General features: G+C 63.5%; 57 protein-coding genes and 1 tRNA gene (2 of these 58 cut by a window edge). 18 read left to right on the top strand and 40 right to left on the bottom strand.

The window, feature by feature from the left end; all coding sequences use genetic code 11:
• The 26 genes from GWC77_RS09180 to GWC77_RS09055 form a co-directional block, all read right to left on the bottom strand.
• Positions 1-370 carry the 5' portion of a MaoC family dehydratase gene (locus tag GWC77_RS09180; protein WP_173256595.1) on the bottom strand. The gene continues 143 nt to the left of window position 1, outside the view, so only the first 370 of its 513 coding nucleotides appear in the window; it begins with the start codon at positions 368-370; its stop codon lies off the left edge, out of view.
• Positions 367-840: a MaoC family dehydratase gene (locus GWC77_RS09175; RefSeq protein ID WP_173256594.1), complete on the bottom strand. Its 474-nt coding sequence runs from the start codon at positions 838-840 to the stop codon at positions 367-369. The genes GWC77_RS09180 and GWC77_RS09175 overlap by 4 nt, the downstream gene beginning before the upstream one ends.
• Positions 841-958: 118 nt before the next feature.
• Positions 959-1,438 (bottom strand): DUF1178 family protein, encoded by a 480-nt coding sequence (locus tag GWC77_RS09170; protein WP_173256593.1) that lies wholly within the window; start codon positions 1,436-1,438, stop codon positions 959-961.
• 97 nt (positions 1,439-1,535) lie between these two features.
• On the bottom strand, positions 1,536-2,150 hold the full coding sequence (locus tag GWC77_RS09165) for an NUDIX domain-containing protein (RefSeq protein WP_173256592.1): 615 nt from the start codon (positions 2,148-2,150) through the stop codon (positions 1,536-1,538).
• A 43-nt stretch (positions 2,151-2,193) separates the two neighbouring features.
• The gene (locus GWC77_RS09160; RefSeq protein ID WP_173256591.1) at positions 2,194-2,490 is read right to left on the bottom strand and encodes a DUF2818 family protein; all 297 of its coding nucleotides are present in this window, start codon (positions 2,488-2,490) and stop codon (positions 2,194-2,196) included.
• Positions 2,491-2,592: 102 nt separating this feature from the next.
• Positions 2,593-4,074 carry an NADH-quinone oxidoreductase subunit NuoN gene (gene nuoN, locus GWC77_RS09155; protein WP_173256590.1) on the bottom strand — a complete coding sequence of 494 codons (1,482 nt, stop codon included), beginning with the start codon at positions 4,072-4,074 and terminating at the stop codon, positions 2,593-2,595.
• Positions 4,075-4,099: 25 nt separating this feature from the next.
• Positions 4,100-5,590, bottom strand: coding sequence for an NADH-quinone oxidoreductase subunit M (locus GWC77_RS09150; protein ID WP_173256589.1), 1,491 nt, complete (start codon positions 5,588-5,590; stop codon positions 4,100-4,102).
• 15 nt (positions 5,591-5,605) lie between these two features.
• The gene (nuoL, locus tag GWC77_RS09145) at positions 5,606-7,666 is read right to left on the bottom strand and encodes an NADH-quinone oxidoreductase subunit L (protein ID WP_173256588.1); all 2,061 of its coding nucleotides are present in this window, start codon (positions 7,664-7,666) and stop codon (positions 5,606-5,608) included.
• Positions 7,667-7,683: 17 nt separating this feature from the next.
• Positions 7,684-7,989, bottom strand: a complete 306-nt coding sequence (gene nuoK / locus GWC77_RS09140) for an NADH-quinone oxidoreductase subunit NuoK (protein WP_173256587.1) — start codon at positions 7,987-7,989, stop codon at positions 7,684-7,686.
• A gap of 17 nt (positions 7,990-8,006) precedes the next feature.
• Positions 8,007-8,714 carry an NADH-quinone oxidoreductase subunit J gene (locus GWC77_RS09135; protein ID WP_173256586.1) on the bottom strand — a complete coding sequence of 236 codons (708 nt, stop codon included), beginning with the start codon at positions 8,712-8,714 and terminating at the stop codon, positions 8,007-8,009.
• Positions 8,715-8,833: 119 nt separating this feature from the next.
• On the bottom strand, positions 8,834-9,322 hold the full coding sequence (nuoI, locus tag GWC77_RS09130) for an NADH-quinone oxidoreductase subunit NuoI (protein ID WP_173256585.1): 489 nt from the start codon (positions 9,320-9,322) through the stop codon (positions 8,834-8,836).
• 14 nt (positions 9,323-9,336) lie between these two features.
• Positions 9,337-10,401, bottom strand: coding sequence for an NADH-quinone oxidoreductase subunit NuoH (gene nuoH / locus GWC77_RS09125; RefSeq protein ID WP_173256584.1), 1,065 nt, complete (start codon positions 10,399-10,401; stop codon positions 9,337-9,339).
• Complete coding sequence (nuoG, locus tag GWC77_RS09120) at positions 10,402-12,741, bottom strand: NADH-quinone oxidoreductase subunit NuoG (protein WP_173256583.1); 2,340 nt, start codon at positions 12,739-12,741, stop codon at positions 10,402-10,404.
• Between the two features lie 55 nt (positions 12,742-12,796).
• A complete protein-coding gene (gene nuoF, locus GWC77_RS09115) occupies positions 12,797-14,125 on the bottom strand; it encodes an NADH-quinone oxidoreductase subunit NuoF (RefSeq protein WP_173256582.1) in 1,329 nt (442 codons plus the stop codon).
• On the bottom strand, positions 14,122-14,607 hold the full coding sequence (gene nuoE / locus GWC77_RS09110) for an NADH-quinone oxidoreductase subunit NuoE (RefSeq protein WP_173256581.1): 486 nt from the start codon (positions 14,605-14,607) through the stop codon (positions 14,122-14,124). The genes nuoF and nuoE overlap by 4 nt, the downstream gene beginning before the upstream one ends.
• Before the next feature lie 154 nt (positions 14,608-14,761).
• A complete protein-coding gene (locus tag GWC77_RS09105; protein ID WP_173256580.1) occupies positions 14,762-16,015 on the bottom strand; it encodes an NADH-quinone oxidoreductase subunit D in 1,254 nt (417 codons plus the stop codon).
• Between the two features lie 9 nt (positions 16,016-16,024).
• Positions 16,025-16,627: an NADH-quinone oxidoreductase subunit C gene (locus tag GWC77_RS09100; protein ID WP_173256579.1), complete on the bottom strand. Its 603-nt coding sequence runs from the start codon at positions 16,625-16,627 to the stop codon at positions 16,025-16,027.
• A 20-nt stretch (positions 16,628-16,647) separates the two neighbouring features.
• Positions 16,648-17,127 (bottom strand): NADH-quinone oxidoreductase subunit B family protein, encoded by a 480-nt coding sequence (locus GWC77_RS09095; RefSeq protein ID WP_006052903.1) that lies wholly within the window; start codon positions 17,125-17,127, stop codon positions 16,648-16,650.
• 65 nt (positions 17,128-17,192) lie between these two features.
• Positions 17,193-17,552 (bottom strand): NADH-quinone oxidoreductase subunit A, encoded by a 360-nt coding sequence (locus tag GWC77_RS09090; protein WP_173256578.1) that lies wholly within the window; start codon positions 17,550-17,552, stop codon positions 17,193-17,195.
• Between the two features lie 157 nt (positions 17,553-17,709).
• Positions 17,710-17,794: transfer RNA gene (locus tag GWC77_RS09085), tRNA-Leu, on the bottom strand.
• 123 nt (positions 17,795-17,917) lie between these two features.
• Positions 17,918-18,283 (bottom strand): preprotein translocase subunit SecG, encoded by a 366-nt coding sequence (gene secG, locus GWC77_RS09080; protein ID WP_173256577.1) that lies wholly within the window; start codon positions 18,281-18,283, stop codon positions 17,918-17,920.
• A gap of 66 nt (positions 18,284-18,349) precedes the next feature.
• On the bottom strand, positions 18,350-19,126 hold the full coding sequence (gene tpiA, locus GWC77_RS09075; RefSeq protein WP_173256576.1) for a triose-phosphate isomerase: 777 nt from the start codon (positions 19,124-19,126) through the stop codon (positions 18,350-18,352).
• 95 nt (positions 19,127-19,221) lie between these two features.
• On the bottom strand, positions 19,222-20,238 hold the full coding sequence (locus GWC77_RS09070) for an NAD(P)H-quinone oxidoreductase (protein ID WP_173256575.1): 1,017 nt from the start codon (positions 20,236-20,238) through the stop codon (positions 19,222-19,224).
• Between the two features lie 185 nt (positions 20,239-20,423).
• Entirely contained in the window at positions 20,424-22,574 is a 2,151-nt protein-coding gene (pnp, locus tag GWC77_RS09065; protein ID WP_173256574.1) for a polyribonucleotide nucleotidyltransferase, read from the bottom strand.
• Between the two features lie 290 nt (positions 22,575-22,864).
• Complete coding sequence (rpsO, locus tag GWC77_RS09060; RefSeq protein WP_173256573.1) at positions 22,865-23,134, bottom strand: 30S ribosomal protein S15; 270 nt, start codon at positions 23,132-23,134, stop codon at positions 22,865-22,867.
• 147 nt (positions 23,135-23,281) lie between these two features.
• Positions 23,282-24,589 carry a branched-chain amino acid ABC transporter substrate-binding protein gene (locus tag GWC77_RS09055; RefSeq protein WP_173256572.1) on the bottom strand — a complete coding sequence of 436 codons (1,308 nt, stop codon included), beginning with the start codon at positions 24,587-24,589 and terminating at the stop codon, positions 23,282-23,284.
• Between the two features lie 189 nt (positions 24,590-24,778).
• On the opposite strand from GWC77_RS09055, the gene GWC77_RS09050 reads away from it, so the two are divergent.
• Positions 24,779-25,279 carry a hypothetical protein gene (locus tag GWC77_RS09050; protein WP_173256612.1) on the top strand — a complete coding sequence of 167 codons (501 nt, stop codon included), beginning with the start codon at positions 24,779-24,781 and terminating at the stop codon, positions 25,277-25,279.
• 101 nt (positions 25,280-25,380) lie between these two features.
• Positions 25,381-25,752 carry a hypothetical protein gene (locus GWC77_RS09045; RefSeq protein WP_173256571.1) on the top strand — a complete coding sequence of 124 codons (372 nt, stop codon included), beginning with the start codon at positions 25,381-25,383 and terminating at the stop codon, positions 25,750-25,752.
• A gap of 91 nt (positions 25,753-25,843) precedes the next feature.
• Here GWC77_RS09045 and GWC77_RS09040 read toward each other — a convergent pair whose 3' ends face one another.
• The 6 genes from GWC77_RS09040 to GWC77_RS09015 form a co-directional block, all read right to left on the bottom strand.
• On the bottom strand, positions 25,844-27,394 hold the full coding sequence (locus GWC77_RS09040) for a 2-isopropylmalate synthase (protein WP_173256570.1): 1,551 nt from the start codon (positions 27,392-27,394) through the stop codon (positions 25,844-25,846).
• A gap of 284 nt (positions 27,395-27,678) precedes the next feature.
• On the bottom strand, positions 27,679-28,593 hold the full coding sequence (gene pssA, locus GWC77_RS09035) for a CDP-diacylglycerol--serine O-phosphatidyltransferase (RefSeq protein ID WP_173256569.1): 915 nt from the start codon (positions 28,591-28,593) through the stop codon (positions 27,679-27,681).
• A gap of 21 nt (positions 28,594-28,614) precedes the next feature.
• Positions 28,615-29,253 (bottom strand): phosphatidylserine decarboxylase, encoded by a 639-nt coding sequence (locus GWC77_RS09030; protein WP_173256568.1) that lies wholly within the window; start codon positions 29,251-29,253, stop codon positions 28,615-28,617.
• Between the two features lie 151 nt (positions 29,254-29,404).
• A complete protein-coding gene (ilvC, locus tag GWC77_RS09025) occupies positions 29,405-30,421 on the bottom strand; it encodes a ketol-acid reductoisomerase (protein ID WP_173256567.1) in 1,017 nt (338 codons plus the stop codon).
• Between the two features lie 93 nt (positions 30,422-30,514).
• Entirely contained in the window at positions 30,515-31,006 is a 492-nt protein-coding gene (gene ilvN, locus GWC77_RS09020; protein ID WP_173256566.1) for an acetolactate synthase small subunit, read from the bottom strand.
• A gap of 121 nt (positions 31,007-31,127) precedes the next feature.
• Positions 31,128-32,891, bottom strand: coding sequence for an acetolactate synthase 3 catalytic subunit (locus GWC77_RS09015; protein ID WP_173256565.1), 1,764 nt, complete (start codon positions 32,889-32,891; stop codon positions 31,128-31,130).
• Positions 32,892-33,222: 331 nt separating this feature from the next.
• Here GWC77_RS09015 and GWC77_RS09010 point away from each other — a divergent pair, with 331 nt between their 5' ends.
• The 13 genes from GWC77_RS09010 (at position 33,223) to GWC77_RS08950 (ending at position 45,979) form a co-directional block, all read left to right on the top strand.
• On the top strand, positions 33,223-33,816 hold the full coding sequence (locus GWC77_RS09010; RefSeq protein ID WP_367949026.1) for an RNA polymerase sigma factor: 594 nt from the start codon (positions 33,223-33,225) through the stop codon (positions 33,814-33,816).
• Positions 33,813-34,247 (top strand): DUF3619 family protein, encoded by a 435-nt coding sequence (locus tag GWC77_RS09005; RefSeq protein ID WP_173256563.1) that lies wholly within the window; start codon positions 33,813-33,815, stop codon positions 34,245-34,247. The genes GWC77_RS09010 and GWC77_RS09005 overlap by 4 nt, the downstream gene beginning before the upstream one ends.
• A gap of 25 nt (positions 34,248-34,272) precedes the next feature.
• On the top strand, positions 34,273-35,007 hold the full coding sequence (locus GWC77_RS09000) for a DUF3106 domain-containing protein (RefSeq protein WP_173256562.1): 735 nt from the start codon (positions 34,273-34,275) through the stop codon (positions 35,005-35,007).
• A gap of 29 nt (positions 35,008-35,036) precedes the next feature.
• A complete protein-coding gene (locus GWC77_RS08995; protein WP_173256561.1) occupies positions 35,037-35,585 on the top strand; it encodes an RDD family protein in 549 nt (182 codons plus the stop codon).
• A gap of 80 nt (positions 35,586-35,665) precedes the next feature.
• The gene (locus tag GWC77_RS08990) at positions 35,666-36,601 is read left to right on the top strand and encodes a UDP-2,3-diacylglucosamine diphosphatase (protein ID WP_173256560.1); all 936 of its coding nucleotides are present in this window, start codon (positions 35,666-35,668) and stop codon (positions 36,599-36,601) included.
• Positions 36,602-36,651: 50 nt separating this feature from the next.
• On the top strand, positions 36,652-37,683 hold the full coding sequence (locus tag GWC77_RS08985) for a glycosyltransferase family 1 protein (protein WP_173256559.1): 1,032 nt from the start codon (positions 36,652-36,654) through the stop codon (positions 37,681-37,683).
• Positions 37,680-38,168: a diacylglycerol kinase gene (locus tag GWC77_RS08980; RefSeq protein WP_173256558.1), complete on the top strand. Its 489-nt coding sequence runs from the start codon at positions 37,680-37,682 to the stop codon at positions 38,166-38,168. The genes GWC77_RS08985 and GWC77_RS08980 overlap by 4 nt, the downstream gene beginning before the upstream one ends.
• Before the next feature lie 226 nt (positions 38,169-38,394).
• Positions 38,395-39,123 carry a TetR/AcrR family transcriptional regulator gene (locus GWC77_RS08975; RefSeq protein ID WP_173256557.1) on the top strand — a complete coding sequence of 243 codons (729 nt, stop codon included), beginning with the start codon at positions 38,395-38,397 and terminating at the stop codon, positions 39,121-39,123.
• A gap of 2 nt (positions 39,124-39,125) precedes the next feature.
• On the top strand, positions 39,126-39,710 hold the full coding sequence (locus tag GWC77_RS08970; protein ID WP_173256611.1) for a TIGR00730 family Rossman fold protein: 585 nt from the start codon (positions 39,126-39,128) through the stop codon (positions 39,708-39,710).
• A gap of 102 nt (positions 39,711-39,812) precedes the next feature.
• Positions 39,813-41,012, top strand: a complete 1,200-nt coding sequence (gene macA, locus GWC77_RS08965) for a macrolide transporter subunit MacA (protein WP_173256556.1) — start codon at positions 39,813-39,815, stop codon at positions 41,010-41,012.
• Between the two features lie 2 nt (positions 41,013-41,014).
• Positions 41,015-43,027, top strand: coding sequence for a MacB family efflux pump subunit (locus tag GWC77_RS08960; protein ID WP_173256555.1), 2,013 nt, complete (start codon positions 41,015-41,017; stop codon positions 43,025-43,027).
• Positions 43,028-43,085: 58 nt separating this feature from the next.
• Complete coding sequence (locus GWC77_RS08955) at positions 43,086-45,050, top strand: AI-2E family transporter (RefSeq protein ID WP_173256554.1); 1,965 nt, start codon at positions 43,086-43,088, stop codon at positions 45,048-45,050.
• On the top strand, positions 45,047-45,979 hold the full coding sequence (locus tag GWC77_RS08950) for a YihY/virulence factor BrkB family protein (RefSeq protein ID WP_173256553.1): 933 nt from the start codon (positions 45,047-45,049) through the stop codon (positions 45,977-45,979). The genes GWC77_RS08955 and GWC77_RS08950 overlap by 4 nt, the downstream gene beginning before the upstream one ends.
• Positions 45,980-46,019: 40 nt before the next feature.
• Here GWC77_RS08950 and GWC77_RS08945 read toward each other — a convergent pair whose 3' ends face one another.
• The gene (locus tag GWC77_RS08945; RefSeq protein WP_173256552.1) at positions 46,020-46,652 is read right to left on the bottom strand and encodes a DUF924 family protein; all 633 of its coding nucleotides are present in this window, start codon (positions 46,650-46,652) and stop codon (positions 46,020-46,022) included.
• Positions 46,649-47,383, bottom strand: coding sequence for an alanyl-tRNA editing protein (locus GWC77_RS08940; RefSeq protein WP_173256551.1), 735 nt, complete (start codon positions 47,381-47,383; stop codon positions 46,649-46,651). Before GWC77_RS08940 ends, GWC77_RS08945 begins: the two co-directional genes overlap by 4 nt.
• Before the next feature lie 246 nt (positions 47,384-47,629).
• Here GWC77_RS08940 and GWC77_RS08935 point away from each other — a divergent pair, with 246 nt between their 5' ends.
• Positions 47,630-48,946, top strand: coding sequence for a hypothetical protein (locus GWC77_RS08935; RefSeq protein ID WP_173256550.1), 1,317 nt, complete (start codon positions 47,630-47,632; stop codon positions 48,944-48,946).
• A gap of 37 nt (positions 48,947-48,983) precedes the next feature.
• Here GWC77_RS08935 and GWC77_RS08930 read toward each other — a convergent pair whose 3' ends face one another.
• From GWC77_RS08930 to GWC77_RS08905, 6 genes are all read right to left on the bottom strand, one after another.
• The gene (locus GWC77_RS08930; RefSeq protein WP_173256549.1) at positions 48,984-49,397 is read right to left on the bottom strand and encodes a group II truncated hemoglobin; all 414 of its coding nucleotides are present in this window, start codon (positions 49,395-49,397) and stop codon (positions 48,984-48,986) included.
• A 57-nt stretch (positions 49,398-49,454) separates the two neighbouring features.
• Positions 49,455-51,980: an ABC transporter permease gene (locus GWC77_RS08925; protein WP_173256548.1), complete on the bottom strand. Its 2,526-nt coding sequence runs from the start codon at positions 51,978-51,980 to the stop codon at positions 49,455-49,457.
• A gap of 89 nt (positions 51,981-52,069) precedes the next feature.
• A complete protein-coding gene (locus GWC77_RS08920; protein ID WP_173256547.1) occupies positions 52,070-52,687 on the bottom strand; it encodes a DUF4126 domain-containing protein in 618 nt (205 codons plus the stop codon).
• 186 nt (positions 52,688-52,873) lie between these two features.
• Positions 52,874-53,848 carry a quinone oxidoreductase gene (locus GWC77_RS08915; protein WP_173256546.1) on the bottom strand — a complete coding sequence of 325 codons (975 nt, stop codon included), beginning with the start codon at positions 53,846-53,848 and terminating at the stop codon, positions 52,874-52,876.
• A gap of 73 nt (positions 53,849-53,921) precedes the next feature.
• Entirely contained in the window at positions 53,922-54,311 is a 390-nt protein-coding gene (locus tag GWC77_RS08910; protein ID WP_173256545.1) for a methylglyoxal synthase, read from the bottom strand.
• Positions 54,312-54,410: 99 nt separating this feature from the next.
• Complete coding sequence (locus GWC77_RS08905) at positions 54,411-55,190, bottom strand: SDR family oxidoreductase (RefSeq protein WP_173256544.1); 780 nt, start codon at positions 55,188-55,190, stop codon at positions 54,411-54,413.
• 151 nt (positions 55,191-55,341) lie between these two features.
• Between GWC77_RS08905 and upp the strand changes: the two genes are divergently transcribed.
• Together upp and GWC77_RS08895 are read left to right on the top strand one after the other, a co-directional pair.
• The gene (gene upp / locus GWC77_RS08900) at positions 55,342-55,992 is read left to right on the top strand and encodes a uracil phosphoribosyltransferase (protein ID WP_173256543.1); all 651 of its coding nucleotides are present in this window, start codon (positions 55,342-55,344) and stop codon (positions 55,990-55,992) included.
• A gap of 265 nt (positions 55,993-56,257) precedes the next feature.
• On the top strand, positions 56,258-56,433 hold the start of the coding sequence (locus tag GWC77_RS08895; RefSeq protein ID WP_173256542.1) for a YebC/PmpR family DNA-binding transcriptional regulator. The gene runs 553 nt beyond the window's last position; only the first 176 of its 729 coding nucleotides appear in the window; it begins with the start codon at positions 56,258-56,260; the stop codon falls past the right edge of the window.

The raw sequence follows: 56,433 nt of genomic DNA, 5'->3' as shown, positions 1-56,433 counted from the left end.
GCGCACCGACGCGCACCGCCGACGGAAACCGCACGCGATTGAGCCCATAGTTCACGCCCATGCGATGCGCGATGTGAACCGTTTGCATCAACAGCGCCGGAATCAACGACAGGGTCAAGAACCCATGCGCAACCGTGCCGCCGCAAGGCGACTCGCGCCGGGCGCGCTCGGCATCGACGTGAATCCATTGGCGATCGCCGGTCACATCGGCGAACGCATCGATCCGTGCCTGCTCGATTGTCACTGCGGCGCTCACGATCGGCTCGGCGCCGATCAGCGCGCGCAACTGGGCCGCGCTGGCAATCTCGACCGGCCGGTTGTCGCCGTCGCCGTCGCCCTCGCGCCCGCCGACTCGCGCGGCGGTGCTCATGCGGGCGCTCCGGAGGCGTCGGGCTGCTCACCGCGCAAGCCGAAGATAACTTTCGATCGCACGCTGACAGCGGTTTCACCGGCCTGATTGACGCCTTCCCACAACATCGACGCAATGCCGCGATCGGGACGGCTTGCGAGCACACGCTTGTCGAGTACGGAGATGAAAAGATGGATCGTGTCGCCCGGTCGCACAGGCTTCACCCAGCGGATTTCGTCGACACCCGGCGAGCCCATCGAAGTCGAGCCTTCGAGCATCTTGTGCACAAAAATGCTCATGAGCACGGAGCAGGTATGCCAGCCGCTTGCAATCAGCCCGCAATAGGGCGAAGCATGCGCCGCGATTTCATCGACATGGAAGGGTTGAGGATCGTACCGGGTGGCAAATTCGACGATCTCTTCATGCGTGAACGTATGCGCGCCGATTTCCTTGCGCGCGCCGACTTCGAGGTCCTCAAAGCTCACACCCATCTCGCTGTCTCCCGTTGAATGAGATCCGCATCGCACAAAGCCGCGGCGTCTTCAAAAAGTACACGAGGAGTATGGAGACGGCGCGAGAACCGCGCAAGACGCCGAACGGTCTACCGCGCTATTGCAGTGTTTCCTTGGGCACCCACGCACCGGGCACAGGCAGGACTTCGATGCCCTCTTCCACGAGCGAGCGTGCATCTTCGGGTGTGGCGACGCCACGGATGTTGCGGGCAGGCGCCTCGTTGTAATGGATACGGCGCGCTTCCTCGGCGAAGCGCTCGCCGACGTTCTCGGTCTTCCCGAGCACTTCGCGCAATGCGCGCATCGCTTGGGCCTCGATCTCGCGTATGCGCTCCGGCACCGAACCGCCGCGCTCGTCGTCCCGCGAGTGCGCGGCACGGCGGCCGGCATCGTTCTGCGTATTCGTCGCGCCGGACAGATTGAGCCGCGGCGCCGACGGTAAACGGCTCACCTCAGTCGCGGCGCATATCGGGCATTCGACCAATTTGCGCGACAACTGGGATTCGAAGTCATCGGCGGAAGCGAACCAGCCTTCGAACCGATGACCCTGCGAGCACTGTAAATCGAGGACCTTCATGGTGGATTGGGAGCAAACGTGCAGCCAAGTGTAGCGCGAAATCGTTTTTGGCGAGCGGTTTGCCGAAAACCGGGCGCAGGCGCGAGTGCGCGGTGCTTCAAGCGTCCGAGGCAGGCGTCGACTGTTGCTCGCCGGCAGGCTGCCAGGCACCGGATAGCAGCTTCTCGAGCCACATCGTGCCAATGATCGTCTTCACGTCGCTGATTTCGCCCGTGCGGATCCATTCGAACATCTGCGGCACATCGGTGATGAACGTATCGAGAAATTCGCCGTCGTCGAGCGCCGGTTCGCCTTCGACCAGGCCGCGCGCCAGAAAGAGATCGATAAACTCTGTCGAATAGGAAATGATCGGATGGATGCGAGTGAGAAAGAGGAATTCGCGCGCCGTATAGCCCGTTTCCTCCTGCAACTCGCGCTTGGCGCAAGCCAGCGCGCCTTCATCCGCATCGAGCTTGCCCGCCGGGTATTCGATCATCACGCGCCCGATCGGATACCGGTATTGGCGCTCGAGCAGCACGCGCCCATCGTCGAACATCGGAATCACCATGACAGCGCCCGGATGCTGCACGTACTCGCGCGTGGCGAGTTTGCCGTCGGGCAGGCGCACCGTATCGCGTTTGACGTGAAGAAACGAGCCCTCGTGGACCGTCTCGCTACCGATGCGCGTTTCCGTCAGCGACGCGTCGTGATCGTGATCGGGCAATTGAGCCATCTGCTGCTCTCCGGAAAACGAGCCGTCTGACCGCACTCGGCCGTCAACGGCGCTTGACGAGATATTGGAACGTGAAACCGGGAAACGCGAACACCACGAACAGGCAGAACGTAATCGCGTAAAACTGCCAGCCCTGATCGAATCGATTGCCCGCACGCGCTTCCAGCATAAGGCCCAGCGCGCCCACGACAAAATACAGCACGATCAATTCGCCAATTCGAATCCAGGCGCTTTTTTTCGCGGCGCCGAGCGGCGCGAGAGCGAAAAGCCGTTGATTCACGAACGGCAAGTTGGCGGCCACGACCGCCAACAATACGATAAACCAGCCCGCCGCCGACATCTCAGCCTCCTGTCCCCGAAGGGGACTTCCTTCGGTCGCCGGTTCCCGCCCAAGGGAGGCTGACGCCCGCTTCCTGGGCAGCGAACGATGGTGAGCGCCTCATCAAATTGCAGGCAGCGAGTGTGCGACCGCGTTCAGGCAAAGCGTCATCAGCGGGCCCGGCACGATGCCGAGCACGAGCACCGCAACGCCGTTGGCGGCAAGCAGCCACCGGTTGGCAGCCGGGCTCGCGATCGGGCTGGCGTCTTGCGGCGCGTCGAAGTACATGAGCTTGACGATGCGCAGATAGTAGAACGCGCCGAACAGCGAGGTGATCACCGCCAGCACGGTCAACCACGTGAGCCCTGCATTCATCGCGGCCTCGAGCACGGCGAGCTTCGCGTAAAAGCCGACCGTCGGCGGGATGCCGGCGAGCGAGAACATCATCGCCATCATCACGAACGCAAACACGGGGCTGCGCTTGTTCAAGCCCTTGAAGTCGTCGAGCGTTTCGGCCTCGAAGTCGCGCCGGGCCAGCAACATCACGATACCGAACGAACCGAGCGTCGTGAGGAAGTAGATGATGCTGTAGAACATCGCCGAGCTATAGGCGTTGGCCATGCCTTCCGCCTTGCCGTCGACAACGCCGGCCAGCAGGCCGAGCAGCACGAAGCCCATGTTCGAGATGGCCGAGTACGCGAGCATACGCTTGACGTTGCGCTGCGCGATACCGGTGATATTGCCGACGATCAGCGAAAGCGCCGCGAGAATCACGAGCATTTCCTGCCAGTCGACCGCGAGCGGCAGCAGGCCCATCACGAGAAAGCGCAGGCCCCACGCGAACGCCGCCACCTTCGGTCCACCGCCGACGAGCAGCGTCATCGCGGTAGGCGCCCCGTGGTAGACATCGGGCACCCACATATGGAACGGTACGGCACCCATCTTGAAGGCGATGCCGGCCACGATGAAGATCACGCCGAAAAGCAGCACGGCGTTGTTGATCCGGCCCGATGCCACGGCCTTCAGCACTTCGCCGAGATCGAGCGATCCCGTCGCGCCGTACAGCATCGAAATGCCATAGAGCAGGAAGCCGGAAGCCAGCGCACCAAGAACGTAATACTTCATGGCCGCTTCGTTCGACTGCGATGCGTCGCGGCGCAGCGCGATAGCCGCGTACAGCGAGAGCGACATCAACTCCAAGCCCAGATACAGCGTGAGGAAGTTGCTGCCCGAAATCATCACGAGCTGTCCAAGCAGCGCGAACATGCCAAGCAGCATGTAGTCGCCGCGGAACAGGTCGCGGTCCTCGAGGTATTGGCGCGAGTAGATCATCGTCACCGCATAGCCCAGCGAGACGACGGCTTTCATCGCGCTCGCAAAACCATCGACGACGTACATATGCGAGAAGAAATACTGCGACTGCGCATTGGGATCGAAGACGAGCGTCGTGAACCAGACACCCGCGACGAGCGAACCGAGCACCGCGATCAAATAGGTGACGCGGCGGCCGCGATCGCCGACGAACGTTTCGTTCAGCCACGCAACAACGGCGGCCACCATGACCAGCGCGTCGGGCAGAAGGAGTGACATAGAGGCGTTTTGCATGATCGTTTCGTTCCTCCGCTCGGTCTTACTGAGACAGCGGCAGCTTGGACTGCGCGACGTGGGAGAGGAGGTTCTCCACGGACACGTGCATCACATCGGTAAAGGGCTTCGGATAAAGACCCATGAAAAGCGTCAGTGCGGCAAGCACGCCGAGAATCAGCAACTCTCGGCGATTGATGTCCGTCAGCGACTTGACGTGATCGTTGGCGACAGCACCGAAGTAGACGCGCTTGTACATCCACAGCGTATAGGCCGCACCGAGAATCAACGTGAAGGCGGCGCCGAACGCGATCCAGAAGTTGTACTGGACCGATGCGAGGATGACCATGAACTCGCCGACGAAACCCGAAGTACCCGGCAGACCGCAATTGGCCATCGAAAACAGCATCACGAGCGCGGCGAACTTCGGCATCACGTTCACCACGCCGCCGTAATCGGCGATCTGGCGCGAGTGCATGCGGTCATAGAGCACGCCGATGCACAGGAACATGGCGCCCGAGACGAAGCCGTGCGAAATCATCTGCACGATCGCGCCTTCCACGCCGAGCTGATTGAAGATGAAAAAGCCGAGCGTGACGAAGCCCATGTGCGCAATCGACGAATACGCCACGAGCTTCTTCATGTCGGCCTGCACCATCGCGACCAGACCGATATAGATCACCGCGGTCAGCGAGAGCGCGATGATGACGGGTGCAAGTGTATGGCTCGCATCCGGCGTGATCGGCAACGAAAAGCGCAGGAAACCGTAAGCGCCGAGCTTCAGCATGATCGCGGCCAGCACGACGGAGCCGCCGGTCGGCGCTTCCACGTGCGCATCGGGCAGCCAGGTATGAACCGGCCACATCGGCACTTTCACCGCGAAAGCGAGGAAGAACGCGATGAACAGCAACACCTGCGGGGTCATCGCGAGCGGCGCCTTTTGCCATGTCGCGAGATCGAAGGTGCCCGTCACGACATAGAGATAGATCAGCGCGACCAGCATCAAAAGCGACCCGGCGAGCGTATAGAGGAAGAACTTGAACGCGGCGTAAATCCGGTTCGGTCCGCCCCATACGCCGATGATCAGATACATCGGGATCAGCGTCGCTTCGAAGAACACATAGAACAGCAGACCGTCGGCTGCCGAGAACACGCCGACCATGATGCCCGACAAGATCAGGAACGCGGCCATGTACTGCGAAACGTGCTCGGTGATGACCTCCCAGCCGGCGATCACGACGATGACCGTGATCAGCGCCGTGAGCACGACGAACCACATCGAGATGCCGTCGACGCCCAGGTGGTAGGTGATATGAAATCGCTCGATCCAGTTCGCCTGCTCGACGAACTGCAGGTCGGCCGTCGCAGGATCGAAGCCGCTGATGAGCGGCAACGTCACGACGAAGCCGAGAACCGAGCCGATCAGCGCGAGCCAGCGTGCGGGCGCCGGGTTCCGGTCGGAGCCGACGGCGAGCACGGCGAGGCCGAAAACGATCGGCAGCCAGATTGCGGTACTAAGAATCGGAAAAGAGTGCATTAAGTGTCCCCCGCCTTATTTGCCGCCGAGCGTTACAAACAGGGTAAGGAGCCCCAGCATGCCGATAATCATGGCGAACGCGTAGTGGTAGATGTAACCGGATTGCAGGAAGCGGATCACTCGCGCGAACCAGCCGATGAAGCGCGCGCTTCCGTTGACGAGACCGTCGATGACCACGACATCGCCCTCTTTCCAGAGCCCGCGGCCGATGAGGACCGCGCCTTTGGCGAAGACGACTTCGTTGATCTTGTCCATGTAGTACTTATTGTCGAGCAAGGTGTAGATCGGCCCGAACGCGCGACGGATCACAGCCGGCAGGTCCGGGCGCTTGAGATACAGGAACCACGCCGTCACGACGCCGGCAAGCGCCAGCCACAGCGGCAAGGCCGATACCGAGTGCAGCCCCATCGCGAACCAGCCCTGGAATTCTTTCGACATCTCCTCGATGGCCGGGTGATTCTCGCCGATGAAGATGACCTTCTCGAACGCGACGCCATGATCAAAGAATCCGCCGAAGATCATCGGCCCGATCGCGATCGCACCGATGACGACCGACGGAATCGCGAGCAGCACGAGCGGCAACGTCACGACCCAGGGCGTCTCGTGCGGCTCGTGAGCATGGCCGTGATCGTCGTGCCCGTGGCCGTCGTCATGCTCGCCGCCGTGCGCGGCGGCTTCGGCGCCATGACCGTTGCCGAAGTCCTGCGGATGGCGGAAACGCTCCTCGCCGTGGAAGACGAGGAAGTACATCCGGAACGAATAGAGCGCCGTCACGAAGACACTTGCGACCACCGCGAAGTACGCGAAGCCCGCGCCCGGCAGATGCGAGAGTCCGACCGCGTCGATGATCGAATCCTTCGAGTAGAAGCCGGAGAAGAACGGCGTACCGATCAGTGCAAGCGAACCGATCAGCGACGTGATCCAGGTGATCGGCATGTATTTGCGCAGGCCACCCATGTTGCGCATGTCCTGATCGTGGTGCATCCCGATGATGACCGAGCCCGCGCCGAGGAACAGCAACGCCTTGAAGAACGCGTGCGTCATCAGGTGGAAGACGGCGACCGAATAGGCCGAGGCGCCGAGCGCGGCGGTCATGTAGCCGAGTTGAGAGAGCGTCGAGTAAGCGACCACGCGCTTGATGTCGTTCTGGACGATACCGAGAAAGCCCATGAACAGCGCCGTGATCGCACCGATCACCATGACGAACGAGAGCGCCGTGTCGGAAAGCTCGAACAGCGGCGACATGCGCGTCACCATGAAGATGCCGGCCGTCACCATCGTTGCGGCGTGAATCAACGCGGAGATCGGCGTGGGGCCTTCCATCGAATCGGGCAGCCACACGTGCAGCGGGAACTGCGCCGATTTACCCATTGCGCCGATGAAGAGGCAAATGCAGGCGACGGTCAAGAGGCCCCAGTGCGTGCCGGGAAAGCTCAGCGCGGCAAGCTCCGTGCGCTTGGCGAAAACCTCGCCATAGTTCATCGAGCCGGCAAACGCGAGCAGAAGACCGATGCCGAGCAGAAAGCCGAAGTCGCCGACACGGTTCACGAGGAACGCCTTCATGTTGGCGTAGATCGCGCTTTCCCGCGTGAAGTAAAAACCGATCAGCAGGTACGAGACCAGGCCCACCGCCTCCCAGCCGAAGAACAGCTGCAGGAAGTTGTTGCTCATCACGAGCATCAGCATCGAGAAGGTGAAGAGCGAGATGTACGAGAAGAAGCGCTCGTAACCATCGTCGTCAGCCATGTAGCCGATCGTGTAGATGTGCACCATCAGCGACACGAAGGTCACCACGCACATCATCATGGCCGTCAGCGAATCGACGAGGAAGCCGACTTCGAACTTCAGCGAGCCGACGTTCATCCATTCGTAGACCGTCGCGTTGAAGCTCGCGCCGTTCATGACGTCGAAAAAGACGACCGACGAGAGAATGAACGAGATCAGCACGCCGAGGATCGTAACGCGGTGGCTTCCCTTGCGCCCCACCGCCTTGCCGGCAAGCCCGGCAATCAGCGAGCCGGCGAGCGGTGCGAGCGGGACCGCCAGCAGCAGGTTTTCATTGAGTGTCGTGGACATAACCGCAGTGCCTGAATTTAACCTTTGAGCTGATCGAGGTCCTCGACGTTGATCGTGTCGAGGGTACGGAACAGAGTCACCAGAATCGCGAGGCCGATCGCCGCTTCGGCCGCGGCCACCGTCAGCACGAAGAAGACGAAGATCTGCCCGTGCACGTCGCCGAGGTAATGCGAGAACGCGACGAAATTCGTATTCACCGCGAGCAGCATCAGCTCGATCGCCATCAGGATGATGATGACGTTGCGACGGTTCAGGAAAATGCCGACGACGCCGATCGAAAAGAGGATCGCGCCAAGTACGAGGTAATGAGCCAGGGTCAACATGTTTTTCTCCTCGCCGCTCAGCCGTTGTTGCCGACGGCACCGGCACCCACGTTCGCGCCCGCTTCACCCGGCGCTTGGGGGCCCTGAGCCGTTTCGAGCGCCTTCTCCGCGGGCATCTTCACGAGGCGCACGCGGTCTTTCGCGCGCACCTTCACTTGATCGGACACGCGCTGGCGCTTGCTGTCCTTACCCTTGCGCGCCGTCAGCGCGATCGCCGCGATGATCGCGACGAGCAGTACGAGGCCCGCGACTTCGAACGCGAAGACATAGTCCGTATAGATGACCTTGCCGATCAGATACGTGTTCGACATGACGGCCGCGCCACCCACGCCGGCCGCACCGCCGGTCGCCGTCACGTCGTGCACCGGCGTGGCCGTCGCACCGTAGCCGTGCCAGAGGATCAGCGCCGTCTCGACGACGATGATCGCGCCGACGATCGTCGCCATCGGCACGAAGCGCCTAAAGTCTTTGCGCAGCACGTCGAGGTTGATATCGAGCATCATGACGACGAACAGGAAGAGCACCATCACCGCGCCGACGTACAGCAGCACGAGCAAAATGGCGAGGAACTCCGCCTCGAGCAGCATCCAGATGGCGGCCGCATTGAAGAACGCGAGCACGAGAAAAAGCGCGGACCCCACGGGGTTGCGCGACGTGATCACCTTCAGCCCCGACACAGTCAGGAGCAGCGCGAAGATGTAGAACAGTACGGTAGTGAATTCCATGATTACCGGTTCATCGTTAGCCCATCGTCAGGCTGGGTTTCGTAGGCAGCACGCCGCGCATGCCGCGGGAGTCGATGCCGGCTCCCGCGCCACGCGAACAACGGTCAGGCCAGTGCTTATTACCGATACGGCGCATCCGCCGCCTTCGACGCGGCGATCTCCGCTTCATAGCGATCGCCCACTGCGAGCAGCATGTCTTTCGTGAAATACAGATCGCCGCGCTTTTCGCCGTGATATTCGAGGATGTGTGTTTCCACGATCGAATCGACGGGGCAGCTTTCTTCGCAAAAACCGCAGAAAATACACTTGGTCAGATCGATGTCGTAGCGCGTCGTGCGCCGCGTGTTGTCGGCGCGCGTCTCCGATTCGATCGTGATCGCCATTGCGGGGCACACGGCCTCGCAAAGCTTGCATGCGATGCAGCGCTCTTCGCCGTTTTCATACCGACGCAGCGCATGCAGGCCGCGAAACCGCGGCGAGATCGGGGTTTTCTCTTCGGGGAACTGCACGGTGAACTTGCGTTTGAACGTGTAGCGGCCCGTCAGCGCAAGCCCTTTCAGCAGCTCGGTCAGAAAAAACGTCTTGAAGAAGTTTTGGATTGCGTTCATTTGCTTCGCGCCCCTCATTTCCAGATGTTCAGCGGCGACATGATCCAGAACCCGACCACGACGACCCAGAGAATGCACACGGGCAGGAACACCTTCCAGCCCAGACGCATGATCTGGTCATAGCGATAACGCGGGAACGTGGCGCGCGCCCAGATGAACACGGACAGCAGCAGGAACACCTTCAGGACGAGCCAGAAAATACCCGGGATGAAGGACAGGAACCCGAACGGCGCACTCCAGCCGCCGAGGAAAAGCGTGGCCGCGAGCGCCGAGATGACGATCATGTTGATGTACTCGGCGAGGAAAAACAGCGCGAACGCCATACCCGAGTAATCGATCATGTGGCCGGCGACGATCTCCGACTCCCCTTCCACCACGTCGAACGGGTGACGGTTAGTCTCGGCGATGCCCGAGATGAAATAGACGACGAACACGGGCAAGAGCGGCAGCCAGTTCCATGAGAGGAACGTGATGCCGTGGCTCGCGAAGATGCCGCGCTCTTGCGATGTGACGATGTCCGACAGATTCAGGCTGCCCGAAGTCATCAGCACGACCACCAGCGCAAAGCCCATCGACACTTCGTACGAGACCATCTGCGCGGCGGCGCGCATCGCGCCGAGAAACGCGTATTTCGAGTTCGATGCCCAGCCCGCGAGAATCACGCCGTATACGCCGATCGACGAGATCGCGATCACATAGAGCAGACCCGCGTTGATATCGCCGAGCACGGCTTTGGCCTGAAACGGAATGACGGCCCAGACCGCGAAAGCCGGCACCACCGTCATGATCGGCGCGATGACGTAAAGCCACCGGTTCGCCGCACTCGGCTGGATAACTTCCTTCAACAGCAGCTTCAGCACGTCCGCGATCGGCTGCAGGAGACCGGCGGGGCCGACGCGGTTCGGACCGAGACGCACGTGCATCCAGCCGATGAGCTTGCGCTCCCAGAGGATCAGATAGGCCACGCAGAGCAAAATGGCGACCGCCACCACGACGATGCGCACGAGCGCCCAGACCGTGGGCCAGGCCGCACCGAGCACCTCGCTGCCGCCCGCGTTGATCGTATCGAACAAGCTCATTTACGCCTTCTCCACCAGCAGTTCACCGATGAGGCCGCCGAGTGCCGCGCCGACGGGCGTTGCCGCCGACACGCGCACAGCCGTTTCAGCCAGGTCCGCGTCGCGCGTTGCGCTCGCCACCACGGCGCGATCGCCCTGGCGCACGCGCACGGCATCGCCCTCTTTCAATCCGAGCTGATCGAACAGCGCCGCGGGCAAGCCGACCGTATTCGCGACACGCGCGGCCGCCGTCAGATGCAGCGACGGTGCGCGGCGCACGAGCGGGTCCGCATGGTAGATCGGCACATCCGAGACGCGCTCGAGCGCTCCCTTCTCCACTTTCAAAGCGCGCGCGCCACCTTGGGCCAGCGCTGCGTTCGCGCGATTCGACAATTGCGCCGAGATGGCGCCATCGGGCAACGCGGCGGCACGGGCATCCTCGACGGTGTCGTAATCGAAGCCCGGCAGGCCCAACACATTGCCCAGCACCCGCAACACCTTCCATGCCGGCCGCGTTTCGCCAAGCGGGCGCACCACGCCGTTGAATGCCTGCAGCGTGCCTTCGGCGTTGACGAACGCGCCGGCCGTCTCGGTGAACGGCGCGATCGGCAGCAACACGTCGGCGTATTCGGTGCCAGTCTTGAACGACGAGAGCATCACGACCGTTTCGGCTTGCCCCAGCGCCGCGAGTGCTTGCGCGGGGTTGGCCGTATCGAATTCGGGCTCGAGATTGAGCAGCACGTAGCCCTTGCGCGGCGAAGCGAATGCATCGTGAGCATTGAGGCCGCCCGCGCCGGGCAACGCGCCGACGAGATGGCCGCCGACGGTATTCGCCCCTTCGGTCAGGAAACCGAGCGTCGCGCCGGTCTGATCCGCGATCCAGTGCGCCAACGCATGGATGCGGGCGAAGTCCGGGTGCTGGACCACGCCGTTGCCGAGCAGCACGACGCGGCGCTCGCCGCTCGTCAATGCAGCGGCGACATCCTTCGCGGCGGGCGTTGCCGCGGTCCCGCCCAAGCCTTCGGGCAGGGCGACACCGCGCAGCTGCGAGACCGCCGCGGCGACGCCGGCCAGCGCATCGAGCCACGCCGACGGCGCGGCGACGATCGTCTTCGCGCTCGGAATCAGCGATTTGTCGGCCGTGGCTTGCAGCAGATGCAGCTTCGCCCCCGTCCGTGCGGCCTGGCGCAGGCGCGCAGCCAACAGCGGATGATCGCGGCGCAGGAACGAACCGATGACGAACCCACCGTCGACGAGCGACAAATCGGCGATCGGCATACCGAGCCACGGCGCTCCGGCCGGCGCTGCCGAGAAATCGGATTGACGCAGGCGGAAATCGACGTTCGGGGTGCCGAGCGCGTTGCCGAGCGCCTTCAACAAGAACAGTTCCTCGACGGTGCTATGCGGACTGCCGAGCAGCGCGAGCGCATCGGCGCCGTGTTCCGCGCTGATACCCTTGAGCGCCTTGGCCGCATATTCGAGCGCCGTGGGCCAGTCCGTCTCCATCCACTGGCCGCCTTGCTTGATCATCGGCTGCGTCAGGCGCTCCTCGCTATTGAGCGCTTCGTACGAGAAACGGTCTTTATCAGAAATCCAGCACTCGTTGATCGCTTCGTTCTCGAGCGGCAGCACGCGCATCACGCGGTTGTTCTTCACCTGCACGACGAGATTGGCACCCACGGAATCGTGCGGGCTCACCGATTTGCGGCGCGAGAGCTCCCACGTGCGGGCGCTATAGCGGAACGGCTTGCTCGTCAGCGCACCGACCGGGCACAGATCGATCATGTTCCCCGAGAGTTCCGAATCGACGGTCTTGCCGACGAACGTCGTGATTTCCGAGTGCTCGCCGCGGCCGAGCATGCCCAGCTCCATGACGCCGGCCACTTCCTGGCCGAAGCGCATACAGCGCGTGCAGTGGATGCAGCGCGTCATCTCTTCCATCGAAATCAGCGGGCCGACGTTCTTGTGGAACACCACACGCTTTTCCTCGCTGTAACGCGACGCGGACTTGCCGTAGCCGACTGCGAGGTCCTGCAACTGGCACTCGCCGCCCTGATCGCAGATCGGGCAGTCGAGCGGGTGATTGATGAGCAGGAATTCCATCACCGATTGCTGCGCCTTGACGGCCTTCTCGGACGTCGTGCGCACGACCATGCCCGCCGAGACCGGCGTCGCGCAGGCGGGAACAGCCTTCGGCATCTTCTCGACTTCGACGAGACACATCCGGCAGTTGGCCGCGATAGAAAGCTTCTTGTGATAGCAGAAGTGAGGAATGTACGTGTCGACCTTATGCGCAGCCTGGATCACCATGCTGCCTTCGGGCACCTCGACCTTCTTCCCGTCTATTTCAAGTTCAACCATGATGGTGAATGGTCCTTAACCTATTTACCGCTCGATCGATCTTTCGCGCGCCGCGTCAAGCGAGCGCCGCGTCAGCCGCCGCCGGCGCACCCGCGTGCGGCCCGACCAGGCAGCGCTTGTGCTCGACGTGATATGCGAATTCGTCCCAGTAGTGCTTGAGCATGCCGCGCACCGGCATCGCGGCGGCGTCTCCCAGCGCGCAGATGGTGCGGCCCATGATGTTCTCCGCCACCGAGTTCAACAGGTCGAGGTCTTCCTGGCGACCTTGCCCGTGCTCGATGCGGTTGACGACGCGCCACAGCCAGCCCGTACCTTCTCGGCACGGCGTGCACTGGCCGCACGACTCTTCATAGTAGAAGTACGACAGGCGCAGCAGCGAGCGCACCATGCAGCGCGTCTCGTCCATGACGATGACGGCGCCCGAACCCAGCATCGATCCGACCTTGGCGATCGAATCGTAGTCGAGATCGGTTTGCATCATGATGTCGCCCGGCACGACCGGCGCGGACGAGCCGCCCGGGATGACCGCCTTCAGCTTCCTGCCGCCGCGCATGCCGCCGGCGAGCTCCATGAGCGTCGCGAACGGCGTGCCGAGCGGCACTTCATAGTTGCCCGGGCGTTCGACGTCGCCCGACACCGAAAAAATCTTCGTGCCGCCGTTGTTCGGCTTGCCCAGTTCCAGATAGGCCTGCGGCCCGATCTCGAGCAGGAACGGCACGGCCGCGAACGTTTCGGTGTTGTTGATCGTCGTGGGCTTACCGTACACGCCGAAGCTCGCCGGGAACGGCGGCTTGAAGCGAGGCTGGCCCTTCTTGCCTTCGAGCGATTCGAGCAGCGCCGTCTCTTCGCCGCAAATATAAGCGCCGTAGCCATGATGAGCATAGAGCTCGAACGAGAAACCCGAACCGAGGATGTTCTCGCCCAGAAAGCCCGCGCGGCGAGCCTCGTCGAGCGCTTCTTCGAAGCGCTTGTAGACTTCCCAGATCTCGCCGTGAATGTAGTTGTAGCCGACCGTTATCCCCATCGCGTAAGCGCCGATGGCCATTCCTTCGATCAGCGAATGCGGATTCCAGCGCAGGATGTCGCGATCCTTGAACGTGCCGGGCTCGCCTTCGTCCGAATTGCATACGAGGTACTTCTGCCCCGGAAACTGGCGCGGCATGAAGCTCCATTTGAGGCCGGTCGGAAAGCCCGCACCACCGCGGCCGCGCAAGCCCGACGCCTTCACGTCGGCAATGACCTGCTCCGGCGGAATCTTCTCTTCGAGAATACGGCGCAGTTGCTTGTAGCCGCCGCGCGCGACGTAATCTTCGAGGTGCCAGTTCTCGCCCGTGAGACCCGCGAGAATCAGCGGTTTGATATGGCGATCGTGCAATGACGTCATTTCGAAAGCTCCTCGAGCAGCTGGTCGATCTTCTCGCGGCTCATGAAGCTGCACATACGGTGGTTGTTCACGAGCAGTACCGGGGCGTCGCCGCACGAGCCCATGCACTCGCCTTCCTTGAGCGTGAACTTGCCGTCGGACGTGGTTTCGCCGAAGTCGATGCCAAGCTTTTGCTTCAGGTACTCGGCCGCGCTCTCGGCACCGCCATCGGGACCGAGCTGGCAGGGCAGATTCGTGCAAAGCGTGATCTTGTACTTGCCGACAGGCGAGGTCTCGTACATGGTGTAGAACGTCGCCACCTCCTGCACGGCCACGGCCGGCATCTCGAGGTAGTCCGCGACGAACTGCATGAGCTCGGGCGAGAGCCAGCCGTGCTCTTCCTGAGCGACGGCCAACGCCGACATCACGGCGGACTGTTTCTGATCGGCGGGATACTTCGCCACCGCGCGATCGATTTCTTTCAGGCCTTCAGCTGAGATCATTTTCAGACACGACTCTTTCAATACCTACCGAACGAAAACCCGCCACCCGTTTCCTGCTTGCCCAGCCATGGCGACGGACCCGGCGTTCTTTGCGACCCGCGGCGCTCGCCGTCTGCGGCGCGCCGGACTGGGCGCGCGACATACGGCCAGGCGCTCAGCGGTCGATTTCGCCGAACACGATGTCCTGCGTACCGATGATCGTGACAGCGTCCGCGATCATATGGCCACGCGCCATTTCGTCGAGCGCTGCGAGATGAGCGTAGCCCGGCGCGCGAATCTTGAGCCGGTACGGCTTGTTCGCGCCGTCCGAGATCAAGTAGATGCCGAACTCGCCCTTCGGATGCTCGACGGCCGCATACGACTCGCCTTCGGGCACATGGAAACCTTCCGTGAAGAGCTTGAAGTGGTGAATCAGCTCTTCCATGTTCGACTTCATCGCGACGCGCGAAGGCGGCGCGATCTTGTGATTGTCGATCATCACGGGGCCGGGATTCTTGCGCAGCCATTCGATGCACTGCTTCGCGATGCGCGTCGACTGGCGCATTTCCTCGACCCGTACCAGATACCGGTCGTAGCAATCGCCGTTTACGCCAACGGGGATATCGAAGTCCATCCGGTCGTAGACTTCGTACGGCTGCTTCTTGCGCAAATCCCATTCGATGCCCGAGCCGCGCAACATCGGCCCCGTCATGCCGAGCTGCAGCGCGCGCTCCGGACTCACGACGCCGATACCGACGAGGCGCTGCTTCCAGATGCGATTGTCGGTGAGCAGGGTTTCGTACTCGTCGACACAGGTCGGAAAGCGCGTGAAGAAATCGTCGATGAAATCGAGCAGCGAGCCTTGGCGCGCCTCGTTCATCCGTTCGAGCGCCTTCGCGTTGCGAATCTTCGACGCCTTGTACTGCGGCATGGCGTCAGGCAGATCGCGATAGACGCCGCCCGGCCGATAATACGCTGCATGCATGCGCGCGCCCGAGACCGCCTCGTAGACGTCCATCAGGTCTTCGCGCTCGCGGAACGCATAAAGGAACACGGCCATCGCGCCGACGTCGAGCGCATGCGCGCCGATCCACATCAGGTGGTTCAGCACGCGCGTGATTTCGTCGAACAGCACCCGGATGTATTTCGCGCGGATCGGCACATCGATGCCGAGCAGCTTTTCGATCGCGAGCACATAGCCGTGCTCGTTGACCATCATCGACACATAGTCGAGCCGGTCCATGTAGGGCACGGATTGAATGAAGGTCTTGCTTTCGGCGAGCTTTTCGGTCGCGCGATGCAGCAGGCCGATATGCGGATCGGCGCGCTGGATGACTTCGCCATCGAGCTCGAGCACGAGGCGCAGCACACCGTGCGCTGCCGGATGCTGCGGGCCGAAGTTGAGCGTGTAGTTCTTGATCTCTGCCATGGCGCTCTCTCAGTGTTTCATACCGCCGTAGCGATCCTCGCGGATCACGCGCGGCGTGATTTCGCGCGGCTCGATCGTCACCGGCTGATAGACGACGCGCTGCTCTTGCGGGTCATAACGCATTTCGACGTAACCGGAGACCGGGAAATCCTTGCGGAACGGATGTCCGATGAAACCGTAGTCGGTCAGAATGCGGCGCAGGTCCGGATGACCTTCGAAGACGATGCCGTAAAGGTCGAATGCCTCGCGTTCGTACCAGTTCGCCGAACTCCAGATGTCGACGACGGACGGGACGATCGGCATTTCATCGTCGGGGGCGAACACGCGCACGCGAAGACGCCAGTTGTTCGATACCGACAGCAGATGGAGCACAGCCGCGAAGCGAGGGCCGTCGTAGGCGCCGTCGCCATAGGTCTGATAGTCGACGCCCGCCAGATCGATCAGTTGCTCGAACCCGAGTGCGCGATCGTCGCGCAGACGCTTCGCGATATCCAGGAAGTCGTCCGCCTTGACGACGATCGTCAATTCGCCGACCGATTCGGTCAGGCTCGAAAGACGGCCACCGAAGGCCGTCTCGAGGTTCGCTTTGAGGGTCTCGAGTTTGCTTGCCATATTGTGGGGAAGCCTCAGGCTTATTGACGGGCGATGGTGTTGGTACGCCGGATCTTCGCTTGCAGCTGGATCACGCCGTAGACCAACGCCTCCGCGGTCGGCGGACAGCCGGGCACGTAGACGTCGACGGGCACGATGCGATCGCATCCGCGCACGACCGAATACGAGTAGTGGTAGTAACCGCCGCCGTTCGCGCACGACCCCATCGAAATGACCCAGCGCGGCTCGGCCATCTGGTCGTAGACCTTGCGCAGCGCCGGTGCCATCTTGTTGCACAGCGTGCCGGCGACGATCATGACATCGGACTGGCGCGGGCTCGGGCGGAACACAACGCCGAAGCGGTCGAGGTCGTAGCGGGCCGCGCCCGCATGCATCATCTCGACCGCGCAACATGCGAGACCGAACGTCATGGGCCAGAGCGAGCCCGTGCGCGTCCAGTTGATCAGCTTGTCAGCCGTGGTGGTGACAAACCCTTCCTTCAAGACCCCTTCGATACTCATTTGCTTTGCACTCCAGGCGGAACGACCGGCGCTTGGCCCTCCGCGAGACACCGGCGATTAACCCATCACTCCCAATCGAGTCCGCCCTTCCTCCAGATGTAGGCAAAGCCCAGCAGGAGTTCGAGCAGGAAAATCATCATCGCCATGAAGCCGGGCCAGCCGATGTCGCGCAGGGCAACGCCCCACGGAAACAGGAACGCGGTCTCGAGATCGAAAATGATGAAGAGGATGGCCACGAGGTAGTAACGCACGTCGAACTTCATGCGCGCGTCTTCGAATGCCTCGAAGCCGCACTCGTAAGGCGAATTCTTTTGACTGTCGGGCTTGTTCGGACCGAGGACCTTGCCAACGCCGATAAGCGCAATGCCTAAACCCAGGCCCACGAGAAGGAATAACAGAACGGGGAAGTAGGCTGCGAGGTTCAAGACTATCCTCTATCGGTTGGTTCTGAGTGCCACGGAGAGACTGGTGCATCCGCGATCGAAAACCACTTCGTCAATGGCATTGCAAGCATGCCGCAAGCAAACCCCAGAAGTGACAATGCCAGCCGAAGCGAAGCATGCGGCTGGCATTGGATAACTTTGGTGCCGACGGCGAGACTCGAACTCGCACAGCTTTCGCCACTACCCCCTCAAGATAGCGTGTCTACCAATTTCACCACGTCGGCACTAATTGCAATCCCGGACAAACTCGCACAACTTGTTCGAAGACCCGCGAATCGCTTCAAGACTTAAATTCTAACCCGTCTATCAAAATTGTTCAACGCACGAATGCGTCGCCCAACGAAAAATTACTTCGGCACCGTCTGACCGGGCACGACCGGTGCTGGGGCCGACGCCGGCGCCGCGGCAGACGCCGCCGAAGCGGGCGCGCTCACCGTCGGGATCGCACCGAGCACACCTGCCGACGGCCTCGACTTGTACGAGCCGATGTACGTCAACGCGAGCGTCGTCACGAAAAACACTGCCGCGAGGATGGCAGTCGTTCGTGACAGGAAGTTGGCGGAGCCCGTCGCACCGAACAAGCTTCCCGATGCGCCGCTACCGAATGCCGCACCCATGTCCGCGCCCTTGCCATGCTGCAAAAGGACGAGGCCAATGATACCGAGCGCCGACAGCAGCTGCACGACGATGATCAACGTTTTGAAAAACAGCATGACACTCACCTAAGTTATGGTTTGACACGCGGCGCTCACGCGCCCCGTGCTGCAGCGATCCGCACGTCACACGGCGCGAGCCGTGCTCGCCGCCATGCAGATCGCCAAAAAATCATGGCTCTTCAGCGACGCGCCGCCGATGAGGCCGCCGTCGATATCGGCCTGGCCGAACAAGGCCTCGGCGTTCTCGGGCTTCACGCTGCCGCCATAAAGCAGCGTGACGTCCGCCAGGCCCGCGTCTTTCGCAGCCAGGCGGGCACGCAGGAACGCGTGCACTTGCTGCGCTTCGTCGACCGTGGCGCTCTTGCCTGTCCCGATCGCCCACACGGGCTCATAGGCCACGACGATGCGCGCCAACTCCTGCACGGAAAGCGTGCCGAGCACCGCATCGATCTGCGCCCCGACAACCGCTTGCGTCGCCCCGGTTTCGCGCTGCTGCAGCGTTTCGCCCACGCAGACGATCGGCGTCAGACCCGCCGCCAGCGCGCGCTGCGCCTTGAGCGCAACGGCCTCCGATGTTTCGCCGTGATAAGCGCGGCGCTCGGAATGGCCGACGATGGCAAGTGTGGCACCGAATTCGGCCGCCATTTCAGCCGCGATTTCGCCTGTGTAAGCGCCGTGCGCGTACGCCGAAACATCTTGCACGCCCCACGCCAGCGGCCCGCCGCGCAGCAGCGCTTCGGTTTGCGCGAGATACGGAGCCGGCACGCACACACCGATGCGGACCGTCTCCGTAACGGAGCCCGCCTGCAGCAACGCGCGCAAGAGCGCCTCGTTTTCGGCGAGCCGCCCGTGCATCTTCCAGTTACCGACTACCCACTTTGTCCGCTTCGCGTTCGCCATGTCCGTCCTGCTCCCTCGGCTATCGTGCCACCTGCCGCTGCCGCGGCTGCCGCGCACGCAAAACGCGCAATTTTACTGTGCGCGGGTGGACCGGGTCAAACCGTGAGCGTCCAGTCAAGCACGATTTTGCCGATATGCTCGCCGCTTTCCATCAGCGCATGAGCCTCCTTCGCCTCGTGCGCCGGCAGCACACGATAGACGATGGGCTTGATCCGGCCCGCTTCCAGGTGCGGCCAGACGTTGGTTTTGAGTTCGGCCGCCACGCGTGCCTTGAACTCCACCGTCCGCGCCCGCAGCGTCGAACCCGTGATCGTCAGCCGCCGGCGCAGCACCTCGCCCAGGTTGAGCTCGGCCTTGGCGCCGCCCAGCAGCGCGATGATGACGAGACGGCCGCCGTCGGCCAGCGCCGACAGTTCGCGCGGCACGTAACCGCCCGCCACCATATCGAGGATCACGTCGACACCGCGGTCGTTCGTGAGCGACTTCACCACTTCGACGAAATCCTCGGACTTGTAGTTGATCGCGCGCTCCGCGCCGAGCGCCTCGCACGCCTGGCACTTTTCGGCGGTTCCGGCGGTCGCGAAGACACGGAACCCCGCGGCGTGGGCGATCTGGATCGCCGCCACGCCGATGCCGCTCGAGCCGCCTTGCACGAGCAACGTTTCGTTCGCGCCCCCTTCGCCCGCACCCAGTTGCGCGCGCTCGAAGACATTGCTCCAGACCGTGAAGAATGTCTCCGGCAGCGAGGCCGCTTCGACATCGCTGAGACCGGCCGGCACAGGCAGACACTGCGCGAGCGGCACGGCCACGTACTGCGCGTAGCCGCCCCCGGCGAGCAGCGCGCAGACGCGATCGCCCATCTTGAGCCCGAACGGATTGTGCTTCTCGTCGAGCGTGCCGCCGACGATCTCGCCGGCGACTTCGAGGCCCGGCAAGTCCGATGCCCCCGGCGGCGGCGCGTAAGCACCCTTGCGCTGAAAGACGTCCGGCCGGTTGACGCCTGAGGCCGCGACCTTGAGCAGCACCTCGCCGGCTCTCGGTTCCGGCGTGGGCCGCTCGGCCAACGCGAGCACTTCCGGTCCGCCGAATTCGGTAATTTCGATTGCTTTCATCCGCATCACCCTTGGCTCAAATCTTCATCGATCGCGCACATGCGAGCAGCATCGTGCGCTTTCGCCGCTGGGCCCCAAGTATGCGCCAAAGCGCTGATCCCGGTCGGCCCCGCACGGGGACGAGCGCAGCAAAAAAACGGCCGGCGTGCGCGAAGCACGGCCGGCCGTTTGCGCCCGTCACCGCATTACTGTTGCGGCGCGGACTCGGGCTGAGCGGCGCCCGATGCGGCGTCGTTCAACAGGGCCTTGGCCGACAGGCGCACGCGTCCCTTCTCGTCCGCCTGGATGACCTTGACCTTCACCTGCTGACCTTCGGAGAGGTAGTCCTTGATGTCCTTGATACGCTCGTTGGCGATCTCGGAAATGTGCAGCAACCCGTCCTTGCCCGGCAGAATGTTGACGATGGCGCCGAACTCGAGGAGCTTGAGCACCGTGCCTTCGTAGACCTGGCCGACCTCGATCTCAGCCGTGATCGCTTCGATGCGGCGCTTCGCTTCGGCCATGCCTTCGCTGCTCGTACTGGCGATCGTGACGACGCCGTCGTCCGAGATGTCGATCGTGGTGCCCGTTTCTTCGGTCAGGGCGCGGATCACCGAGCCGCCCTTGCCGATCACGTCGCGAATCTTCTCGGGGTTGATCTTGACGGTGATCATGCGCGGCGCGAATTCGGAGAGCTGGTCGCTCGCACCGGCCACGGCTTCCTTCATCTTGCCGAGGATATGCATGCGCCCTTCTTTCGCCTGCGCGAGCGCGACCTGCATGATTTCCTTCGTGATGCCCTGGATCTTGATGTCCATTTGCAGCGCGGTCACGCCGTCGGCCGTGCCGGCCACCTTGAAGTCCATATCGCCGAGGTGGTCCTCGTCACCGAGGATGTCCGTCAGCACGGCGAACTTGTTGCCTTCGAGGATCAGACCCATCGCGATGCCGGCGACGTGCGCCTTCATCGGCACGCCCGCATCCATCAGCGCCAGACAGCCGCCGCAGACGGACGCCATCGACGACGAGCCGTTCGACTCGGTGATTTCCGAGACGACGCGAATCGAATAGCCGAACTCTTCGGCCGTGGGCAGGCATGCCACGAGCGCACGCTTGGCCAGGCGGCCGTGACCGATTTCGCGACGCTTCGGCGAGCCCACGCGCCCCGTTTCGCCCGTTGCGAACGGAGGCATGTTGTAGTGAAGCATGAAGCGCTCGCGGTATTCGCCTTCGAGCGCGTCGATGATCTGTTCGTCACCCTTCGTGCCGAGCGTGGCGACGACGAGCGCCTGCGTTTCCCCGCGCGTGAAGAGCGCCGAGCCGTGCGTGCGCGGCAGCACGCCGGTCCGGATCTCGATCGGGCGAACGGTACGCGTGTCGCGGCCGTCGATACGCGGCTCGCCGTCGAGGATCTGGCTGCGGACGATCTTTGCCTCGATGTCGAACAGGATGTTGCCGACGGCCGTCTTGTCGGTCGGCATCTTGCCGGCCGCCAGCGCTTCCTCGTCGAGCTTCACGCCGGTCTGGGCATAGATTTCCTTCAGCTTGGCCGAGCGCGCCTGCTTGTTGCGCAGCTGATAGGCGGCAGCGAGTTCGCCATGCGCGAGTTCCGTCACGCGGGCGATCAGCGCGTCGTCCTTGGTCGCCGGCTGCCAGTCCCACTCGGGCTTGCCACCCTCGCGCACGAGCTCGTGAATGGCATCGATCGCCGTTTGCATCTGCTCGTGGCCGAAGACGACTGCGCCGAGCATGATGTCTTCGGGCAGTTGATCCGCTTCCGACTCGACCATCAGCACGGCACGCTCGGTGCCGGCCACGACGAGATCGAGCCGCGATTCCTTCGTCTGCGAGCGCGTCGGGTTCAGTACGTACTGGTTATCGATATAGGCGACGCGCGCGGCGCCGACGGGGCCGTTGAACGGCAGTCCCGACACGGCGAGCGCGGCCGATGCGCCGATCAGGGCCGGAATATCGGCCGGGACTTCGGGGTTCACCGACAGGACGTGGATGACGACCTGCACTTCGTTGTAGAAGCCCTCGGGGAAGAGCGGGCGCAGCGGCCGGTCGATCAGGCGCGAGGTCAGCGTCTCGTGCTCGGACGGGCGCCCTTCGCGGCGAAAGAATCCGCCCGGAATCTTGCCGGCCGAGTAGGTCTTTTCGATGTAATCGACCGTCAGCGGGAAAAAGTCCTGACCGGGCTTGGCCGTCTTCGCACCGACCACGGTGGCGAGAACGACGGTGTCTTCGATGTCGACGATGACTGCGCCGGTGGCCTGACGGGCAACTTCACCGGTTTCGAGGCGAACGTTGTGCTGCCCCCACTTGAATTCTTTAACGACCTTATTGAACATGGACATGGTCACTCCTTCTCACTTTTTGTGTTCATCTTCAGCGCGCGAGCCGCAATCCACTCGTTCGAGGGGCGGCTGGCGCACCGGCGTGCCGACACACCTGCGGGAAGAGAAGTGTTATGCCATTCCAGCGCCATGCTCGCGAATCACGCGTGCGTCGTACTGGAATGACACAAAGCTCCGCCCGCTTCGGGACGACTTGCCGCGCGGCCGATCCGCGCCGTCGCGGCACAAAAACAAAATGCCTGCATCAGCAACCTGACACAGGCATCTCGCATAAAACGACGTGTTGCCGGTTACTTACGCAGACCCAGCTGCTCGATCAGCGAACGGTAACGGTCGGCGTCTTTGTTCTTCAGGTAGTCGAGCAGCTTGCGACGGCGGCTCACCATGCGCAGCAGGCCGCGCCGGCTGTGGTGATCCTTCGAGTGCGACTTGAAATGGGACGTCAACTCGTTGATGCGCGAGGTCAGCAGCGCCACCTGCACTTCGGGCGAGCCCGTGTCATTCGCGCCGCGAGCGAACTTCGCGACGACTTCGGACTTGTTGATATCAGCAACAGACATGTGATTTCCTTTGTTACGAACAAGCGGTCACGGAAGAAAGGCCGTGCCGTGGGGTAATCGGACTGCGACAAAACGGTACTACAAAAACGAAGCGCGTATTCTAGCACAGACCGTCGTGCCGGCCACGCGCTCGTAATGGGAGGGGTCTCAAGGGCGTTTCATCTTGCAGATGGCAGGCGGCACCGTCTGGGTGCGCGCCAGCGCGAGGACCGTGCGAAAACCGTAACCGGACCCCTCGTTGTCGAATCGAACGCCCGGGGTGCCGGCTTTGTCCATCTCCATGACATAAAGGGGCTGGATGAGCTGATGATCGTCGGCCCGCATCGTGACGTGTTGAAAACCGTTTTCGTAATCCATGCCCTCGAGCGCCCGGGCGACGTCCTCGGCCCGAGTCGTGTGCGCGCGGGAAATCGCCGCGGCGAGCATTTCGACCATGATCTCCATGCGCAAGACGGGGTAGTCGTCCCGCGCGGCGGGGAAACGCGTTCGGAAAGCGGCGTAGTAAGCGTCCGAGGCCGCCGGATTCGCTCCGGCCGCCAGATCCGGAAATACGGTCGACGCGCCGGCGTTCGGATGCCAATCGGCCACCGCCAGCACGCGTTTCACTCCGGCATCGCCGAGCGCCGCCGGTGCCCCGAGGCTATTGCCGTAAAACGTGTAGAACTTGCCCGCGAAGCCCTGCTCCCGGGCCGCCTTCACGAGCAGCGTGAGATCGTTGCCCCAATTGCCCGTGATGACGGCGTCGGCGCCGCTCGCGCGGATCTTGGCGATATAGGGCGTGAAATCCTTGATCCGGCCGATCGGGTGAAACTCGTCGCCCACGATGGCGATGTCGGGGCGCTTTTCGCCGAGCGCAGCGCGAGCCAGCGTGCTCACGTCGTGCCCGAAACTGTAGTCCTGGTTGAACAGGTAGACCTTCCTGATCGCGCGGTCCCCGGCGATGACGGTCGCCAGCGCGTTCATGCGCATGCCCGCGTGCGCATCGAAGCGAAAGTGCCAGAAACTGCAGCCAGCTTCCGTCAAGGCGGGATCGTCGGCCGAGTAGTTGAGGAACAATTGACGGTTCTCCGGCTCCCGAGCGTTGTGCTTGTCGACAGCCGCGATGAGCGCGGCTGCCACGGCCGAGCTGTTGCCTTGCAGGATGAACGGAATGCGCCGGTCCGCCGCGACGCGTTCTTCGACGAGCGCCTGCTCGACGCTGCCGCGGCTGTCCAGCACGACGAGTTCGAGCGGATGGGCGCCGTCGGCCAGCATGACGCCGCCACGCTGGTTCACCCGCTCGACGCCAAAGCGCAGATTGCGCTCGACGGCCGCGCCGGCGTCGGCGAATGGCCCGGACATGCCCTCGATCAATGCCAGCCGGACGGGCTCGCCGCCCGGACCTGCCGCCGCCGCGGCCAACGCCCACGCCCCAGCCACGATTGCCACCGCCACACGGGCCGCCCATTGCATCATCGGTATGTCTTCCTCTTGCTCTGAATCGCTCGAAGCGCGGATCATAGGGCGAGCGGCGCCGCGCCGCAAGCGTGGACCGCTCGCCATGCACGGTGGCCGAACCCGTGATAAAACGCCGCTGGGATGCGCGAAGGCGCAATGCAACGAACTGCCGGCGAAACGCGAGGCAAATGGAGGATTGTCATGTCGATGCGAATGCGTCTTTACGCCACGCTGGCAGCCGCGATGCTGCTGGCGGGATGCGTGCCGCCGTGGGAGCACTTTCAGCCCGGCGAGGACCAGTCGGCACTCGTCGCTCGTTTTGGGCCGCCGCGCGAAATCTACGATCTGCCCGGCGGCGGCAAACGTCTGATGTGGCCTACTCAGCCGATGGGCGAAATCACGATGGCGGCCGATGTCGACCCGACGGGCAAGGTCCAGAGCCTGCGGCAGGTGCTGCAACCGAGCGAATTCTACAAGGCTGAGATCGGCCAATGGACGCGGCGCGATGTGCTCGTCAACTTCGGCCGGCCGGTCGAGACCTCGTACTTTCCGCTGATGAAGCGCGAGGTCTGGACCTATCGCTATCTGGAAGCGAATGTCTGGTACATGATGTACAGCTTTTATTTCGACGATGCCGGCATCTTGCGGCTCACTCAAAAGACCCCCGATCCACTGCACGATCCCGATCGTCACCGCTTTGGGCTGTGACGTGCAGCAGCGCCGTGGCATGAGGTATGCACGCCCGATAGGTTTGCACTGGGCACGTGGATTGCTCCCTAAAAGCATCCCCAGCGCTTAGGGAGGTATCGATGGAGCCGTTCCGAATTCTCCTGACTGCAACGGTGCTTTTTGCCATTGCGGCCGTGGGCGGGGTCGTCATGGCCGGCATGCGTTTCGCCGGCAGGGACTACCCTCCGACTTCCTTGGCGATGCTGCACGGCACTCTGGCAGCCGCCGCCCTCACTCTGCTCATCTACGGCGCGGCGACGGTAGGCGTGCCAGGCCTCGCCATCGCTGCCATTGTCCTGTTCGTGCTGGCTGCCGCGGGCGGGGCCTTCATGAATCTGAGCTACCACTGGAAGCATCTGGCGCTGCCGAAGGCCATCGTCATCGTGCACGCCGTGATTGCGGTGGTAGCCTTCATTTTGCTGATTCTCGCGACCGTGGCTGCACGCGGCTGAGCCCGAACGGGACGCTGGATAGCAAAAAGGCCTTCCGGGGAAGGCCTTGCGATCGCTGCGTCGAGACGCGCCGCTGCACGGCGCGTCTTCGTCAAAGCTCTGGGCGTTGCGGGTTGACCTTGTCGGCTCCCGAATAGAGCTTGTTGAGCGCCGAGATATAGGCCTTTGCCGAGGCGGCGACGATATCGGGATCGGTACCGACACCGTTCACGATGCGCCCGCTCTTCGAGAGCCGCACCGTCACCTCGCCTTGCGCCTGCGTACCCGTCGTAATGGCGTTCACCGAGTACAGCAACAGTTCCGAGCCGCTCGCGGCCTGTGCTTCGATGGCATTGAGCGTCGCGTCGACAGGACCGTTGCCGTCAGCCTCACCGACGACTTCCTTGCCGCCCACCGATACCACGATGCGTGCATGCGGCCGCTCGCCGGTCTCCGAGCGCTGCGAAAGCGAGACGAACTTGTAGTGTTCCCGCTCCTGCGCCTCGGCCGATTCCTCGGAAACGATCGCGATGATGTCTTCGTCGAAGATCTCGGCCTTGCGGTCCGCGAGTTCCTTGAAACGCGAGAATGCGGCGTTGAGCTCGGTTTCGCTGTCGAGCGTGACATGCAGTTCCTGCAGGCGCTGCTTGAACGCGTTGCGGCCCGACAGCTTGCCCAGCACGATCTTGTTGGCGGACCAGCCCACATCCTCGGCGCGCATGATCTCGTAGGTATCGCGAGCCTTGAGCACACCGTCCTGATGAATCCCGGATGCGTGAGCGAACGCATTGGCGCCCACCACGGCCTTGTTCGGTTGCACGACGAAGCCCGTGATCTGCGAGACAAGCTTCGACGCGGGCACGATCTGCGTCGCGTCGATGCCGAGCTCGAGACCGAAGTAGTCTTTGCGCGTCCTGACGGCCATCACGATTTCTTCGAGCGCCGTATTGCCGGCACGCTCGCCCAGGCCGTTGATCGTGCATTCGACCTGACGCGCCCCGCCGATCTTCACGCCCGCGAGCGAGTTCGCGACGGCCATGCCGAGGTCGTTATGGCAATGCACCGAGAAAACGGCCTTGTCCGAATTCGGAATGCGCTCGCGCAACGTCTTGACGAGGTTGCCGTAGAGCTCGGGCACGCCGTAGCCGACCGTATCGGCGATATTGATCGTGGTCGCGCCCTCGTCGATGACCGCTTCGAGCACGCGGCACAGAAAGTCCATATCGGAACGGCTGCCGTCTTCGGGCGAAAACTCGACATCGTTCGTGAATTTGCGCGCGAAACGCACGGCAAGCCGAGCCTGCTCGTAGACCTGTTCGGGCGTCATGCGCAGCTTCTTCTCCATGTGCAGCGGAGAAGTCGCGATAAACGTATGAATGCGGAAGCGCTCGGCCGGACGCAACGCATCGGCGGCCCGCTGGATGTCCTTGTCGTTCGCGCGCGCGAGCGAGCAGACCGTGCTTTCCTTGATGATCGAGGCAATCGCATTGATGGCGTCGAAATCGCCGTTGGAGCTCGCCGCAAAACCGGCCTCGATCACATCGACCTTCATCCGCTCGAGCTGCCTCGCGATGCGAATCTTTTCGTCTTTCGTCATCGACGCGCCCGGCGATTGCTCGCCATCGCGCAACGTCGTGTCGAAAATAATCAGCTTGTCTGCCATCTCGGGTCTCCAGGGACGATGATAGGTGCGTTCGATAAGGGAAATTGCGGCGTGGCCACCGCTGGCGACGCCGAACAACGAACGAGGCAGACGGGGGCGAAAACGGTCAGCGCGATAGGTGCGCGAGCGCAGGCGCGAGACCGCATAGCGGCGCACCGGCTAGAAACGACAGGAGGGGAAATGCGAATTTCGGCATGTCGCCGAATATAACGGCATTCGCAAAAACGTGCAATCGCCCGGCGCCCCGGCGCCGGGCGGAAAACTCCGAGCGGCGCCGAAACGGATCAGTCGTGCGGCGCCGAGCGAGCAGGATTGGCACGGCGGCGCAATGCCAGATAGGACCAGAACGCGTAGCCGGATAGGCCGTAGAGCACGAAAAGGCCGAATAGCATGAGCGGAGGATCGGACGAAACGAGCACGAACGCCATGACGACGAGCAAGATGGCCGCGAACGGCACGCGATGCCGCACGTCGAGCGCCTTGCCGCTGTAAAACGGCGCATTGGACACCATCGTCACCCCGGCATAAACCGTGAGGCCGAATGCCACCCACGGCAGCCACACCAGCTTGAGCGGCACCCGGTTATCGGTCGCGAGCCAGACGAAGCCCGCGATCAGCGCGGCAGCGGCCGGGCTCGGCAAGCCCTGGAAGAAGCGCTTGTCGACGACGCCGATATTCGTATTGAAGCGCGCGAGCCGCAGCGCGGCGCCCGAGCAGTAGACGAAGGCGGCAAGCCATCCCCATCGCCCGAGATCTTTCAAAATCCACTCGTACATGACGAGCGCCGGCGCGACGCCGAACGAGACCATGTCGGACAGGCTGTCGAACTGCTCGCCGAATGCGCTTTGGGTATGCGTCATGCGCGCGACGCGCCCGTCCATCCCGTCGAGCACCATTGCGACGAAAATGGCGATCGCCGCAATTTCGAAGCGCACGTTCATCGCCTGTACGACGGCGAAGAACCCGCAGAAAAGCGCGGCCGTCGTAAACGCGTTCGGCAGCAGATAGATGCCCCGCTTGCGCAGGAACTGCTGGCGTGCCGCGCGGCGCCTTTCGGCCGGCGCGGGGGCACCGCCCGATCCGGCGTCCACCAGGGAGCCGTCCCGCTGGCCTTCCCCTGGAAACATCTTATGACGGCGAAACGGCCCCGGCAGCGCCGATTTTCCGGCGCGTGGGCGACGCGGTTTGAATGCGGCCATCGAACTCTCCTCGAGCCAGGCTCAAAGCTCGGCGAGGATCGTCGAGGAGGCATGCACCTTCTCGCCGATCGAGACACGGGCGCGGCTGCCGAGCGGCAGGTAGACGTCGACGCGCGAACCGAAGCGGATGAAACCATAGCGCTGCCCCCGCGCAAGCGGCTCGCCTGCGCGGACGTAGCAGAGAATGCGCCGCGCGATGAGGCCGGCGATCTGCACCGAGGTCACCGTATGGCCGCTGCCTGTCTCGATGACGACCGCGTTGCGTTCGTTCTCGAGCGAGGCTTTATCGACGGCTGCATTCAGATAGGCGCCCGGAAAGTACTCGACTTTCGTGACCGCGCCGTCAACGGGCGAGCGCTGCGAATGCACATTGAAGACGTTCATGAACACGCTGATTTTGAGCGCTTCGCGACCGGCGTAGGGATCGAGCGTCGTCTCGACTGCGACGATGCGGCCATCGGCCGGGCACAGCACCGCGTTCGGCTCGCTCGGAATCGGGCGCGGCGGATCGCGGAAAAATTGCACGACGAAGACGAGCAGCAGCCAGAAGAGCCACGCCACGCCGAACCCCGCGATCGCATGGATCACGAGCGCGATGACAGCGGCAATCGCGATGAATGGCCAGCCTTCGCGCGCGATGATCGGATGAGGGTAATTCATGGATCGTTTCAGTCTTTTTGTAAAACCATAGGATAGCAAAAGCCGTCCGGCGCACGACGCGCGGGACGGCCTCAAGTATTGCGCATTCCTTTCGCGAGCGGACCTTTGTCAGCGCTCTCGCCGAGCGAGGTCCGCCATTGACGCGCGAAAATCAGTTCTTCGACTGGTCGACGAGCTTGTTCTTCGCGATCCAGGGCATCATCGCGCGCAGCTTCTCGCCGACCTGCTCGATCTGGTGCTCGGCCATCAGACGGCGGCGCGACTGCAGCGTCGGTGCGCCGGCGCGGTTTTCGAGGATGAAGCTCTTGGCGTACTCGCCCGTCTGGATATCCTTGAGCACGTCCTTCATGACCTTCTTCGTCTCTTCGGTGACGACGCGCGGCCCCGTCACGTATTCGCCGTATTCGGCGTTGTTCGAGATCGAATAGTTCATGTTGGCGATGCCGCCTTCGTAGATCAGATCGACGATGAGCTTCAGCTCGTGCAGGCACTCGAAGTAGGCCATTTCCGGCGCATAACCGGCCTCGACCAGCGTTTCGAAACCGGCCTTGATGAGCTCGACGGTGCCGCCGCAGAGGACGGCCTGCTCGCCGAAGAGGTCCGTCTCGGTTTCTTCGCGGAAGTTCGTTTCGATGATGCCTGCGCGTCCGCCGCCGTTGGCTGCCGCGTACGAAAGCGCGATGTCGCGCGCCGCACCGGACTTGTCCTGCGCCACGGCGATCAGGTGGGGCACCCCGCCGCCTTGCGAGTACGTGCCGCGTACGGTGTGGCCCGGGGCCTTCGGCGCGATCATGATCACGTCGAGATCGGCGCGCGGGATCACCTGGCCGTAATGCACGTTGAAGCCGTGCGCGAAGGCGAGCGCCGCGCCCTCCTTGATGTTCGCATGCACTTCGTTCTTGTAGACCTCGGCGATCTGCTCGTCGGGCAGCAGCATCATCACGACGTCAGCGCCCTTCACGGCTTCGGCCACTTCCTTGACCGCGAGGCCCGCGCCTTCGGCCTTCTTCCACGATGCACCGCCGCGGCGCAGGCCGACCGTCACGCGCACGCCGCTGTCCTTCAGGTTCAACGCGTGGGCATGGCCTTGCGAGCCGTAGCCGATGATCGTGACGTCCTTGCCCTTGATGAGGGAGAGGTCGGCGTCTTTATCGTAGAAAACTTTCATGTTCGTTCCTTCGCTTAATCGATTCGATTCAATGAACTGCTGGGCGGTGCCCTGCCTTCGCGTTTCGCTGGCACGGCACCGGTCGTACCGGCCTCAGACCTTCAGTATCCGCTCGCCGCGGCCGATACCCGAGCTGCCCGTGCGGACCGTCTCGAGAATCACCGTCGTGTCGAGCGCCTCGATGAAGGCATCGAGCTTGTCGCTCGCGCCTGTCAACTCGATCGTATAGGTCTTCTCGGTCACATCGATGATGCGGCCGCGGAAGATGTCCGCCATCCGCTTCATTTCTTCGCGCTCCTTGCCGACTGCGCGGACCTTGATCAGCATCAGCTCGCGCTCGATGTGGGCGCCTTCGGTCAAGTCGACCACCTTCACCACCTCGATCAGGCGGTTCAAGTGCTTCGTGATCTGTTCGATCACGTCGTCCGAGCCAATGGAGACGATGGTCAGGCGCGAGAGCGAGCGATCCTCGGTCGGCGCCACCGTCAAGGTTTCAATGTTGTAGCCGCGTGCCGAAAAAAGACCGACGATGCGCGAGAGCGCACCCGGTTCGTTTTCCAGCAGGACGGAGATGATGTGTCTCATGTCGTGTTTCCCGTTTTATCCAGATGTCGATGCGAAGCGATGCCGCCGCTCCCGCTCGCCGCTTCGCGCCTTTCGTGAAGGCGGGCGGACGAGCGCGGGCCGCGCGCGGCACCGGCCGTCGTTAGAGGTCCTCGGCGCCGAGCAGCATCTCCGTGATGCCCTTGCCGGCTTGAACCATCGGCCAGACGTTTTCTGTCGGATCGGTCTGGAAATCTAGAAACACGGTGCGATCCTTGAGACGCAGCGCCTCCTTCAACGCGGGTTCGACATCCGCCGTCTTTTCGACGCGAATGCCGACATGGCCATACGCTTCGGCCAGTTTCACGAAGTCCGGCAGCGCATCCATATAGGAATGCGAATAGCGCTTGCTGTATTCGATCTGCTGCCACTGGCGGACCATGCCCAGATAGCGGTTGTTGAGCGAAATGATCTTGACGGGCGTGTCGTACTGCTTGCAGGTCGACAGCTCCTGGATGCACATCTGGATGGAACCTTCGCCCGTGATGCAGACGACCTCGGACTCGGGGTGCGCCATCTTGACGCCCATCGCGGCCGGCAGCCCGAAACCCATCGTGCCGAGGCCGCCCGAGTTGATCCAGCGGCGCGGCTTGTCGAAGCGATAGAACTGCGCGGCCCACATCTGATGCTGGCCGACATCCGAGCAAACGAATGCGTTGCCGTCCGTCAACTCCCACAGCTTTTCGACGACGTACTGCGGCTTGATGATCGTGCTCGCGCGGTCGTACTTGAGGCAGTCCTTCTCGCGCCAGGCCTCGATCTCTTTCCACCACTGCGCGAGCGCCTCGGTATCGGGTCCGTGCTCCGCGTGCTGGAGCTGCTCGATGAGCTCCTTGAGCACTTCTTTCACGTCTCCGACGATCGGGATGTCGACTTTCACCCGCTTGCTGATCGACGACGGGTCGATGTCGACATGGATGATCTTGCGCGGACGCGACGAGAAATGCTGCGGATCGCCGATCACGCGATCGTCGAACCGCGCGCCGATTGCGATCAGCACGTCGCAGTTTTGCATCGCCATGTTGGCTTCGTACGTCCCATGCATGCCGAGCATGCCGAGAAACTTCCTGTCGCTCGCGCGATAGGCGCCGAGCCCCATCAGCGTGTTCGTAACCGGGTAGCCGAGCAGATCGACGAACTGATTCAGCTCGCGCGACGCGTCGGCCAGCACGATGCCGCCGCCCGTATAGATATAGGGGCGCTTGGCCGACAGCAGCAGAGAGACCGCCTTGCGAATCTGCCCCGAATGGCCCTTCGTCACCGGGTTGTACGAACGCAACGAGACGCTCTTCACGGGCTCGTATTCGCACGGCATTTTCGAGATGTCTTTCGGGATATCGATCAACACCGGGCCGGGACGTCCCGTGCGCGCGATGTAAAACGCCTTCTTCACGGTGGCTGCGAGCTCGCGTACGTCTTTCACGAGGAAGTTGTGCTTCACGCACGGACGCGTGATGCCGACCGTGTCGCATTCCTGGAATGCGTCCTGGCCGATCGCGGCCGTGGGCACCTGGCCGCTGATGATGACGAGCGGGATCGAATCCATGTAGGCCGTGGCGATGCCGGTGACGGCATTGGTCACGCCGGGGCCCGAGGTGACGAGGCATACGCCGACCTTGCCGGTCGAACGCGCGTAGCCGTCCGCCGCGTGGACCGCGGCCTGCTCGTGACGCACGAGCACGTGTTGAACCTTGTCCTGCTTGTAAAGTTCGTCGTAGATGTAGAGCACTGCGCCGCCGGGATAACCCCAGAGCACTTCGACGCCTTCGTCTGCCAGCGCGCGCATGAGCACGGTGGCGCCTATCGACGAGGCTTCATGGGAAGGAGTGGTATCCGACGTGGAGAATTCCGCGCTGGGCATGTTCATCGTTCACCTTTCGAATTTTCGGCAAAAAATTGATCGGGTGCTCTCTGCCGGGCTTGTGGCTCGGGTTCAAGCGGCGCGTCCAGTTTGACTGGCGGACTTCATGGGCCCGCCCCAAAAAGACAAGTCACTTATGTTGCGAACCGGCAACCTTAGCGCCTGCCGAGCGCGCGGTCAAGCAAAAAATCGCAGTCCAGGCACGCGGCATGCAGAGCCCAGGCGGCCTCCGAGGTGCGTTCGGGGCCAGGTAGGACGGGCATAAGTGCCCCATGGCCCCGAAAAGTTTGCTAGCATCCGCGGGTTTCGCGATATTTTTTTCAATCGATTACACGGCGTGCGCGCGCTTCGCGCCGCTGCCCCCGGGATGGCATCAGAAAAGGAACTCGCCGACTTCCTGTCGAGCATCGAAAGACGCGCGTTCAAGCAGACCGTCTACGCCGTGCGCGACGACGATGCCGCCCTCGACATCGTGCAGGACGCGATGATCAAGCTCGCCGAAAAATATGGCGACAGACCGCTTGCCGAGCTGACGCTGCTGTTTCAGCGTATTCTCCAAAATGTAACGCACGACCATTTTCGTCGGCAGAAAGTCCGGAACACCTGGGTGAGCCTTTTTTCGTCGTTCGGTAATGCCGATGACGACGATTTCGACCCGCTCGAGACGATCGAAGGGCAGGAACACACGAGCGGATCGGAAAGCAGCCAGGAAAAGCTCGAGCGCGATCAGGTGCTCACACTCATCGACGCGGAGATCCAAAAATTACCGGCGCGTCAACGGGAAGCGTTTCTCATGCGTTACTGGGAAGATATGGATGTCGCCGAGACCGCCGCCGCCATGGGTTGCTCCGAAGGTAGTGTGAAGACGCACTGTTCGAGGGCCACGCATGCACTGGCGGCCGCGCTCAAGGCCAAAGGAATCACGCTATGAGCTCCGCTCCCGAAACCAACGAGTTCGAGTTTGCGCACAAAATCTGTCGCGCGCTCGACGAAAATGCGGCCAGCTTGCCCGCCACGACAGTCAACAAACTCGCGGCCGCGCGGCGTGTCGCGCTCGCGCGCAAAAAGCCCGAGGCCGCCGTCGCACGCGCGTTCGCGCCGGTGCTCGCCCCCGCGAGCGGCCCCGCGTTCGGCCCGCAACGTATGAGCCCTGCCGAGCGACGCGTGCCGCCGCTGCGCCGTTTCATGCGGCTTTTGCCGATCCTCGCACTGGTTGGCGGCGTCGCCGTCATCGCTTATTGGGAAAATCTGCAGCGCGCCGCCGAGCTCGCCGATATCGACGCAGCCATGCTGAACGACGAGCTTCCGCTCAATGCGTACCTCGACCACGGCTTCAATGCCTATCTCTCGCGAGCACGTTGACGGGCATGTGCAGGAGGAGATCGGTGTGAGCTACAAGCGCGGCCTGGCCGTCGTGTTCGCCTGTGCGATCGCGTCCGCCGTGGTGTTCGGAGCAACCTACCCCCGCTTTTTCGGCGAGACGCCCGCTGCCCGGCCTGCGGGCGCGCCAGCTAGCGCGCCGCCCGCCCCGACGCTCGCCATCGAGCTCGCACCGCTCGTCGACAACAACCCCCTTTCGTGGTCGCACCTCAGCGACGAACAGCACGCAGCGCTGGCACCGTTCGCCACCGAATGGGACAGGTTCAGCGACGAACGAAAGCGCAAGTGGATCAAGATCGCGTCGCGTTTCGCGAAGATGTCGCCCGAAGCGCAAAAAAGACTCCATGAACGGATGAGTCAGTGGGTCGGCATGACGCCCGAACAGCGCCGCGTCGCTCGCGAAAACTACCAGGTCTCGAAAGCGCTGCCGCCGCAAGCGCGCCAGAAGGCCTGGAAAGCCTATCAAGAACTCTCGCCCGAGCAGAAGGCACGGCTCGCCGCGCTCGAGCGCAAGCGGCGGCCGACTGTCGTGAGCGCCCCGCCATCGGGGCTCAAGAGCGAAATCCACGGCATCAATCGGCTCGCGGATGCTTCGTTGCCGACGAGCGGCGCTGCGGCGGCCAGTGCTGCCGCAGCCGCATCGGGCGCAAGTCCGGCACCGTCGGCACCGGCGAGCGGGGTACCGGGCGCGCCGACGCCGCTTTCGCCGTCGGAAGCGCCCTCGATTTTCCGCGGCGCCTGATGCCCGGCGCCGCCCGAGCCGCACACTGCATGGATTCGCCGCCGTTGCCGCCGCCCAGCATTCGCCGCCGCCTCGCATCGCTCGTCTATGAGACGTTGCTGCTTTTCGGCATCGTATTCTTCGCCGGCTATCTGTTCGGCACGCTCACGCAGCAACGCAACGGCCTCACGCATCGCCATCTGCTCATCGTCTGGCTGGCCTTTGTCGTCGGCGTCTATTTCGTCTGGTGCTGGACGCACGGCGGTCAGACACTGCCGATGAAAACGTGGCGCCTGCGCCTCGTCGGGGCTTCCGGCGAGACGGTCGGTCCGGTGCGGGCCCTTGCGCGCTATGGGTTGGGCTGGCTCTGGTTCGTGCCCCCGCTTGCGCTGCATCCGGTATTCGGCTTGCCGCTGCCGGCGACGCTCGGTGCGACGGCCGCGTGGTTCCTGGTCTGGGCCGCCGCGGCACGGCTCGATCCCGACCGCCAGTTCCCTCATGACCGCCTGGCGGGCACACGTATCGTCGAACTCGCGCGCGACAAGACGAGCACCCAAGCGCCGGGCGCAGCCGAAACGTCGGGCCCGCCGACCCCGTAATAAGAACTTCCCGTGACTGTCATGTTGCAGTCACGCTCGCGTGGCGCAATGGGCGAATGTCCAACTCGACGCGAGAAGCCATGGACCGCACGACGGCCGCGACTTCCCTCCTTCGGCGGCTCGGCGCGACCGTCGATGCCGTTTCCTTTCACCCGGCAGCGCCAGGCGGCATCTCGGCGGGCACTCACGAGGCAGCGCGCGAAACGGACGCAAGCGGTCAGGACGACGACATCGACAAGCCGCACCGTTACCGGACGATCTGGCTATCGGACATCCATCTGGGCTCGAGCGGCTGCCAGGCGAACTACCTGCTCGACTTCCTGCGCCACAACGATTCCGAATATCTCTACCTCGTCGGCGACATCATCGACGGCTGGCAGCTGAAAAAAGGCTGGTACTGGCCGCAGGCGCACAACGATGTCGTCCAGAAGATCTTGCGCAAGGCGCGCAAGGGCACACAGGTCGTTTATATCCCGGGCAATCACGATGAAGGCGCGCGGCAGTTTTGCGATCTCGCCTTCGGCGACATCCAGGTGCGCGGCGAAGCGTTTCACACGACGATTTCCGGCAAACGCCTGTGGATCGTACACGGCGACCTCTTCGACGGCGTCATTCAGCACGCGAAGTGGCTCGCCTATCTGGGCGACAGCGCCTATACGGCGATCCTCGTGCTCAATCGCTGGTTCAACCGCATTCGCAGCCGCTTGGGCTTCCAGTACTGGTCGCTGTCGCAATATCTGAAGCACCAGGTCAAGAACGCGGTCAATTTCATCTCGTCGTTCGAACACGTCATGGTCGACGAGGCACGGCGACGCGGCTGCGACGGAGTCGTCTGCGGTCACATCCACAAGGCCGAGATCCGCGATGTCGACGGCCTCGTCTACTGCAACGACGGCGACTGGGTCGAAAGCCTTTCCGCGCTCGTCGAAACCTTCGAAGGCGAGCTGCGCGTGGTCTATTGGACCGTCATGCGCTCGCCGCACGTTCATTCGCGCAAGGCCAAGGCAACGGCCTGACGTGTCCGCCTCCCCGCACTGTCCGCCATTCGGACCCGGAGACTCTTCGCATGAAAATCATGATCGTGACCGACGCTTGGGAGCCGCAGGTCAACGGCGTCGTTCGCACATTGAAGAACACGACGCGCGAGCTGACCGAACTTGGCCATCGCGTCGAGCTCGTCACGCCGCTCGAATTCCGCACCGTGCCATGCCCGACCTATCCTGAGATCCGGCTGTCGCTCTTTCCTCGCCGGCGCCTGCACGCGCGCATCGACGAATTCGCGCCCGACGCGCTGCATATCGCGACCGAGGGGCCGCTCGGCCTCGCCGCGCGCCGCTATGCCATCAAGCACGGGCTGCCGTTCACGACGGCCTATCACACGCGTTTTCCCGAATACGTGGAAGCCCGCTTCGCGTTGCCCGCCGCATTCACCTACCGCTTCCTGCACTGGTTCCACCGGCCCTCGCTCGCCGTGATGGCGCCGACGCCCGTCGTGAAGGCCGACCTCGAGCGCTACGGCTTTACGAACGTCGTCCTCTGGACGCGCGGCGTCGATCTCGATATCTTCCATCCGATGGAATCCAAGGTGCTCAATACCGCGCGGCCGATCTTTCTATATGTCGGCCGTGTCGCCATCGAAAAAAACGTCGAGGCGTTTCTGAAGCTCGACCTGCCCGGCTCCAAATGGGTGGCCGGTGAAGGGCCTGCGCTCGCGGAACTCAAGTCGCGCTACCCCGAGGTCAATTACCTCGGCGTGCTGACGCAGGCAGAACTGGCGAAGGTCTACGCCGCGGCCGACGTCTTCGTGTTCCCGAGCCGCACCGATACCTTCGGGCTCGTACTGCTCGAATCGCTGGCCTGCGGTACGCCCGTGGCCGCCTATCCGGTGACGGGCCCGATCGACGTGCTCGGCGACGGCGGCGCCGGCGCAATGAACGAGGACCTGCGCGAAGCGTGTCTCGACGCGTTGAAGATCGATCGCGCCGCCGCGCGCGCGTGGGCCGAGCGCTTCTCGTGGCGCGCCGCCTCCGAGCAATTCGCAGCGCATCTGAAGCCGCTCTCGCATGCGCCGTGGCGCGAGCAAAGCGCCGCCGCATGAAGCGCGACGAACCGCCGATCGGCCGCGAGCCGCCCGACGCCCACGAGCCGCTCGGGCCCGACGATCCGCTTGCGCCCCTGCCGTTCAACCCCTACAAGGGCAATCGGGGGCTCACGCGGGCGTGGCATGCGCTCAAGAACTCGCTGAACGGCTTTCGCGTCGCCATTCGCGAGGAAAGTGCGTTCAGGCAGGAGCTCACGCTCGCGGTGCTGCTCGTGCCGATCGGTATCGCCGTGCCGGTGGACGCCGTCTCCCATGTGTTGCTGATCGGCTCGGTACTGCTCGTGCTCATCGTCGAGCTGCTCAATTCGAGTGTCGAAGCGGCCATCGATCGCATCTCGCTCGAGCGTCACGAGCTGTCGCGGCGAGCCAAGGACCTCGGCAGTGCCGCGGTGACCGTCGCGCTGCTCCTCTGCGTGCTGACCTGGGTGCTGCTCGTCGGCCCGCTCGTCGCCCACTGGGCGCGGCTGCTGCTCGACCGCTGACCGCTCGCCTCGTCGAATCACTCGTGATCGAGCCGTTCACCGTTGAACTTCCTGTCTCAAAAAACGAACGACCGTGCTCCATGAAAACCCGGAGGGCGGTCGAGGAAGAGAACGAGCGGTTTATAATCCGCCCACTACATTCGATACATACAACCAAAGCCGGGCAAGACGATATACGGGTCCCGCGTGGGGCCGCGTATTGCCGGGCGCCACTGGGCCGGACGACATGGAAGCCAAAACTCCCCGCCGCACCCGCGAACGGATCCTCGAGTTATCGCTGAAGCTCTTCAACGAGATCGGCGAGCCGAACGTCACGACGACCACGATCGCGGAAGAGATGGAGATCAGCCCAGGCAATCTCTACTACCACTTCCGCAACAAGGACGACATCATCAACAGCATCTTCGCGCAGTTCGAGCAGGCGATCGAAAAGCGTCTGCGGCTGCCCGACGATCATCGTCCGACGATCGACGAAACCTGGTCGTATCTGCAGTACATGGCCGATTTCATGTGGCAGTATCGGTTCCTCTATCGGGATCTCAACGATCTGCTTGCGCGCAATCGCACGCTCGAGACGCATTTCAAGCAAATCATCAGTCACAAGGTCCGCTTCGCGCGCGAGCTGTGCGAGCTGCTCGTGGCCGACGACGAAATGGTCGCCACGCCCGAGGAAATCCAGGTCATCGCGACGAACATGGGCGTCATCGCAACCTATTGGCTTTCCTATCAGTTCGTCATGCATCCACGCAAGTACAACGATCAGGAAGCGATTCGCGTGGAGCTCTATCAGGTCAGCGTGCATGTGATTTCGATCATGGCGCCTTATCTGCGCGGCCGCTCGCGCCAGCTGTTCGACGACCTCGTCTCGGGCAAACTGCCGATGCGCGAATTCCACGACTACCTGCCGCCGCGCGATGCGCTGCCCAAAGCGGCCGTCAAGGACGCCGGAGTATGAGTTTGAAGTCGATTTGCGTTTATTGCGGCTCGTCGCTGGGGACGCGGCCAGTCTATGTCGAGGCCGCGCAGGCGTTCGGCCGCGCACTCGTCGAGGCGGGCTGCTCGCTCGTGTTCGGCGGTGGACGCGTTGGGCTCATGGGCACGATTGCCGATGCGGTGCTCGAGGCCGGCGGGCGCGCGGTGGGCGTCATTCCGCAGCTGCTGCTCGAAAAGGAAGTCGGGCATACGGGCTTGAGCGAGCTGCATGTCGTCGCCGACATGCATGAGCGCAAGAAGATGATGGCGGACTTGTCGGACGCGTTCGTCGCGCTCCCCGGCGGGGCCGGTACGCTCGAAGAGCTGTTCGAGGTCTTCACGTGGGCCCAGCTCGGCTATCACGCGAAAGGAATCGGCCTGCTCGATATCGACGGATACTATCGGCCGCTCGTCGCCATGCTCGAGCACACGGTGAACGAAGGGTTCATGCAGCGCGAGTATCTCGATATTTTGCAGATCGATGCGCAACCCGATGCGCTCATCTCGAAACTGCAGCGTTATCACCCGCCTCGTCGGGACAAGTGGGCTTCGGAGCGAGAAGCCGTGTAAGTACACGGCACGCCGTGCCCATAAAATCGGCCCATGCTCCGGTGGGCCCGCTTTCCGATCTACAATCCGCGCCTTTCAATTTCATTAGGTTGAATTGCGCAGATGCACGCCGCAAAGAACCGATCCCCGCGCCGTTGGCGCTATCTTGCCGTCGGCCTTGTCGTCGCCGTCCTCGCTGCATTCGCATGGCGCTCCCTGACGCCGGGCAAAAAGCCGCAATACCTGAGCGCGAAAGCCGAACGCGGCGACATCGAGCATGCGGTTCTGGCCACGGGCGTGCTGCACGCATTCAAGCAGGTCGACGTCGGCGCGCAGGTGTCGGGCCAGCTCAAATCGCTGAAGGTCAAGCTCGGCGATCAGGTCAAGAAGGGTCAATGGCTCGCTGAGATCGACCCGATACTGTCGCAAAACGCATTGCGCCAGGCGCGAACCAACGAGCAACATCTCGCCGCGCAAAGACGCTCGAGCGCCGCGCAGCTCGAGCAAGCCGAACTCGCTTTTCACCGCCAGCAGCGACTGTTGGTCACTGATTCGACTTCCCGGCAGGAGCATGACGCTGCCAAGGCGGCGCGTGATGTACAGCGCGCGAATCTCGCATCGCTCGACGCGCAGATTCGTGCAGCCCGCATCGAGACGGAGACCGCACGAGCGAATCTGAGTTATACGCGCATCGTTGCGCCGATCGACGGCGAAGTCGTCGCAATCGTCACGCAGGAAGGACAGACCGTGATCGCGCAGCAGCAAGCGCCCGTCATCCTGAAACTAGCCGATCTCGACACGATGACCGTGAAGGCACAGGTCTCCGAAGCGGACGTCATCCTCGTGCACCCGGATCAGACTGCGTATTTCACGATCCTCGGCGAACCGGACAAGCGCTACTACGGCAAGCTTCGCGCGATCGAGCCGGCGCCGCAGAACTTCCTCGATACGTCAAGCGCGTCGGGCGGCATGGGCGGCTCGTCAAAACCGAACACGGCCGTGTTCTACAACGCGTTGTTCGAGGTACCGAACCCCGAGCATCGGCTGCGCATCTCGATGACGGCTCAAGTCGGCGTGCTGCTGGGTGCCGCGCAGCAGGCATTGAGCGTCCCCGCCGCCGCGCTCGGGGAAAAGGCACCGGACGGGCGGTACGCAGTGCGTGTGCTGGGCGCCAACGATGACGTCGTCACGCGCCAGGTCAGCATCGGGCTCAATAACAACGTCAAGGCCGAGGTGCGCGACGGCCTGACGGTCGGCGAACGCGTCGTGATCGGAGACGCGGCACAGGCGGCGGAGCATGCCGCCGCGGGCGCAGCGCTCTGACGATGAGCACACCGCTGCTGCAACTGATCGATGTCGCTCGACGTTTCCCGACTGGCGAGCGCGATGTAGTCGTCTTGAAGAACATCAATCTGTCGATCGACACGGGCGAAATCGTTGCGATCGTCGGTGCGTCGGGCTCCGGCAAGTCGACGCTCATGAACATCCTCGGCGGCCTCGACCAACCGAGCGCAGGCATCTATCGGGTCGCCGGGGTCGACACGCGCGAGCTCGACGCGGACGCGCTCGCGCGGTTGCGGCGCGAGCGCTTCGGCTTCATCTTCCAGCGCTACCACTTGCTGCCGCACCTGAGCGCGGCGGCCAATGTCGAAATGCCGGCCGTCTATGCGGGCAGCCCGCCGGCGGCGCGGCGCGCGCGAGCCGAGTATTTGCTCGCGCGGCTCGGACTGGCGCAACGGACAGGACACCGGCCGGGTCAGCTATCCGGGGGACAGCAACAACGTGTCAGCATCGCACGCGCATTGATGAATGGCGGAGAAATCATCCTCGCCGACGAGCCCACCGGCGCCCTCGATTCGGCGAGCGGTCAGGATGTCATTCGGATCCTGAGCGAGCTGAACGCGCTCGGTCATACGGTCGTCATCGTCACCCATGACGAGCACGTCGCCGCCCACGCGCATCGGATCATCGAGATGCGCGACGGCGAGATCGTTGCCGACCGAGCTAACACACCTGTTTTGGACGATGTGCGGCAAGCTGTGGCCGACGTCGATGCGCCGGCCGCATGCACGGTTCAATCCAGCGCCGCGAGTGGGGTGAGCGCGCCGCCGCGGCAGCGTGCGAGCCGGTGCTCGGCGCGCATCGGCCGCTTCGCCGAAGCGTTCAAGATGGCATGGCTCGCGCTTGTCTCGCGTCGGCTGCGTACGATCCTCACGATGCTTGGCATCATCATCGGTATCACCTCGGTGGTGTCGATCGTCGCCATCGGCGAGGGTGCGAAGCGTTACATGCTCGACGAGATCGCCAGCATCGGCACCAATACGATCAGCATCTACCCCGGGCGAGATTGGGGTGACAGCCAGGCAAGCATGATCGAAACGCTTGTGCCGCGCGACTTGAGCGCGCTGGCCGAGCAGGCTTACATCGACAGCGTCACCCCCGAAACGTCGCGCAGCCTGCTGCTTCGCTACCGAAACATCGATGTGCACGCGCTCGTCAGCGGTGTGAGCGAAGATTACTTCCGGGTACGCGGAATGACTTTTACGCGCGGGGTCGGTTTTCGCGCCGAGGACATTCGTCGACAGGCGCCCGTTGCCGTGATCGATCAAAACACGCGGCGCAAGCTGTTCGGCGAACACGGCACTGCGCTCGGCGAAGTGATCCTCGTCGATAATCTGCCATGCGTCGTCATTGGCGTGACCGCGCCGCCCAAGAGCACGTTCGGCGATGTCAAAAGCCTGAACGTATGGCTGCCCTATACCACCGCGAGTGGCCGGCTCTTCGGCCAGCGTCATTTCGACAGCATCACCGTGAAAGTGCGTGACGACCAACCGGCCGCGGTGGCCGAGAGCAGTCTGGCGAAGCTGCTCACTCAGCGTCACGGCCGCAAGGATTTCTTCACCTACAACGTGGACGATGTGGTGAAGACCCTCGAGAGGACCGGCCGTGCTTTGACGCTGCTGCTCTCGCTGATCGCAGTCATCTCTCTTGTCGTCGGCGGGATCGGTGTGATGAATATCATGCTCGTTTCGGTGACCGAGCGCACGCGCGAGATCGGTATACGAATGGCCGTCGGCGCTCGGCAGAGCGACATCATGCAGCAGTTTCTCGTCGAGGCCGTGACGGTGTGCCTGATGGGCGGCGCGATCGGGATTGCGCTGTCGTTCGGCATCGGTTCGATTTTCTCGCTGATAGTCGACGAATGGAAAATGGTCTTCGCGCCGGCGGCGATCGTTATCGCATTCCTGTGTTCTACGTTGACCGGTGTGGTGTTCGGCTTCATGCCCGCGCGCAATGCGGCACGACTCGATCCGATCGACGCGCTCGCGCGCGATTGACGCGGAGCCGCAATGAAGGACCGCGCGCCTGGCATCGCATTTGCTTTGCGTATGGATCATGACTGGTCCCATGCCGCCGCGGCGCAGCAGCGACCGTGGCTCGCCGCCCGAGGTGCCGGGCCTTAGAGCACTGACTTCGCTGATAGCCGGCGTCGTGGTGATCGGCGCGCTTTACGTCGGGCGCGACGTGCTCATGCCGATTACGCTGGCGGTGTTACTGAGCTTCGTTTTGGCGCCGTTTGCCACGGCATTGCGGCGTGTCGGTTTCGGCCATGCGCCGTCGGTCATCGCCGCGGTGCTCGTTGCGTTGTTGGTGCTGGCCGCGACGAGCGTCCTCATCGGCGCGCAAATCGCTCAGCTGGCCGGGGATCTCCCGCAGTACGAGGTAGCAGTGGAGCGCAAGGCGAAATTGCTGCACGAAGAGACGATCGGCCGCGCGGATGCGCTTCTGAAACGGGCGAGCGGCGCGTTCCGGCATATTGCGCCCCCTCCTGAACCGCCGAGCAACGACGACCGCTCGGCCAGCCGCTCGGGCCGCCCGCCGATGTCCGTCGAGGTGATCGAACCCCGGCCTTCGTCACTGAAACTCGTCCAGCGCTTCGTCGCACCGGTGGTAAGTCCGCTCGAGACGGCCGGCATCGTCGCCGTCATCGCGATTTTCATCCTGCTGCAACGCGAGGATTTGCGCGACAGGCTCATTCGTCTTTTCGGCGTGCGCGACTTGCATCGCACCACGACCGCGATGAACGAGGCCGCTCTGCGCTTGAGCCGCTACTTTCTTGCTCAAGTGGCCATCAATGCGAGCGTCGGCACGCTGATTTGCATCGGGCTCGCGATTATCGGAGTACCGGGGGCATTGTTATTCGGCGTTCTGACAGCCTTGCTGCGGTTCGTCCCTTACATTGGCGCGTGGCTGGCGGCGCTCCTCGCGGTCATCCTCGCCGCGGCCATTGGGCCCGGCTGGTGGATGACGGTCTGGACGGCGATTCTGTTCGCGGTGATCGAGCTCACCGCGAGCCAATTCGTCGAGCCGCTGTTATACGGAAACAGCACGGGCTTGTCGCCGTTCGGTGTGATCATCGCGGCCATTTTCTGGAGCTGGATATGGGGACCGGTCGGGCTCGTGCTGTCTACACCGCTTACGCTCTGTCTCGTGACGCTCGGGCGCCACATTGAACGCGTCGCCTTCCTCGACGTGCTGTTCGGCGATCATCCGGTGCTGACACCGGGCGAAAACCTCTATCAGCGTTTGCTGGCCGACGACGCACCCGATGCACTCGCTCAAGCCGCGACGATGCTCGAAAAATCCTCTCCCGAGGCCTGGTACGACACGGTCATGCTGGAATGCCTGAGGCTCGCTTGCGGCGACGTCGCACGTGGCGTGATCACGCCCGGCCAACTCACGGCGGTGCGCCTCGCGGCACTGGGCGTCGTCCGGGGGCTCGCATCGATCGATTCCCCAGGCCTGAGCGTCGAGCCCCGCAGGCCCGGGCGCACGAGGGGCGGCATGCGCCGTGGGCCGTCTCACGACGGCCAGCACGAAGCACTCGATGAGCCGGCCACCGTGCTCTGTGTCAAGGGGCGCGGTGAGTTCGACGGCGTTGCCGCAACGATCCTGGTGCAACTGCTGCGTCGGCGCGGCATCGAGGCGACTGCCCTTTCGGCCGAACGGTTCTTGCGCAGACGCGTCGACGAGGCCCGGATCGGTCACGACACCGTCATCTGTCTCGTGACGCTTGATTGGCGCGAATCGCCCCCCTATCTGCGCAACCTCGTCCGGGGGCTTCGGGCGCGCTCGCCGCACCTCATCATGGGCATTGCGTTTGCCGGGGATGCCGACGCCGCGCAGCGCCAAAGTGCGCCGGATCAACCGGCCGCGGCCAGCCCCGTGAAGGAGACGACGATCGGTTCTTTCACTGAACTAACCGACGCTTGTATCGAGGCGTTGCACGCGCGCTCGCAGCCGGACGGCAATAGCGACGCGCAAGCCAAAGGAAATCAGCTGGCTGCCGGAGCGCTATGAACGCGCCAATGCATTCGCAACGGATTGAAAAGGAGGCGCGAAGGCGGGCATTGCGCTTCGTAGCCCGTCACCCTTTTCAGTTCACGGTCCAAGTTCTCAAAGCATTTCGAAAGAATCAAGGCCTTCTTCTCGCAGGCGCGGTTGCGTACTACTCTCTGCTTTCGATCGTACCGCTGCTGATTCTGGTGGCCATCGCATTCAGTCATGCGGTCGGCCAGGCACTGCTGCTCGATACGCTCGAAAGGCTGCTGAGATGGCTGGTGCCCGGACAGTCGAAAGCGATCGTCGGCGAACTCGCCAATTTTCTCGCGCATCGCTCGGTGGTGGGCTGGTTCCTCGTCGTAACGATGATTTTCTTCAGCTCGCTTGCGTTCACCGTGCTCGAAAACGCACTGTCGATCATCTTCGTGCATCGCGTTGTCATCCGGCGGCGCCACTTCTTGATATCGGCGATCGTCCCGTATTGCTTCAGTCTCTCGCTCGGCATCGGCGTGCTGCTCATCACGTTTGTCACGAGCAGCCTGCAAGCAGTCGCGTCGGACAGGGTGGTACTGCTCGGCCACGCGGTCTCGCTGACGGGAACGACGCGAGTCCTCCTTTACCTGTGTGGCGTTGCGGGTGAGATATTCGTTCTGACCGCGATCTATATCATCATTCCGGCGGGACGCACCACGTTTCGCCATGCCGTCATGGGCGCCGTCGCAGCCGCGGCGCTGTGGGAGATCACGCGTCGCGTACTGGTCTGGTATTTTGCGACGTTGTCACAGGTGAGCGTGGTGTACGGATCGATGACGACCGCGATCGTCGTGCTCGTCAGTCTCGAAGCACTGGGCACGCTGCTGCTGTTCGGTGCCCAATTGATCGCCGAATACGAGCGGCTCACCGCCGGTTATGGGTTGAAAGAGCCCGAAGCGTTGGCAACGCGTTAGCACGGGCTCGGCACGGGACCGATCACGCCACGCTGGCCGGCTATCGAAACGACGACCCGGGCTCGAGCAAAAACGCGCGTTCTTCATCGCTCGATTCACGACCGAGCAACGCATTGCGGTGCGGAAAACGTCCGAAGCGCTCGATGATGACCGCGTGCTGGCGAGCGTACCCAAGATAGCCAGCGGCATCTTTGCTCTCGTCTGCCAGCTCGCCGAACAGACGCACCGACGTCTCCTGGCTTTCGCGCGATTCGTCGTGCTCGAAGGGCAAGTAGGCAAACGCGCGGTGGTGCGGCGTCGGCAGCGTGCGATCAGCACGCGTTGCCACCATGCGGCGGGCGGCCTCGACCGCCTGTGCATCGGCCGCAAAAGCTTCGGCGCTGCCGCGGTGTATGTTCCGGGAAAACTGATCGAGCACGACGATGAGGGCGAGCGTGCCAAGCGGCGTATGCTGCCAACCCTCGTATTCGCCCCGTCGCGCCAATGTCAACGTTGCGCCGAAACGTTCGCGTAGTTGCGCATCGAACGCGTCGTCGCCCGAGAACCAGCAATCCCATGCCTGGCCGAAACGAGGCGATTGCGGCTCGCCGAACCAGAAGTCGAGCACCGCTCGCGCTGTGGGATCGAGCACGTCGTAATCGGTTCCTGCTTCCTGCATCCCGGGTTCCGTCATGACACAAACTCCAATACAAGGCGCCGCGTGCGCGCGCTCTTTTTCTCGAGCTTCGCCACGCGCAGCGCGCCGATCTCCACCGTGTTGCGCACATGCGTGCCGCCGCACGGCTGCAAGTCCACGTCTTCAATCCTCAAAAGCCGCACGCGGCCCAGCCCCATCGGCGGCTTCACGCTCATCGTGCGCACCAGTTCGGGCCGCGCGGCCATCTCGTCGTCCGTAATCCATTCTGTGGCCACCGGGTGCTCATCCTTCACAAACGATGCAAGCCGCGCCTCGATGAATTCGCGTTCGATCGGCTCCGTCGTCGCGAAATCGAGCCGCGCGTAGTCGACCGTAATGCTGCAGCCATCGACAGGGTAAGGCAGCACCGCGCACATCAAATGGCTCGCCGTATGCAGCTTCATATGCCGATAACGCCGCGCCCAGTCGATCTCCGCCACGACCGGTTCGCCCGCCCCCAACCGCGCGAGCAACGCCTCTTGCCCCGGCGCGGGCACGTGCAACGCATCGTCGGGCGTCGCGCCCTCGAACTTCGCCTTGCGTGTGTCGGCAATGGCAATGCGCGTGCCGTCGGCAAGCACGAGTGCGCCCGTATCGCCCGCCTGACCGCCACCCAGCGGATAGAACACTGTGCGATCGAGCAGGATGCCCTCAACGCCCAGCGCGGCGATCGTCGCCTCGCAGCGTGTCAGATATGCATCTTCGCGAAATAACGCTTGAGTCGCCATCTTCAGTCCTCGAAAGTCTCGTTGCGGTGGAGCGGGCAGCCGCCCTCGCTCAGGAAATCGATTATCGCGAGGCCCCGCCGGGCCCGAACAGGCAGCATTCGGGTTCCCTCCGCCAAGCACTGTACCGGTCGTTGGGCCGGGCCGGTTCAGAGGCCCTTCGTTCCGGTGGTCGATTATTCGGTCGGCCGCGCCGGCTGGCCGCCCGACTCATTACGCTTGCCTGTTTCGTCCATGATGGTAAAGCGAATGGGTGTCCCACCTGTCGGTTCCACTCCAGAGCAACCCTCGTCGGCGGGTCCGGCCACGCCGGCCGATGCCTCCGATGCCTCCAACGCGCCCACCGGCGATCCGCGCGCGAACTTCGCATTCGATTTGCCCGCGCGCCGCTCACGCGAAGGAACGACCGAACCCGCATCGACAGATGCGACATCTCGGCGGAAACCACACGATGAGGCGCTGCAAGAATTCCTCGATGCGCTTTCCCGCGGCCCGCTCGTGTCTTCGATACCCAATCGTCCAGTGGGGCAAATCGGATCGCTCGATACGATCGCCGCCGACAGCGGCGTGGCGGTGGGCGCACTGGAAGACCAGATTCGTCGCGATATGAGCGCCTTTTGCGAACGCGCCGTCGCCACCCGCCACGTCGATAGGCTCAAGCATCAGGCCTTGATCGACAAGTTTTACAACTTGTACGTGCTCAGCGGCAGCGCCGAGTCACCGGGCTGGCTCAGCGCTATGCGGGATTTCGATTCGTTCATCGCGCACTATTGCCCGCAGGCAGACCCGCTGGCCAAGCGAGCGTTGATCGACTGCGTCGAGTCTTTCGTTCGGATCTCCCTTTTGCCTTTGCGGCTATATCGGCCGGACTTCGTAATCAATGGTGGCGATGCCGCCCTGCCCGCCTACGACGATCCCGGAAACTGGATACGGCTGAACACCGCATGGGTCAACATGCAGGTGATCGACGAGGCCCGGCAACTCGTAAGCGACGGTTCTTCCGCCTATCAAAACTTGCTGACACACGACACCGGCTCCGCTGTGCTCTCGCAAATCGGCGAAAACAACGCCATTTGGTCGGCTCAGCGAGCGTTACAGCATGGGGGAAAACTGGTCACCGGCGAATACGCGTATTCGGCCTACCAGCAGGCTCATACTTCGCTCGACGGCAGGCAGGGACACAACAACGTTTATACGTCGCGGGATAACTTGAGCTCAAAAAAATACACGATCCAGCGTTGGTTCAATGAATCGCCGGTCACGTTCGGAATCAACGAGGAAAAACAGCGTGAATACGATCGCGCGCATCGGGGGACGGCGCCGTATATCGAAGTCGGCACGGAGGTCGCCGTGGGTCCCGTCGTCCCGCTCGAGAACATCGCGGCAATCGCCGCACCGAAAGCGAATGAGGCGATGTTTCGCGCCTGGATCGAAGCGCATTGCCCGAGCGCACGATTCGTCTCGTATGAGGCCGTCGACTTGCTCGACTATGCCGACAAGCGCGTTCGCATGCCGCCCGCTCAACACTACCCACGCGGCGGATTCGACCGGGACTTCCTGGCCTAGTCGGCGCAGCCGACCACTCGCGCGCTAAAGCAATGACTCAACCGGGCCGGTTGCGCATCCAATCGGCCGTATCGAAAAACGCAGTCAGCAGTCGCTCGCGCAACGCTTCGGGCAAGCCAGCATCCTCCATCGCCCAGGCCATGCAGCGCAGCCACTGATCGCGCTCGCTGGAGGCTATCGCGAACGGCAGATGACGCGCACGCAAGCGCGGATGACCGAAGCGTTCGATGTAGTGGTCCGGTCCGCCGAGCCAGCCGCAGAGAAACCAGAAGAGCTTGTCGCGTGAGCCGTCGAGCGAAGGAGGATGGAGCGCCCGTATGCCCGCAAACTCGGGTTCGAGATCCATCAGGTCGTAGAAGCGGTCCACGAGCTCGCGCACACGCGCCTCACCGCCCACGAGTTCGAATGCCGTCGGTTGGGCGGACTGCGAGTCGTCGATATTGTCAGTCATACGTAAAGCCGGAAAAACAAAGAGAAATTGCAGTGCGACGGATACAAGAGTCAACGTTCAAGCGTCGCGCAACGTCTGCCCCGCCGGGCGAGTCAATACGCGCCGCAGACTGAGCCACCCGCCCACACCGGCGCACGCGATGCCAACGACGATGCCGGCTGGCAACACCCACGGATCGAAGTCCAGATAGAAATCGAAGACGCGCGTGGCCAGCACGGAACCGAGCACCTGCGCTCCGATGGCCGCCATCGCCCCGGCGAGGGCGCCGACGACGACAAATTCCGCCGCCTGCACCGCGCGCACCTGCGCATGCGAAGCGCCCAGCGCGCGCAACAGCGCCGATTCTCGCATGCGCTCGTCACGCGTGCCGGCGAGCGCCGCGTAGAGAACCAGCAGACCTGCCGCCAACGTAAAGAGAAACAGAAACTGCACGGCGCCGATCACCTGCTCCAGCACGTGCTGGATCTGTGCGAGGATCGGGCCGATATCGATGGCCGTCAGATTCGGATAGCGGGCGATGAGACCATCGAGTATCGCGCGTCGCTCGGCAGCCAAGTGAAAGCTCGTGATATAGATCGCCGGAAATGTATCGAGTGCGGCGGGCGGCATCAGCACGAAGAAGTTCACCTTGAACGATCCCCAGTCGAGCTTGCGCACACTCGTGATCGGCCCCTCCACGGATTGGCCTGCGATATCGAAGCGCAGGACGTCGCCGAGTTTCACGCCGATCAGCTTCGCGAGGCCCTCCTCGATCGAAATCTCGGGGCGCTCGGTTGCACCGAACCAGCGGCCCTGCACGATCCGGTTGTCATCGGGCGGCGTGGCGCGGTACGACAGATTGAACTCGCGGTCGACTAGACGCCGCGCATCGTCGTTCCGATACGCGCCGGGGTCGACTGGCTTGCCGTCGATCGTCGTCAGCCGCGCACGCACCATCGGCTCGAGCGCCGCCCCCGCGATGCCGTGGGCGCTCAGATAGCTCGCGACAGCCTGCCGTTGATCGGGCTGGATATCGATGAGGAACTCGTTCGGCGCATCGGGCGGCGTCGATTTGCGCCAGCCCGCCACCAGATCGTTGCGCGTCATGGCAATCAGCAGCAGGCACATGAGACCGAGCGCCAGCGCGGTGATCTGCAACGCGCTGGCCGCACCGCGCCGTTCGAGCGAGGCGAGCGCATAGCGCCAGCCGACACCGGCCGCGAGCCGCGCTCCGGCACGCTCGCTGCGCGCTGTGCGCGAGGCGGCCCACAGCGCCGCGCGCGCAACGCCCGCAAAGATCAGCAGCGTCGCGGCAAAGCCGCCGGCGACGATGCCGCCCAGCTTGAGCTCGCCCGCCGCGAGCACGAGCAGCCCGGCGAACAGCGCGATGCCCACGGCATAAGCCATCCATGCGGTACGAGCCTGACCGTCCCATTCGCGACGCAGCACGCGCACGGGCGGCACCCGCGTGAGTGGGATCAGCGGCGGCAGCGCGAAGCCGATCAGCAAAACGAGCGCCGCAGCCACGCCTTCGAGCGCCGGTGCGAGCCCCGGCTGCGGCAATTCGACGGCGATCAGTTGTCGAAGCGACGCGAGCAACGCGAAATGCCCTGCGTAACCGAGCGCCGCACCCGCGATGCCGCCGGCCAGACCGACGATCAGAAATTCGAGGGCCACCAGCGTGCGCAGCGCCGCGGCCCCAAGGCCCAGACAACGCATGACGGCGCAACTGTCGAGATGCCGACGCGTATAGCGGTGCGCAGCCATGGCGATGGCGACGGCCGCCAGCAATGCCGTCAGCAGCGATACGAGGCGCAGAAAATGACCGGCCCGATCGAGCGTCAGCCGCACCTGCGGCTGCCCTTCCTGCAGCGATTCGAGCGCCACGCCTCGCATTTTTCCGCCATCCACGCGGGCGTGCGCGAACCGGGTGAACTCGGCAACCGCCGCGTCGTCGCCGGCCACGAGCAGCCGATGAGTCACACGGCTGCCGTAACCCAGCAGGCCCGTCGAAGGCAGCGCATCGGCGCGCATCATGAGGCGCGGCGAAAAGTTGACGAATGCGAAGCCGCGATCGAGCTCGCGCGTGATGACCGCGGCGATCGTGAACGTGCGCAATCCGAGCATCACGCGATCGCCCACGTGCAACTGCAGCGCACCGAGCAGCTCGGCGTCCACCCAGACGGTACCCGGCGCCGGAATGCCTTGCGCCGCGCGATCGGGCGCTGTCGGCCCCGATGCGATGCGCAGCGCACCGCGCAGCGGATAACCGGGCGAGACGGCTTTGACCGCCGCGAGCCGCGCATTGGCCGTAGCGCCCTCGCTTTGCCCAGCCGCGCCGTTCGCCCCCGCGACCATGCTCGGGAAAATGATCGTCGTGGCGGTGCGCAGGCCGAGCGAGTGCGCTCGATCGACGAATGCGGCATCGATGGGATGGTCGGCGCGCACGACGAAATCGGCGGCGATCATGCGCCGGGCATCGCGCTCGAGGCCCTGCTGGAGACGATCGGCGAGAAAACCGACGCTCGCAAACGCCGCCACGGCGAGCACGAGCGAGAGCGACAGCATCGTCAGCTCGCCCGCGCGCCAGTCGCGCACGGTCATGCGCAGCGCCTGCCGGACCAGGAGAACGAACCGAGCGCCACGACTAGCGCGTGGATCGGGACGGGCAGAGCGCGCACCGCTCACATCGTTCAATCGCGCTTGCCCCCGAACGAACCGAGCCGCGAGCTCATGTGCGATGCCATGCCGCGAAATCCGCCCTGCACGCCGCGCCACAGCCGCGGCAACGCCCAGCCGGCAAAGAGGAGGAACCCGACCATCGACGCGAGTAGAACCACGGGTGCAAAAAACGCCAGCGCCAGGCCGATGCAGACGAGCACGTCTTCCGTGGACGAAGCGATCCAGTTCGAAAGCGGCTCGGGCGACAGATTGATGAGCGCGCGGGTGCCCGCTTTCGTGAGGTGGGCCGAGCCGGCGAGCGTGCCGCCCGCCAGCGCGGCAACGGTCATGAGGGCCGGATCCGCATGGCCCAGCGCGCCGGCGGCGAGCAGTGCGCCGGCCGGAATGCGGATAAACGTATGAACGGCGTCCCAGAGCGAGTCAAACGCGGGAATGCGGTCGGCGAAGAACTCGACGGCGGCGAGAAAAGCCGCGGCGCCGATGACCCACGGCGAAGCCAGCGCCGCGAGCGAATCGGGCAAATGCACGATGTTCAGCCGGTCGAAGACACCGACGAGGAGCACCGTCAAATAGAGCCGCAGGCCGCTGGCCCAGGACAGGCCCGCGCCGAGCGAAAGCGCATTGAGCATCGCTCCTCCCTTTAGACTTGGAGCCAGCGAACGTCGCGCACTGCGTCCCCACGCTTCGCCCGGCTTTGTCTCATTATAGACATGGCGATGTCGCGCCCGCTCTCCCTAAAATCGACAGGTGCGGCGGCAAGACTGCGGCAGCGGCAGCGGGGCCGGATGACGCGGCCCACGCTGCGCTCGGTTCATTCAGGGGATGAGGATGGTCGAGCCCGTCGTCTTGCGCGCTTCGAGGTCGCGGTGCGCCGTGGCCACGTCCGCCAGCGCATAGCGCTGACGCACATTCGTCTTGACCTTGCCCGAAGCCAGAACGTCGAAGAGTTCGGCCGCCATCGTGTCGAGCCATTCGCGCTTGCCCATGTAGCTGAACAGGGTCGGGCGCGTGAAAAAGAGCGAACCGCGATTGGACAACTCCGACGCCTCGATCGGCGGCAGGGGCCCCGACGCGCTGCCGAAACTGACGAAATAGCCAAGCGGAGCCAGGCAGTCGAGCGAACCCTTGTAGGTGTCCTTGCCGATGGAGTCGTAGACGACCGGCACGCCTGCGCCGCCCGTCAGTTCCTTGACACGCTCGGCAAAGTTCTCGCGTGTATAAACGATCGGATGGTCGCAACCGTGTTCGCGCGCCAACTGGGCTTTCTCATCCGAACCCACCGTGCCGATCACCGTCGCGCCGAGCGCCTTTGCCCATTGGCAGACGAAGAGACCGACGCCGCCCGCCGCGGCATGGATCAGGATCGTGTCGCCGGCTTGCACGCGATAGGTCCGGCGCAGCAGGTATTGCGCTGTCAGCCCCTGCAGCATGGCGGAAGCCGCATCGTCGAACGAAATGGCGTCGGGCAGCTTGACCAGCGTGGCGATCGGCAAGACGCGCTCTTCGGCATAGGCGCCGGGCGGGCGCGCGACGTACGCCACGCGATCGCCCGTCTTGAACTGCGTGACGCCGGAGCCCGTCGCAGTCACCACGCCCGCCGCCTCCATGCCGAGACCTGCCGGCAGCGGCATCGGATATTGCCCCGTACGGAAGTAGACATCGATGTAATTGAGCCCTACGGCGTGATGCTTGACGCGGACCTCGCCCGGGCCCGGCTCGCCTGCGTCCACGTCGACCCACTGCATCACCTCGGGTCCGCCGGTTCGCTCGATTCGAATTGCCTTGACCATGATGTTCTCCTTTCGGTAAGTGCTGCTCGCTGTGACGCACGACGCGCGCAACCGCCCGGCGCGTGCGCCGCGCTTACGCGCGGTCGCCGAGATGCCGCGTCAGCGCGTCGAGAATCATGCGCGCCGTTGCAATGTTGGTCGCGCACGGAACGTTATGCACGTCGCAGGCGCGCACGAGCGCATTGATATCCGGCTCGTGCGGCTGTGGGGTTTGCGGGTCGCGTAGAAAGACAACGACGTCCACGCCCCCTTCCGCCAGCCGCGCGCCGATTTGCAGATCGCCGCCGTAAGGGCCGGAAAGCATGCGCTCGACGGTGAGCCCGTGCGCGTCGGCAATGCGCCCGCCCGTCGTGCCTGTCGCAACGAGGCGGCAACGGCGCAGCACGTCGACATATTCGCCGGCGAGGGCAACGATGTCGTCTTTCTTGTGATCGTGCGCAATCAATGCGACGCATGGACTCATGAGGCGGCTCCTTGCCGTCAAAGTGGACTACTGTTGCGGGAACTGCTCTGGAAAACCGACGACGCGAGACTGTTAGCGGCCAGCGGTTCGCCCAAGCGCTCAGAACGTGCCCGGGTACGCGCCGCCGTCGATGAGCCAGTTCTGGCCCGTGATGTAGCCGGCATGCACACTGCACAGAAAGGCGCAGGCCTTGCCAAACTCGGCCGGCTCGCCGAAGCGGCCCGCGGGAATGGTTTTCATGCGCTCGCGGCGCGCCTCGCCGACGCTGATGCCACGTGCGTCGGCCTGCGCCTTGAACGTGGTGGCAATGCGGTCGGTATCGAAGAGGCCCGGCAGCAAATTATTGATCGTCACATTGTGCACGGCCACCTTGCGCGCCACGCCGGCCACGAAGCCGGTGAGCCCCGAGCGCGCGCCATTGGACAGGCCGAGCACGTCGATCGGCGCCTTGACGGCCGAGCTCGTGATGTTGACGATGCGGCCGAACCCGCGTGCGATCATGCCGTCGATGCTCGCCTGGATCAACGCGATCGGCGTGAGCATGTTGGCTTCGAGCGCGCGGATCCAGTCGCCGTGCGTGAACTGACGGAAATCGCCGGGCGGAGGCCCGCCCGCGTTGTTGACGAGGATATCGGGCTGCGGACAGGCCGCGAGTGCCGCCGCGCGCCCCTCGGCCGTCGTGATGTCGCAGGCTACGGTGCGCACGCTCGCGCCCGTCTTGGCACGAATCTCGGCGGCGGTCGCCTCGAGCGTCTCGGCCGTGCGAGCGACGATCACCAACTCGACGCCCTCGGCGGCGAGCGCCTCGGCGCACCCGCGTCCCAACCCTTTGCTTGCCGCGCACACGAGTGCGGTCTTGCCTGCGAGCCCCAGATCCATGGCGATGTCCCAGTGTTTCGTTGAGTCGATGCGACGAATTGACGGGATTGTAGAAGAATCCCCGCAGCGACGCGCGAAGCGGATCTTTCGGTACACTGGCGGGCAATGTCATCGAGCCGCCGCACGCCCCCCGCACGCACCCACGCCCGCCATGAAACAAGATCCGCGTTTTCCGAACCTGTTCATCCTCGATCACCCGCTGATTCAGCACAAGCTCACGCACATGCGCGACAAGGACACGTCGACGCGCACGTTTCGCGAGTTGCTGCGCGAAATCACGCTGCTGATGGGCTATGAAATCACGCGCAATCTGCCGATCACGACCAAGCGCGTCGCCACGCCGCTCGTCGAGGTCGATGCGCCCGTCATCGCCGGCAGAAAGCTCGCCATCGTTCCCGTGCTGCGCGCGGGCATCGGCATGTCCGACGGCCTGCTCGAGCTGATTCCCTCGGCGCGCGTCGGACACATCGGCGTTTATCGCGACGAGGCGCACCGCCCCGTGGAGTATCTCGTCCGCCTGCCCGATCTCGAAGACCGCATCTTCATCCTCTGCGATCCGATGGTCGCCACCGGCTATTCGGCGGTGCACGCCATCGACGTACTGAAGCGCCGCAACGTCGCCGGCGAAAACATCCTCTTCCTCGCGCTCGTCGCCGCGCCGGAAGGCGTCGAGGTGTTCCAGCGCGCGCATCCGGATGTCAAACTCTTCGTCGCCTCGCTCGATTCCCACCTGAACGAGCACGCGTATATCGTGCCGGGTCTCGGCGACGCCGGCGACCGCCTGTTCGGCACGAAGAACTGAAAAGCGGCCGGGCGCGTTCGCGGCCTTGCCTGCGACCGCCGGCGCCGACGCGGCATGTTAAAATCGACGTCCGCTCTGAGAACGGTCTGCCCTATCCGCCGCGGCCCCGGGATCGCGGACGACGCGCGGCACCATCGAGCGAAGCGCAATCGCGGCACGCCGCCCGACACCTGAACCATCGGCAGGACTCGCACGGTTCACACGATTCGCAATCGACAAATCGCATCATGCGTGTGCCCGGTCGGCACGCGCCACGGAGAAACGTATGGCTGGTCATTCCAAATGGGCCAACATCAAGCATAAGAAGGCGGCCGCGGATGCCAAACGCGGCAAGGTCTGGACGCGTCTCATCAAGGAAATTCAAGTGGCGGCCCGCATGGGCGGGGGCGATATCGACTCGAACCCGCGTCTGCGCCTCGCCGTCGACAAGGCGACCGACGC

The organism is Paraburkholderia sp. NMBU_R16, from assembly GCF_013282575.1.
GTDB lineage: Bacteria > Pseudomonadota > Gammaproteobacteria > Burkholderiales > Burkholderiaceae > Trinickia.
This window is presented reverse-complemented; position numbering and strand designations above follow the sequence as displayed.

Bases quoted from the DNA above. Each gene is read 5' to 3' on its own strand.
- secG (WP_173256577.1), bottom strand. From the start codon at position 18,283: ATGCTGTTTTTCAAAACGTTGATCATCGTCGTGCAGCTGCTGTCGGCG.
- ilvN (WP_173256566.1), bottom strand. From the start codon at position 31,006: ATGAGACACATCATCTCCGTCCTGCTGGAAAACGAACCGGGTGCGCTC.
- nuoF (WP_173256582.1), bottom strand. From the start codon at position 14,125: ATGACGTCATTGCACGATCGCCATATCAAACCGCTGATTCTCGCGGGT.
- GWC77_RS09070 (WP_173256575.1), bottom strand. From the start codon at position 20,238: ATGAAAGCAATCGAAATTACCGAATTCGGCGGACCGGAAGTGCTCGCG.
- GWC77_RS09105 (WP_173256580.1), bottom strand. From the start codon at position 16,015: ATGGCAGAGATCAAGAACTACACGCTCAACTTCGGCCCGCAGCATCCG.
- GWC77_RS09005 (WP_173256563.1), top strand. From the start codon at position 33,813: ATGAGCTCCGCTCCCGAAACCAACGAGTTCGAGTTTGCGCACAAAATC.
- GWC77_RS08935 (WP_173256550.1), top strand. From the start codon at position 47,630: ATGGGTGTCCCACCTGTCGGTTCCACTCCAGAGCAACCCTCGTCGGCG.
- pssA (WP_173256569.1), bottom strand. From the start codon at position 28,593: ATGGCCGCATTCAAACCGCGTCGCCCACGCGCCGGAAAATCGGCGCTG.
- GWC77_RS08910 (WP_173256545.1), bottom strand. From the start codon at position 54,311: ATGAGTCCATGCGTCGCATTGATTGCGCACGATCACAAGAAAGACGAC.
- macA (WP_173256556.1), top strand. From the start codon at position 39,813: ATGCACGCCGCAAAGAACCGATCCCCGCGCCGTTGGCGCTATCTTGCC.
- GWC77_RS08990 (WP_173256560.1), top strand. From the start codon at position 35,666: ATGGACCGCACGACGGCCGCGACTTCCCTCCTTCGGCGGCTCGGCGCG.
- GWC77_RS09100 (WP_173256579.1), bottom strand. From the start codon at position 16,627: ATGGCAAGCAAACTCGAGACCCTCAAAGCGAACCTCGAGACGGCCTTC.
- nuoG (WP_173256583.1), bottom strand. From the start codon at position 12,741: ATGGTTGAACTTGAAATAGACGGGAAGAAGGTCGAGGTGCCCGAAGGC.
- GWC77_RS08995 (WP_173256561.1), top strand. From the start codon at position 35,037: ATGGATTCGCCGCCGTTGCCGCCGCCCAGCATTCGCCGCCGCCTCGCA.
- GWC77_RS08925 (WP_173256548.1), bottom strand. From the start codon at position 51,980: ATGACCGTGCGCGACTGGCGCGCGGGCGAGCTGACGATGCTGTCGCTC.
- GWC77_RS09030 (WP_173256568.1), bottom strand. From the start codon at position 29,253: ATGAATTACCCTCATCCGATCATCGCGCGCGAAGGCTGGCCATTCATC.
- GWC77_RS09135 (WP_173256586.1), bottom strand. From the start codon at position 8,714: ATGGAATTCACTACCGTACTGTTCTACATCTTCGCGCTGCTCCTGACT.
- GWC77_RS08905 (WP_173256544.1), bottom strand. From the start codon at position 55,190: ATGGATCTGGGGCTCGCAGGCAAGACCGCACTCGTGTGCGCGGCAAGC.
- GWC77_RS08915 (WP_173256546.1), bottom strand. From the start codon at position 53,848: ATGGTCAAGGCAATTCGAATCGAGCGAACCGGCGGACCCGAGGTGATG.
- GWC77_RS09150 (WP_173256589.1), bottom strand. From the start codon at position 5,590: ATGCACTCTTTTCCGATTCTTAGTACCGCAATCTGGCTGCCGATCGTT.
- nuoK (WP_173256587.1), bottom strand. From the start codon at position 7,989: ATGTTGACCCTGGCTCATTACCTCGTACTTGGCGCGATCCTCTTTTCG.
- GWC77_RS08930 (WP_173256549.1), bottom strand. From the start codon at position 49,397: ATGACTGACAATATCGACGACTCGCAGTCCGCCCAACCGACGGCATTC.
- GWC77_RS08920 (WP_173256547.1), bottom strand. From the start codon at position 52,687: ATGCTCAATGCGCTTTCGCTCGGCGCGGGCCTGTCCTGGGCCAGCGGC.
- ilvC (WP_173256567.1), bottom strand. From the start codon at position 30,421: ATGAAAGTTTTCTACGATAAAGACGCCGACCTCTCCCTCATCAAGGGC.
- rpsO (WP_173256573.1), bottom strand. From the start codon at position 23,134: ATGTCTGTTGCTGATATCAACAAGTCCGAAGTCGTCGCGAAGTTCGCT.
- GWC77_RS08985 (WP_173256559.1), top strand. From the start codon at position 36,652: ATGAAAATCATGATCGTGACCGACGCTTGGGAGCCGCAGGTCAACGGC.
- nuoE (WP_173256581.1), bottom strand. From the start codon at position 14,607: ATGATCTCAGCTGAAGGCCTGAAAGAAATCGATCGCGCGGTGGCGAAG.
- GWC77_RS08950 (WP_173256553.1), top strand. From the start codon at position 45,047: ATGAACGCGCCAATGCATTCGCAACGGATTGAAAAGGAGGCGCGAAGG.
- GWC77_RS08945 (WP_173256552.1), bottom strand. From the start codon at position 46,652: ATGACGGAACCCGGGATGCAGGAAGCAGGAACCGATTACGACGTGCTC.
- GWC77_RS08980 (WP_173256558.1), top strand. From the start codon at position 37,680: ATGAAGCGCGACGAACCGCCGATCGGCCGCGAGCCGCCCGACGCCCAC.
- GWC77_RS09160 (WP_173256591.1), bottom strand. From the start codon at position 2,490: ATGTCGGCGGCGGGCTGGTTTATCGTATTGTTGGCGGTCGTGGCCGCC.
- upp (WP_173256543.1), top strand. From the start codon at position 55,342: ATGAAACAAGATCCGCGTTTTCCGAACCTGTTCATCCTCGATCACCCG.
- GWC77_RS09170 (WP_173256593.1), bottom strand. From the start codon at position 1,438: ATGAAGGTCCTCGATTTACAGTGCTCGCAGGGTCATCGGTTCGAAGGC.
- nuoL (WP_173256588.1), bottom strand. From the start codon at position 7,666: ATGTCCACGACACTCAATGAAAACCTGCTGCTGGCGGTCCCGCTCGCA.
- GWC77_RS09095 (WP_006052903.1), bottom strand. From the start codon at position 17,127: ATGAGTATCGAAGGGGTCTTGAAGGAAGGGTTTGTCACCACCACGGCT.
- nuoN (WP_173256590.1), bottom strand. From the start codon at position 4,074: ATGCAAAACGCCTCTATGTCACTCCTTCTGCCCGACGCGCTGGTCATG.
- nuoH (WP_173256584.1), bottom strand. From the start codon at position 10,401: ATGAGCTTGTTCGATACGATCAACGCGGGCGGCAGCGAGGTGCTCGGT.
- GWC77_RS08960 (WP_173256555.1), top strand. From the start codon at position 41,015: ATGAGCACACCGCTGCTGCAACTGATCGATGTCGCTCGACGTTTCCCG.
- pnp (WP_173256574.1), bottom strand. From the start codon at position 22,574: ATGTCCATGTTCAATAAGGTCGTTAAAGAATTCAAGTGGGGGCAGCAC.
- GWC77_RS08975 (WP_173256557.1), top strand. From the start codon at position 38,395: ATGGAAGCCAAAACTCCCCGCCGCACCCGCGAACGGATCCTCGAGTTA.
- GWC77_RS09055 (WP_173256572.1), bottom strand. From the start codon at position 24,589: ATGATGCAATGGGCGGCCCGTGTGGCGGTGGCAATCGTGGCTGGGGCG.
- GWC77_RS09045 (WP_173256571.1), top strand. From the start codon at position 25,381: ATGGAGCCGTTCCGAATTCTCCTGACTGCAACGGTGCTTTTTGCCATT.
- GWC77_RS09040 (WP_173256570.1), bottom strand. From the start codon at position 27,394: ATGGCAGACAAGCTGATTATTTTCGACACGACGTTGCGCGATGGCGAG.
- GWC77_RS08940 (WP_173256551.1), bottom strand. From the start codon at position 47,383: ATGGCGACTCAAGCGTTATTTCGCGAAGATGCATATCTGACACGCTGC.
- GWC77_RS08955 (WP_173256554.1), top strand. From the start codon at position 43,086: ATGACTGGTCCCATGCCGCCGCGGCGCAGCAGCGACCGTGGCTCGCCG.
- nuoI (WP_173256585.1), bottom strand. From the start codon at position 9,322: ATGAACGCAATCCAAAACTTCTTCAAGACGTTTTTTCTGACCGAGCTG.
- GWC77_RS09050 (WP_173256612.1), top strand. From the start codon at position 24,779: ATGCGAATGCGTCTTTACGCCACGCTGGCAGCCGCGATGCTGCTGGCG.
- GWC77_RS09175 (WP_173256594.1), bottom strand. From the start codon at position 840: ATGGGTGTGAGCTTTGAGGACCTCGAAGTCGGCGCGCGCAAGGAAATC.
- GWC77_RS09165 (WP_173256592.1), bottom strand. From the start codon at position 2,150: ATGGCTCAATTGCCCGATCACGATCACGACGCGTCGCTGACGGAAACG.
- tpiA (WP_173256576.1), bottom strand. From the start codon at position 19,126: ATGGCGAACGCGAAGCGGACAAAGTGGGTAGTCGGTAACTGGAAGATG.
- GWC77_RS09015 (WP_173256565.1), bottom strand. From the start codon at position 32,891: ATGAACATGCCCAGCGCGGAATTCTCCACGTCGGATACCACTCCTTCC.